This is a genomic window from Streptomyces sp. NPDC020742 (genome assembly GCF_040641675.1).
GTDB lineage: Bacteria > Actinomycetota > Actinomycetes > Streptomycetales > Streptomycetaceae > Streptomyces.
Genome location: NZ_JBFAEA010000026.1, coordinates 57,672 through 101,889, shown reverse-complemented (window position 1 = coordinate 101,889; position 44,218 = coordinate 57,672). Strand labels below are relative to the sequence as shown.

The window sequence follows — 44,218 nt, the reverse complement described above, 5'->3', positions numbered from 1 at the left end:
GACGTAAAGCGAAGCAGTCTGGACACCCACCCCCGCAGGACCGCCACCGCAGCCGACAGCCCCGCGCAGCGGCCCCGCCCGCCGCAGGCGCAACGACGAGAAAGCCGACGACGTCGGAAGGCACCCGGCCGCCAGACCACGGCGGCAAAGCCGACAACGTGGGAAGACCGCCAGCCGCTTAGCGCGAAATGCCCTCGTACCCCGCGACATCCCGCGGGCTGCGGGCCGCAGGCCCCACGTACCGGGCCGACGGCCGGACCAGCCGGCCCGTCCGCTTCTGCTCCAGGATGTGCGCGCTCCAGCCGGCGGTCCGGGCGCAGGTGAACATCGAGGTGAACATGTGCGCCGGGACCTCCGCGAAGTCCAGCACGATCGCCGCCCAGAACTCGACGTTGGTGGCCAGCACCCGGTCCGGGCGGCGGTTGTGCAGCTCCTCCAGCGCGGCCTTCTCCAGCGCCTCGGCGACCTCGAAGCGCGGCGCGGCCAGCTCCTTGGCGGTGCGCCGCAGCACCCGCGCCCGCGGGTCCTCGGCGCGGTAGACGCGGTGGCCGAAGCCCATCAGCCGCTCGCCCTGGTCCAGGGCCTTGCGGACGTACGCGCCGGCGTCGCCGGTCCGCTCGATCTCCTCGATCATGCCGAGGACGCGGGACGGCGCCCCGCCGTGCAGCGGACCCGACATCGCGCCGACCGCGCCAGACAGCGCCGCCGCCACGTCCGCGCCCGTGGAGGCGATGACCCGGGCGGTGAAGGTGGAGGCGTTCATGCCGTGCTCGGCGGCCGAGGTCCAGTAGGCGTCGACGGCCTTGACGTGCTTGGGGTCGGGCTCGCCGCGCCAGCGCTTCATGAAGCGCTCCACGACGGTCTCCGCGGTGTCGATCTCTCTCTGCGGCACCATCGGCAGGCCCTGGCCGCGCGCCGACTGGGCGACGTACGACAGCGCCATCACCGCCGCCCGGGCGAGGTTGTCGCGGGCGGTCGCCTCGTCGATGTCCAGCAGCGGCTTCAGGCCCCATACGGGCGCGAGCATCGCCAGCGCGGACTGCACGTCCACCCGGATGTCACCGGAGTGCACGGGGATCGGGAACGGCTCGGCGGGCGGCAGGCCGGGGTCGAACGCCCCGTCCACCAGCAGTCCCCAGACGTTCCCGAAGGACACCTGACCGACGAGGTCTTCGATGTCGACTCCGCGGTAGCGGAGCGCGCCGCCCTCCTTATCCGGTTCGGCGATCTCCGTCTCGAACGCGACGATTCCCTCGAGTCCGGGTACGAAGTCGGACATCAGGCGGCTCCCTCAAGATGGGTACGGCATACGGTCCCTGACCGGCTGCCGTACGGACGAGTCTGGTGTGCGGTGCCGGTGCGGTTACACGGCTGCGCGGGCAGCTCGCGGTCCACGCCGGTCACCCCGGTGCTGCCCGCCGGGGCAGGGGCCACGCGACGGTCCTGCCCGGGCGGGTCGGGCCGCGGGCGGACGGAAGCGGTTGCTGCGGCGGGGCCCTGCTGTGGTGCGGGTGTTCGGGCCGGACGGAACACGATAGCTCCCCCTGTCCGGGGGCCACAGTGGACCGGCCCCGATTTTGGCGGGTCCCCCACCTGCGGGGAAGCGTGACGTCCGGCACACTGATCGATTCGCCGACCGGAGGGTTACGGCCGGTCGAGCAGGGGCAGACTTCCGTCCCTCCCAGCTGACCGTGCGGGACCCGATGCTGCAAGATGAGGCCGTGCACCCAGCCGACGCGCCTCACGCCGAGACCCCCGATCCCTCCACCATGCGCGCGCACTACCGCGCCGAGGGACTCGCCGAGTCCGACCTCGCCGCCAGCCCCTACGACCAGTTCGCACGCTGGTTCAAGGACGCGACCGTGGCCGGTCTGCACGAACCGAACGCCATGGTCGTCTCGACGGCGGACCGCGCCGGCCGGCCCAGTTCACGGACGGTGCTGCTCAAGGCGTTCGACGACCGCGGCTTTGTGTTCTTCACGAACTACCACAGCCGCAAGGGCCGTGAACTCGCCGAGAACCCGCACCTCTCCCTGCTCTTCCCCTGGCACCCGCTCGCCCGCCAGGTCGTGGTCACCGGCACCACCGAGCGCATCGGCCGGGACGAGACCGCCGCCTACTTCCGCACCCGCCCGCACGGCTCCCAGCTCGGCGCCTGGGCCAGCGACCAGTCGTCGCCGGTCGCCTCGCGGGAGGAACTGGAGCGTGCCTACGAGGAATTGGCGGCCCGCTACCCGGAGGGCGAGCAGGTGCCCGCGCCGCCGCACTGGGGCGGCTACCGGGTCGCCGCCGAGACGGTCGAGTTCTGGCAGGGCCGGCTCAACCGCCTGCACGACCGGCTGCGCTACGTACGCGGGACGGAAGCGGAAGCCGGCGGCGGATCGGGTGACGAGGCCGGGGGCGTGACCTGGCGGGTGGAGCGGCTGGCGCCCTGACCCGGGCGGGTCGGGCGGCGCGGGTCGGGAGCCGGGCCGCCTGCCGCGGTGCCGCCCGGTCCGGGCGGCGGGCCCGTAGGGGCCCCTCAACGCAGACGACCCGCGGGCTGCCTCCTCCGCGCTCTGTGGCGCGAAGGGTCGGTCGGACGAACCGACAGCCCGCGGGTCGGGTGACTGCTTGGGATTGGCCGGCTGCGCATCTGCAGTATGCGCTGGTCCGGCGCTGCACTTCGGTGAAGCGACGGGCCGCTAGCCCGCAGCCACCTCACGCGTCCGGTGCGAAATCATTGGCCGAACCACCTCCCTTCTCGTGTGCTCCACACATTAGGAAGTGCCTCCGCGTCGCACAACAGAATTTTTCCGGAGGCAACGATTTCCGCGAATCGGGTGTGCGCTGTGTCACGTTCCAGTTGAATGTTCCCAGGTGGAGCACGTACGGCCGCGTCATAAGGGGTGCCAGTGACTGCTTCGTCAGCTTCTTCCGGGCTTTCCGGCCCGTCCTCCTCGGCGTCTCCGGCGTCCTCGGCGCGCTGTGCCGCGGACGAGACCGAGGACTCGGGCCTGCTCGCGGCGCTCCTGGACGGCATGGACGCCGCCCTGGTGGCCTTCGCCGCGGACGGCACGGTCACCCACTGGAACCACGAGGCCGCCCGCATCCTGGGCTGGACCACCGAGGAGGCCGTCGGCCGCACCGGCCTGACCGGCTGGGCGGTCCGGGTGGAGGACGCCGACGGCATCGAGGCCGCACTGGCCGCCGCCATGCGCTCCCCGGGACGCCAGGTCCATGAATTCGCCCTGCTCACCAAGGACGGCCACCGGGTCCTGGTACGTACCCAGTCCTCCGCGGTCCGCGGCCCCGGCGGCCGGGTCGCGGGCGTGTACTGCGCCTTCAGCGAGGTGCACACCCAGATCGACCTGGAGCGGTCCATCGCGCTCAGCGAGGCGCTCTTCGAGGACGCGTCCTGGGGCGTGGTGCTGGTCGACGCCGATCTGCGGCCCGCCGTGGTCAATGCGCACGCCGCCCGCACCCTGGGCGTGGGCCGCACCGCCCTGCTGGGGCGCCCGCTGGGCGAACTGCTGGTCCAGGGCGTCGAGGAGCTGGAGTGCGCGCTGCAGCACGTCCTGGCCGAGGGCGCGCCGCCGGCCGTCGCCGAGCTGTGGGTGACGCTGCGCTCCGAGGAGGCCGAACTGCCGCGCCGGTGCTGGCGCAGCGGCTTCGTCCGGCTGGCCTCGCCGCTCGCCGAGGAGCCGGTGCCGCTCGGCGTCGCCTGGCTCTTCCAGGACATCACCGAGGCCAAGCGCACCGAGCAGGAGAACTCCCTGCTCCGCTTCCGCGCCCGCCAGCTGCACCGCGCCGGCCGGGCGGCGGCGGAGTGCCCGGACCCCGCCGAGGCCGCCGCCGTCCACCTCGACTTCGCGCTGGCCGGCTTCGCCGACCACGGCCTGGTCGACCTCGCCACCAGGCCCGGTCCGGCGCCCTACGGAGCGGTCCCCGACGACCTGACGGACGACGGCGGGTGGGACGTTGACCCGGGGGACGGCATCGGGCGGTCCGATGTGGCGGCCGGCGGCGAGGACGGTCCCGCGGGCGCGGGAGGGGAAGCGGGGACGGGAGGGGGAGGCGCAGCCGCGGGCGCGGAGTGCGCCCTGGTGCGGACGCTGGCCTCCCCGGCCGGTTCGCCCGGCCCTTCCGAGGCGTTCTCGGCGACCGGCATCCCCGTGCCGTACGCGTCCGGCCATCCGGCGGTCCAGGCGTACCGGCGGCGTGGCCCGGTGCGTACCAGCGCCGGCGCCGCCCCGGCCGAGGGCTGGGCCGCGGCCCGTCGCTGGCCGGACGGCACCGTGCACGGGCTGTGCACGGTGCTGCGCAGTCGCGGCCGCACGCTCGGTGTGCTGACGTTCCTGCGCTCGCCCGCGCGCCGGCCCTTCGACCGTGCCGACGCGGACTACGCCGAGGAGGTCGCGGCCCGGATCGCGACCGCGCTGGACCTCTCGGGCGCCGCCTCCCGCTGAGACAGCGCCTCCCTCCGAGGCGTGCCTCCCACTAAGGCGGTGCCACCCACTGCGGCGGTGCCGGCCGCTCAGGCCCGGTAGAAGATCCGGTCCGCATAGGCGCTCATCACCCCGGCGTTCCAGTCGTGCCCGCCGTCGACGTTCCCGGAGCGCAGCAGCGGCGGGTCGATGCCCCGCTCGGCGAGGGTGCCCGCGGCCGTGGCCACCACGGCCTGCATGATCGCGCTGGTGACCACCGTGGAGGCGGGCGCGAACGGCGCGTCGATGCCCGGCAGCGTCAGCTCCGCGTCACCGACCGGGATCCGGCTGTCGAGGACGAGGTCGCAGTGGTCCTTGAGGTAGCTGCCCGAGGAGTGCCGGGAGGCGGTGGCGTCCGCGTACGCCACCGACGTCACGCCGATGACCTTGATGCCCAGGACCCGGGCGTGGATCGCCATCTCCACGGGCAGCGCGTTGCGCCCCGACAGCGAGATGATCACCAGTACATCGCCGCGCCCCAGCGGACTGGTGTCCAGGACCGCCGAGGCCAGCCCGTCGACCCGCTCCAGCGCACTGCCGAGCGTCGCGGGCCGTACGTCCACGCCGACGACGCCGGGGACGGACAGCAGGTTCATCACGGCCAGCCCGCCCGCCCGGTAGACCGTGTCCTGCGCCGGCAACGACGAGTGCCCGGCACCGAAGGAGAAGACCCGGCCGCCCGCCGCGACGGTGTCCGCGATCAGCTGCCCGGCCGCGGCGATCCGTTCGCCCTCCTCGTCGCGGACCTGCCGCAGCAGCTCGATCGCGGCGTCGAAGTACTTCCCGGCCAGCCGGTCGCTCCGGTCGCTGTCAGCCATTGCCGCGGGCCCCTCTCTTCGGGTCTCTTCGGGTCTCATCGGGTCTCGTCGGAACTGCCTGGGATCGCGCGGGACCCCGCCGGACCCCGTGGGGTCCAGCCGGATCCCGTCGCACCCGGTCGGATCGCGTGGGATCGCATGGGTCTGGTGCAGGCGCGCCGGACGGGCCCGAGCCACGCCGTAATTGATCAGTGGCGCGGATCACGTTGCGGTCTGGACCAGTGCCCTGTCAATACGGCCGCGGGTGCGGGGCACGGGCCGAAGGCCCTGCGGCCGGAGCACCGGCCGGTGCTCCACCGGGGGTTCCGGACCGCGGAGCGCCGAGCCCCGGCCCGGACATCGGCCCGCTGAGGTCAACGCGGCCCCTGCGCGGGGTCCACACGATCGTGCGGGTCCGGCCCGCGGACGAGGAGGCACCGTTGTCAGTGGGATGCGTCAGAATTGAGTCCAGGGCCACCGCACCACACATCGAGGGGCACGCATGTCCGGACTGATCGACACCACGGAGATGTATCTCCGCACCATCCTCGAACTGGAAGAGGAAGGTGTGGTCCCCATGCGCGCCCGCATCGCGGAGCGGCTCGAACAGAGCGGCCCGACGGTGAGCCAGACGGTCGCGCGCATGGAACGAGACGGGCTGCTGACGGTCGCCGGCGACCGGCATCTGGAGCTGACGGAGGAGGGCCGCCGGCTGGCGACCCGGGTGATGCGCAAGCACCGCCTCGCCGAGTGCCTGCTGGTCGACGTCATCGGGCTGGAGTGGGAGCAGGTGCACGCCGAGGCCTGCCGCTGGGAGCACGTGATGAGCGAGGCGGTCGAGCGCCGCGTCGTCGAACTCCTGCGGCACCCGACGGAGTCGCCGTACGGCAACCCCATCCCGGGCCTCGAGGAGCTGGGCGAGAAGGCCGAGGCCGACCCGTTCCTGGACGCCGGCATGGTGAGCCTGATGGACCTGGACGCCGGGGCGGACGGCAAGACGGCCGTGGTGCGCCGGATCGGCGAGCCGATCCAGGCGGACGCCCAGCTGATGTACACCCTCCGGCGGGCCGGTGTGCAGCCGGGCGCCGTGGTGAGCGTGACGGAGTCGCCGGCCGGAGTGCTGGTCGGCAGCAGCGGCGAGGCCGCCGAACTCGCCTCCGAGATCGCCTCGCACGTCTTCGTCGCCAAGCGCTGACCGGCCGGCCGGGCCACTCGCCCCACCGGACGGGCCGCCCCTCGTGCGGCCCGTCCCGGGTGACGGCTCCGCGGCCGACCACTGACATCCCCCGCCGACCACTGGCGTCCTCCGCAGATCACTGCGGTCCCGGGCGGACCACTGACGTCCCGTGTCGGCGCACGACGAACGCGGTGGCGACGCCGGTGATCGCACCGCGGTAAGTCGCTGGTGTCCCCGCCGCGGAAGTCCCGCCGTGAACCGTGACCTCGCCCACGCCGGCCGAACACGCCTTTTTCCCTTCCCGCGCGCTGCCCGCAGCGCCCCGCAGGCCCGCTGAGCTGCGTCGACGTCAGGCCGGCCTGGTACACCAAGTCCTTGTGTGTTCAACGGACTTGTGCGAATCCGTGCGATTCCGCTGGTCTCGTGGCACGCTGGCGCATGGCCATGCATCGGCCTGTCCTTGCCAGGGAGGGGGCTGGGGTGCATCCGCTGAGTTCGGACGGTCAGGGCCCCGGCGCTGCGAGCAGCCGGGGCCCCGCCTCCCCATGTCCCCCACCCAAGACCCGGAGCCCCGAGCTCCCAGGGTCTTCCCCCGCGGGCCCCCTTCCCGGTAGGGCCCGCCTCCCGGCAGATGTCTCCCCGTGCGGAGCGCGGCCAATCCCTGAGCGAGGTCACTCGAACGAGGGGTATTGCCCGTCGGAACGGCGCGTTCGAATAGGGGTTCGATAGTGTGGGGCTGCTCACCGGACGATTGGGGGTGCCAGGGCACATGGTGCGGCGTATCGATGTGACAGGGGCCGGCGGTGTACGGCTCGCCGCCTGGGAATTCACCGACCCACCGAAGACCGGTGGCGGGCTGGAGGGGAGCGAGCACCGGCACGGCGTGCTGCTGCTCCACGGGCTGATGGGGCGCGCCTCGCACTGGGCCGACACCGCTCGCCGGCTGAGTGCCCGTCACCGCCCCGTCGCCCTCGACCAGCGGGGCCACGGCCGCAGCGAGAAGCCCGCCGAGGGGCCGTACGACCGCGAGGCGTACGTCGACGACGCCATCGCGTCCATCGAGCAGCTCGGCCTCGCACCGGTCGCTCTGATCGGGCATGCCATGGGCGCCCTGACGGCCTGGCAGTTAGCGGCCCGGCGTCCGGATCTGGTGAGCGCGCTGGTCATCTGCGATATGCGGGCCTCCGCGCTGGGCGCGGCCTCACAGCGTGAATGGACCGAGTGGTTCCGTTCCTGGCCGGTGCCGTTCGCCACGCTCGCCGATGTCCGTAAGTGGTTCGGCGAGGACGACCCGACCTTGGAGCGGCCCCGCCCGGTCCGTGGTGCGTTCTTCGCCGAGGTGATGGCTGAGAGCGCCGACGGCTGGCGCCCGGTCTTCTCCCGCCGCCAGATGCTCACCGCCCGCGAGACCTGGGTGCACGACGCCCACTGGGAGGAGCTCGCCCAGGTGCCGTGCCCGGCTCTGGTCGTCCGCGGCCTCGACGCCGAACTGGGCCGCGCGGAGGCCCAGGAGATGGTCCGCGTCCTCCCGCGTGGCGCCTACGCCGAAATCCCCGACGCCGGACATCTGCTCCCCTGGGAACAGCCCGATGCCTGGTGTGCCGCCATCGAACCCTTCCTCCAGGAGGCAATCCCTCCGGGCTGAGCAATGCCGCCGGGCTGAGCGACGCCGCTGGGCTGAGCGATGCCGCCGGGCTGAGTCATGCCGCCACCCCGCACCCGCTGGCTACCACCGCACCCGCCGACTACCGCCACACCACCAGGGGCGCGGTACCCGATGGCACCTCCCCCGCCCCTCTCCCGAAGGGGGCGGGGCGGGGGAGGTGCCCCCTCAGCCCTTGCTGACCGCCGCCAGGATCTCCGGCAGTCGGTTCGCCACGCGCGGGGCTGCCAGGCGCAGGCCCAGTTCGGCGACGGCGGTGCCGTAGAGCGCGCCGACCGGCAGCAGGACCCACAACAGGTGGTGCAGGCCCGCGAGGTGCAGCCAGAGCGTCAGCCCCAGCAGCGGTGCACACAGCACCGAGCCGATCACCACGCCGCCGAGAAGGCTGAGCCAGGCGATCGAGGCCTGCCCCGGTGCGACGTTCTTGTTGCCGTCCGAGGGGATCGAGTACGGGGCGAGCGCCGATGACAGGGCGCCGGTCGCCAGCAGCGCGCCCAGGACGGCCAGCGACAGCCCGTACACCTCCGGGAAGTCCGACCACGGCCCGATGAAGGCCGCCGCGCCGACCACGACCAGCGTCACGTACGGGACCGCCACCAGCGCCAGCGTCAACGCCCGGGCCCGCAGCTCCTGGTAGGCGTCGCGCGGGGTGGCGATCGTCGAGGCGACCATCCAGAACGCCGAGGTGTCCTGGCCGAACTGGTTGTACATCTGCATGCCGAGCAGCGCGGGCGCCGAGAACGCGGTGAAGATGCTGCCGTTGCCCTGGACGGCCGGGACGACCGGCACCAGCAGGCCGATGCCGAGCGCGGTCGCCCAGGCCATCTTCGACTTGGGGTCGCGCCATGCGTAGCGCAGCGTACGCAGCATCACGGTGCCCGTACGGCCATCCGGCAGCAGCCGTGCGAGCCCCCGCGCATCGCCGCCGGCCCGGCGCGCGCTGTCCTTCTCCACGGCCTGGAGGGTGGAGGAGTCCGGCGCGGTCATCAAGGTGGTCAGCGTCCGCTGCCACCACCACAGCAGCGCGACCAGCGCCAGCGCCGTCAGCAGCAGCCCGGCCACCGCCCGTCCGTACGCGCCCCGGCCGGCGTCCTCGACGGCGCTGACCGCCGAGGCCGGCGGCACCCAGCGCAGCACCGCGCCCACCGGCTCCAGTACGGACAGGCCGTCCGGGCGCCCCAGCTTCTGGGCGGCGATGTTGACGACCTGGCCGCCGAGCGCGATGAACAGGCCGCCCAGTACGGCCAGATCGCGACCGCGACGGCTGGTGAGCAGCCGCACCGCGGCGGTGGCGACCGCGCGCGCCAGCGCGACGCACACCAGCACCGTCAGGACGACGGCCGGCACGCCGAAGGCTGCGGCGGCCGGTCCGTCGGCCACCGCGAGGGTCGCGCCGGTGATCACGGCGAGGGTGACGATCGGGCCGATGCCGACGAGGGAGGCCACCAGCAGCGAGACCACCAGCGGCCGGGGCCGCAGCGGCAGCATGACCAGCCGGGTCGGGTCCAGCGTCTCGTCGCTGGTGGGGAAGAACAGCGGCATCACCGCCCAGCCGAGCGTGAGGACGCCGGTGAGCAGGACGGCCAACGCCCCGACATGGGCGTTGCCGCGCAGCGCTATCAGCCCCACCACGACGCCCGTAGCGAAGAGCAGGCCGGCCAGGATGGACGTGACGTAGGCGATGGTGCGCCCGGTCGACTGGCGCAGGCCGTTGCGCAGCAGCGACAGCTTCAGGCGTACGAAGACGGCGGTCAGGGACGGCGCGGCGGTCTGCCGCGGGGCCGTCACCGCGGATTCGGCGCTCATCGGGCGCCGCCGCCCAGCCAGTCCAGGTTCTGCCCGGCGCCGCGGTCGTGCGCGCCGACCAGTTCCAGGAAGGCGTCCTGCAGCGAGGGCGCCGCACCGCGTACCTCGGCGAGCGGCCCCTGTGCCCGGATCTGCCCGGCGGCCATCACCGCGACCCAGTCGCACAGCGACTCCACCAGCTCCATCACATGGCTGGAGAAGATCACCGTCGCGCCGGAGGCGGTGTAGCGCTCCAGCACCCCGCGGATGGTCTGGGCCGACACCGGGTCGACGCCCTCGAAGGGCTCGTCGAGGAAGAGGATCTCGGGGTTGTGCAGCAGCGCCGCGGCCAGCCCGATCTTCTTGCGCATACCGGTGGAGTAGTCCACCACCAGCTTGTGCTGGGACCCGGACAGGCCCAGGACCTCCAGGAGTTGGCCGGCCCGCTTGTCGACCTCGTCGCCCGGAAGGCCGCGCAACCGGCCCATGTAGCTGAGGAGTTCGCGGCCCGAGAGGCGCTCGAAGAGCCGTAGCCCCTCGGGCAGCACCCCGATCCGGGACTTGACGGCGACCGGGTCGCGCCAGACGTCGTGCCCGCCGATCTCGACCAGCCCGGAGTCCGGCCGCAGCAGGCCCGTCACCATGGAGAGGGTGGTGGTCTTGCCCGCGCCGTTGGGGCCGACCAGGCCGATGAACCGGCCGGCGGGCAGCGTCAGATCGATGCCGTGGACCGCGATCTGCTCGCCGAACTTCTTCCACAGCCCCTGGATGCGGACCGCGGGCGGGCCACCCGCGGCGCCACCGGGGGCCGTGTCCGGCCCGTCCGGAGGCATGGTCGCCGCGTGCTGCGGCGGTGTCGGTTCGGTGTGCTCCTCGGTGTGCTCCGGCTCGTTCGCCACCGGTCCCCCTTCGACGTCCCCGCAGGGGCCGTGCTGGCCCCCGTCCGGCCCCACGATACGAGCGGACGCCGTCGGCCGGGCGGCGGACGGGGCGTGCAGCAACGGCCCGGCGGTCCACCGCGACGGACGGTGCCCGCCGAGCCGTCGCGCGGGAGCACCGAGCCTTCGCGCCGGGACCGCCGGGCCGTCACACGGGACCACCGGTCCGTCGCGCAGGATCAGCGGGCCCGGTGGGCCGCCGCGTCCTGTGCGCAGGCGTACGCGAGCGGGCTGATCAGCTCCTCCGCGTCCGGCAGCCAGCGGTTGCTGGCCGTGGGGCGGCGGGCCCACTGCACCGAGCCGTGTGCGCCGATCCGGGTCGGCGGGGCGGCGATGTACTCGCCCTCGCCGCGGCAGATCAGGTCCAGGCCGGCCGGCGACCAGCCGATGCTGCGGACCAGGGCGGGGACCTTCACCGAGGCGCCGGGCAGCACCAGGAAGAGCATCCGGCGGTGCGGGGTGCGGGTGACCGGGCCGAGCGTCAGCCCCATCCGCTCCATACGGGCCAGCGCCAGGCAGCCCGCGGTCTCGGGCACGTCGAGCGCCTCGAACGCCCGGCCCGTCGGCAGCAGGATCGAGGCCCGCGGCTGTTTGCTCCACATCCGGCGGACCGCGGTGGCGCTGCCGCTGGCCAGGCCGGCCCAGCCGGGTGCGGTGGGGTGCGCACCGGGGGCGGAACAGTCGCCGGCGCGGCACGAGCAGCGCGGGCCCTCGCCGTCGTGCTCCAGCCATGCGCCGGGGAACACGTCCCAATGCCGTTCCTCCGCGTAACGCACCGCAGTGTCGAGCAGTTCCTCGCCGCGCTGCGTTGGGATCTGTGAGGCGCCTGTGACTCCGATGGTCTTTTCCACGCAGAGGTCAACTCTCCGTGTCACCAAGGGTTACGGTCAGATGATGATCCGACCGGCGCATCGTTCTCGCACGTGGGGCGCATGGGTGCACCGGTGGGGGCGCGTGTGCGGGACGGGCCGGGGAAGCGGGTAGCCACCTGCGTGACGGGCGGAGAGGCCGCCCGGCGGCGGTCGTGGTGCGCGAGGGGGAGGCCATGCACGGCGGCGCCGCACCCTTTCCTCCGCCGCTCCCTCCGCTCCTTACTGCTTCTTCGGCTTCTTCTGCTTCTTCCGCTTCTTTCGTTCTTTGCCTTCTTTCCCTGCACGGTCACCGCACGTCCTTCCCCGTCCGTCTCCGCGAACGGTCCCGGGGGTCCCGCGTGACCGGCTCCTGGCGCCCCCGTCCCGGGGACCGCTCCGGTGGCCGGCTCTCGTGATCGCCCGAGTCGGACCGGTGCGTCGCACGGGATGCCCCGAAGAGTGCACACCTCGCTCATGAACCGGCATCCCCTGCACAGCACTTATCACTCCGATCCGGACTATCGCCCGTATCTGGATTTCTCGGATATCCGGGATATTCGCGGGGCATCGATCACGGGGTACGGCGTTCGACGGTGAACGCGCAGCCGTAACCAGGGGGTACAGCATGGCCGCCAGGCCACTCGTCGCACGGCAGCCCAATGAGCGGCTGCAGGCGCTCATCCAGGAAGCCGCGTGCTCCAACGCGGGGCTCGCCCGCCGCGTCAACATGTGCGGTGCGGAACACGGCCTCGACCTGCGCTACGACAAGACCTCCGTCGCCCGGTGGCTCCGCGGACAGCAGCCGCGCGGGCGCGCCCCGGCCGTGATCGCGGAGGCGCTGGGCCGCAAACTGGGGCGTACGGTCACCATCGACGAGATCGGGATGGCCGACGGGAAGAACCTCGCGTCCGGCGTGGGGCTCCAGTTCTCGCCGACCGTCCTGGGGGCGATCGAGCAGGTCTGCGAGCTGTGGCGCAGCGACGTCGGACGGCGTGACTTCCTCAGTGGCTCCACGGTCGCCGCCTCCGCCCTGGTGGAGCCCAGCCGGGACTGGCTGATCACCGGAGCGGACACCCAGGTCGCCCGGAGCGCCGGCGCCCGGGTCGGGATCTCGGACGTCGAGGCGGTACGCGCCATGACCACGGCGCTCGGCGAGCTCGACCACCGCTTCGGCGCCGGACACGTCCGGCCGGTCGTGGTGCACTACCTCAACAGCGTCGTCTCCGGGCTGCTTGCGGGGTCGTACCGGGAGTCCGTCGGGCGTGAACTCTTCGCGGCCGTCGCGCGGTTGACCGAGCTGGGCGGCTACATGGCCGTCGACACCGGCCAACCGGGGCTCGCCCAGCGCTACTACATCCAGGCGCTGCGGCTGGCCCAGGCGGCCGGCGACCGCGGCTACGGCGGCTATGTGCTGGCCGCCAGCATGAGCCACCTGGCCGCCTCGCTCGGCAACCCCCGGGAGATCTCCCAACTGGCGCGCGCCGCACAGGAGGGCGCCCGTGGGCAGGTCACCCCGCGCACCGAGGCGATGTTCTGTGCGGCGGAGGCGCGCGGGCACGCCCTGATGGGCGACGCCAGGGCCTTCCAGGTGGTCGCCGCCCGGGCGGTCGCCGCGCTGGAACGGGCCGAGGCGACCCCCGACTCCGGTGACGACCCCGTCTGGATCGCCCACTTCGACCACGCCTATCTGGCCGATGAACTCGCCCACTGCCACCGCGACCTGGGCCAGCCGGGGCCCGCGGCCCACCGCGCGCGGGAGGCGCTGGACGGACACCCCGAGGGCCGGGCCCGGCGCCGCGCCATCGGGCTGCTGCTGCTGGCCGGCGCCCAGGCGCAGCAGCGCGAGGTCGAGCAGGCCTGCCACACCGGCACTCAGGCGGTGGAGTTGCTGGGCGGACTGCGTTCGGACCGTGGCGCGGAGTATCTGGAGGACTTTCAGCTGCGTTTGGAGCCATACCGGGACGAACCGGTGGTAAGGGAATTCGGCGCGCGGCTGGAGCTGCGGGCCGCGGCGGCCTGACCGGCGCCGCGGCAAGGGCGGGTGTGAGACGGGTGTGAGAACTGCCTCAAGAAAGGGGGCGGGCACGGCGTGGCCGGGGAGGGCTCGGGGGTGGTGACCAGGGGACGTGGTCGAACGTTGCTGCGACCCGGTAGCGTGCAGCCGTTCCCTAGGTCTGCACGTTGGTAGGAGTCACGGTGACGCAGCACGGACAGGGCCCCGATCCGCAGAATCCTGCGGCCGGCCCCGCGCGGGAGGGCATAGTGCTGCCCGCTAACGGTGAGCCGTATGTGCCCGACCAGCAGGCCGCCCCCGCGGCCGGCCAGCCCTGGGGGCAGCCGTGGGGCCCCGAGCAGCAGGCCGCGCCCACCCCCGCACCGCAGGCCGCGCCCGCCCCCGCACCGCCGGCCTACGGGCAGCAGCCCGACCCGGCGCAGGGCTACGGCGGGCCGCAGGGGTACGCCCCGACCACGGCGCAGGCCGCCGTGCCGCAGCAGCCGTCGCAGCCCCCGGGCGGCCTGGGGTACCCCCAGCAGCCCCAGGGGCAGCCGCCGGTGCCGCCCCTCCCGCCGTCCGTGCCGCAGCAGGCACCGCAGCAGCCGGGGCCGGCCGGGGCGCTGCCGCCCGAGTCCCCGTCGTACGGGGGCCAGCAGCTCGCGGCGCAGCCGTACGGCCAGGCGCCGCACACCCAGCCCGGTCAGGCCGGGGAGCTGGTGCGGGCGACCCCGCAGACCGGCGCGCCGCTGCCGCCGCCCGCGGGCGATGCGGAGGCCACCACGGTCATACCCCCTTACCAGGGGGCGCCCGGCGGGCCGGGTGCCGCGGGCGATGCGGAGGCCACCACCGTCATACCCCCCTACCAGGAGCCGGCCGGCGGCACCGGCGGCGCGCTGCCCCCCGAGGCGGCCACCCGCCCCGAGACGCCCGACGAGTCGACCACGATGCTGCGCGCGATCAAGCCCGGCCAGGCCGGACCGCGCGGCGGGGCCCAGCCGATGCCGGCGTCCCAGCCGATGCCCGGTGCCGGCGGCGGGAGCGACGCCGAGGCGACCCAGATGATCCCCCCGGTGGGCGCGGGTGCGCCGGGCCAGCCCCCGGGCGCGCCGTACGGCGTCCGCCCCGGCGCCCCCGGTGACCGGCCCACGCCCTCCGAGTTCGACGGCCTGTTCCGCGACGGGCCGGGCCTCGCGCAGCCGGCCGCGCCGGACTCCACGGCGCAGCTGCCCCGCTTCGAGGACCCGGGCCGGCCGCCGTACGGCAACCAGCCCCCGGCCCACGGCCAGCAGTTCCCGCCCGGTGGCGGCTACGACGCGCAGCCCTCCTACGAGGACGGTGGCGGCGGGCGGCGCCGGCTCCCCGCCGCGGCGGTCGTCGGCATCGTCATCGTGGCGCTCGCGGGCGTCGGGCTCGGCGTCGGCTGGGCGGTGAGCGGCGGCGGCAGTGACGAACCCACGCAGAAGCAGGACACGGGCAAGGGCTCGACCAGGGCCGCCGGGCAGAAGGACGAGCCCAAGGAGACCACCGACCCGGCCGAGGCCCAGACCAAGGGCCTGGACGCGCTGCTGGGCGACAGCAACAACAGCCGCTCGTCGGTGATCGGCGCCGTCAACAGCATCAAGTCCTGCCAGAACCTCGGCGGCGCGGCCAAGGACCTGCGGGCCGCCGCCGGCCAGCGCAACGACCTGGTCAAGCGGTTGCAGCAGCTGCCCGTCGACAAGATCCCCAACCATGCGCAGCTGACCGCGGCGCTGACCAAGGCCTGGCAGTCCTCGGCCGCCGCGGACAACCACTACGCGGCCTGGGCCGGCCAGGTCGGCGGCAAGAAGGGCTGCCACAAGGGCAAGGCCCGGATGTCCCGGCAGACCGCCCAGGGCAACACCGCCAGCGGCCAGGCCACCCAGGCCAAGCGGCAGGCCGCCCAGATCTGGAACCCGCTCGCCCAGAAGTACGGCCTGACCGAGCGCCGCCCCGAACAGCTCTGAGGCCCCGCCGGGGGGCGGACCTCAGCTGTCCGTCCGCCGGCGTTCCAGGGTCTTGGTGACGTTGACGAAACCGCGCTGGGCGGCGACCAGTTCGCCGTCCCGGACGACCTGGTAGGTCACCATGCCGTTGACGATGCGCGGGAAGTCCTGGACGGCCAGCGTGTCGCCGTCCCGCCAGCGGAGCTTGGGGGTCAGCCCGCCGGTGTCGATCGCGTGGTCACCGCGGTCCAGCGTCTGTTGCAGAGCGTGCGGGGTGATGTCCTGCACGCCCCGGTCGTCGAGCTGCTCGATCAGGGCACGCAGCACGGTGTAGGCGATCCAGGTCGTCTGGACCCCCTGGTCGGCCGGGTCGATCCGGTTGTCGTCGAAGGCATAGTCGGTGATGACCTTGCGCATCGGGCGCCAGCGGGGATCGCCCGCGGCCGGGTACCAGCCGGTGATGTCCGCACCCTCCAGCGGCCCGGAGCGGCCGCCCGTCCGGTTCACCAACGACTGGCCGACGCTGCCCAGTACGGAGGCCACCTGCACCCTGGGGCTGTCCTCCTGGAGGCGCCGGAAGGAGTCGAAGAAGGCGTCCGTGTGGTCGCCGAGCGAGGCGGTGACACAGGCGCCGGGCGCCTTCCCGCCGCCCTGCGCCGAGCCGTAGACGGCCGGGTCCGCGCCGATGCCGTCCAGGGCGCGGGTCACCTGCGGCGAGTAGTCGGTGCCGTCCTCGGGCGCCTTGATGTCCTTGGCCGGGTGCCGACTGCCGCTCTGTAGGCCGGAGTTGAGCAGCGAGGGCATCTGGTCGCCCTGGAGGGTGTCCGGCCGGACCAGGGCCACGCGCCGGCAGTCGCGTGCCAGCTGGCGCCCGTTCCCGGCGAGCAGGGACGCCTGGCCACCGTTGACGGGGTACGACAGCGGGCTCTCGAACTCCTCGTCGGAGGCGCCGTAACCGCCGATGAACGGGACGCCGCTGACCTCCAGTGGCGACATGAACTGCCGGCCGAACTGGCTGTAGGAGCCGACGACCGCGGCGGCGCCCTGGTCCACCGCGCGCTGGGCGCACTGCGCCGCACTCACCGAGTCGTTGTGCTCGTTGCAGGTCAGCACCCGCAGACGGTGCCCCCGGATGCCGCCGTGGGCGTTGACCCAGCGGGCGTACGCCTGCGCCATGGCCGGCATGCCCGGCATATTGGTCGCCTTGGTGTTCTCCGGTGCCCAGGTCATCACCGTGACCGGATCCTTCTCCCCGGAGTCCCCGGTGCCAGGGAGGGAGCCGCTGGCCGCGAGGAGTGACGTGATGGCCGCTCCGCAAGCCACCGTCGACGCGAGGGCGACCGCGGGGGCGCGGCGGAAGGGGCGGGGGGAGGAGCGTCGCCGTCCGGTCATGACCGCAGCCTTCCGTCTTGTCCGGAACGCCCGAGTGACGAATGGGCAACGGCCAGTGACGCCGAGGTGAACTCCGGGGGGCTGCTTGAGATCGTCCGTGCGGACCGTACGATCGAATGCCATGCAAGGTTCGGAGAAGTCTTCCCGTCGCGGCCGCCGCTCGACCACCATGGGCGGCATGCCGCTCAACGACATGCCGTGGTGGCGCTGGCGCAGCAATGTGCGCTCCGCGCTGCACATGCTCTCCGACCCCGTTTTCCACCAGGAGACCTGGCTGGCCGGCCGGCCCGGCTACGGGGACGTCACCGACGCCGTCTACCGGCTCGTCGAGGACACCTGGCTGGACAACTGGTCCGCTGACAAGTACGTCGGCACGATCTTCCGCGACGCCACCGAAGCGCAGCTGGTCGACGCCGCCGTGCTGCGGGTGCTGCGGATCATGCACCAGGTCGGCGCGGACGCTCCGGTCACCGCGTACCTGGCGCACCAGGGCTGGCCGGAGGCCGTACGAGCGGCCCGGGAGGCCCATGTGCGGATGGCGGCGGCGGACGGCGAGGACCCCGATGCCGCGCCCCGTTCCCTGGAGGTACTGGCCATCCTGACCGGTCAGGCGGACTCCCCGGCCTGACCCGCTCCCCAGATGTGCGACCCTATGAAGTCATGAGCGAGTCGCAGCCCACCACGTCCGGCCAGCACGGCCGGAACGACCAGAAGAACGACGCCGGCGGACCGGACGGTCGCAACGACCAGTACGTCCTCACGCTGTCCTGCCCGGACAAGCAGGGGATCGTGCACGCCGTCTCCAGCTACCTCTTCATCACCGGCTGCAACATCGAGGACAGCCAGCAGTTCGGCGACCACGACACCGGGCTGTTCTTCATGCGGGTCCACTTCAGCGCGGACTCCCCGGTGAACGTCGAGAAGCTGCGGGCGAGCTTCGCCGCGGTGGGCGACTCCTTCGGCATGGACTGGCAGATCCACCGGGCCGACGAGAAGATGCGCATCATCCTGATGGTGTCCAAGTTCGGGCACTGCCTCAACGACCTGCTCTTCCGCTCCCGGATCGGCGCGCTGCCGGTCGAGATCGCGGCCGTGGTCTCCAACCACACGGACTTCGCCGAGCTGGTCGCCTCGTACGACATCCCGTTCCACCACATCCCGGTCACCCGCGACACCAAGGCCGAGGCCGAGGCGCAGCTGCTGGAGCTGGTGCGGGCGGAGAGCGTCGAGCTGGTGGTCCTGGCCCGCTACATGCAGGTGCTCTCCGACGACCTGTGCAAGGCGCTGTCCGGCCGGATCATCAACATCCACCACTCCTTCCTGCCGAGCTTCAAGGGCGCCAAGCCCTACCACCAGGCGCACGCCCGCGGGGTGAAGCTGATCGGCGCCACCGCGCACTACGTCACCGCGGACCTCGACGAGGGCCCGATCATCGAGCAGGAGGTCGAGCGGGTCGGCCACGAGGTCACGCCGGACCAGCTCGTGGCGATCGGCCGGGACGTCGAGTGCCAGGCCCTTGCGCGGGCCGTGAAGTGGCACAGCGAGCGCCGGGTGCTGCTCAACGGCAGCCGGACGGTCGTCTTCGCCTGACCCTGCCGCAGGGCCCCGGCCGCGGTGTTCCGGGGCCCGCGTCAGATGCGGGAGAGCGACGCCGTCGCGAAGAGCACCTCACGGATCGCCTCCCGCTCGCCGCGCTGCCCCGCGGCGGCCTCCTCGGGCGAGATGTGGCCCGCGGCCAGCTGGCAGAACTCGGTGCTGTCCAGGGCGATGTGCGCGACGGTGTGCTCCGGCGTGCCGAGGGCGGCCGGTGAGTCCAGCGCTATGTACCAGTTCCCGCCGCCGTTGCCCTCGACCTCCAGGTGGAGCGTGCGGCCCGGGGCGCCGGCCTCCACCAGCCGCTGCGGTGGTGCGGCCAGTCCGGCCCGGCGACGGTCGGCCAGGGCGCTGGGCAGCAGCCGGGCGGCGAGGTCGACCATGTGGTGGAGGTGCCCGGCGACCGGGGGCTGGTACGGATAGTCCACCGCGTCCGCGATGTCGCCGGCGTGCACCCAGCACTCGAAGGCGCGGTCCAGGAAGGCGTCGCGCAGCGCGAGCCGGAAGTCGCCGTACGGCACGGAGAGTTCGGCGACCTTGGAGCCGGCGAACGACACCTGCTTGATCAGGGCGTAGCTCTGGTCGCGCCACGGCCCGTGCGCGGCCGTCGGGCCGAGCGTCCCGTCGCCCGTCCGCCAGAACGTCTCGGTGCGGACCAGGGGGTTGGGGGTGTCCGGCGGGGCGGCGGTGCCGAGCGGATCGGGCAGCCCCAGGGCGGTGGCGACCAGGCCGTCCACCGCCAGCAGATGGCCCATGACACCGGCGACGGTGGTCTCCCGCACGACCGGGCGCTCGCCCTCGAACCAGCGCAGCCGTACCGGGGCGCGCCACTCCGCCTCGCCCATATCGCGCAGCAGCGCATCGAGCTTGGCGGTCTCGGCGTCGTAGGGCACGGCCCACTCGGGCACCGGGATGCGAGCCGGCCGGCGACCCAGGCAGCCCTCCAGCACCCGGGACCGCAACAGGGGATCGAGGTCGAGGCTGTCGGCGGGGTGCAGCAGTCCGACGGCGTCGCGCAGCCGCAGCGCCTCGTCGGCGCAGGACGCGCAGTCGGTCAGATGGGCCTCGACGGCGGCGGTCTCCTCGGCGGAGCAGGCCGACAGCGCCCAGGCGCCCAGCAGCGACTTCAGGACGCGGTGCGGTGGGGCCGGCGGGGGAGCGGGCAGCGGGGCTGCCGCGGCGTCGGTCACGGGCTCGGCCTCCGCCTCGCGCGGCAGGACCGCGCGCGGGGCGTCGTGCGGCGGGCCGTCGCCCGCGCCAGGGCCGCCCTCCGGGGCGTCGGCCGGCGGGGGCGGGACGTCGGGCAGCGGGCCGCGGTCCTCGGCGGCGGAGCGCGGTGCCGGTATCCGTGGCCGCTCACCCGGGCCCTCGGGCAGCTCGTGGCCGTCCCACTGGTCGGGGCCGTTCACAGCGCCCGTCCGGGGCCTGGTTCGGGTGGCGCGGAGGAGCCCGGGCCGGTGTGGCGGCCGTGCGAGGGGTGCGCCCCACGGGGAGTGCGCGACGGCTGTGACGCATGGGGTGTCACGGCGGCGGTGCGTACCGCGCTGGACGTGCGCGCGGTGCGGTGGGTGGGCGGCAGGGCCTGGTGGTGGTGCGCGGTGGAGAGCAACTGCAGGCCCAGCCGGAGCCGGCGGCGGGCCTCGTCCTCGGTGACGCCGAGGTCGGCGGCGGTCTGGCGGTAGTCCCGGCGCTGGAAGTAGGCGAGTTCCAGCGCCTGCCGCAGAGGCGCGGGCATGGACGTGACGATGTAGTCGGCACGGGCGGCCGTGGAGGCCTCGCGGATCCGCTGCTCCATCTCGGCGGGCGCGGGCGCGTCGTCCCCGCCGTCGCGGGCCGAGGCGGCCTCGATCTGGCGCAGCCGGCTCACGGCCTGATGGCGGGTGAGGCCGGCGACCCAGGAGCGCAGCGAGCCCTGGGCGGGGTCGTAGGCGTCCGGGTGCTCCCAGATGTAGCCGAAGACTTCGCGGGTGATGCGGTCGGCGGCGTGCTCGTCGTCCAGGACGCGGTGGGCCAGGCTGTGCACGAGCGAGGCGAAGCGGTCGTAGAGCTCACCGAGCGCGGCCGCCTCGCCGCGGGCGAGCCGCTGCTGCATCCGCCGGTCCCAGCGCGGTGGCGCGTCGTGTCCCATCGGACCCCCTTCCCTGCCCGTCGCCTGCGGGCCCACACCTCAGCCGTCACTCCTGCACACGCTCATGCCCAGTTCTGTGCGTACGTTCACAGAATCCGCCATGCCATCGAATGTAATGCGCGGGTCCGACACCGCACGCTCCTTTGCGGCAAACCGAGCCCCGCGGGGGACCCGGGTGGTATGTGCTGACGCCGGCCGGGACCGGTTCCGGAGGGGGCCGTGGTGTGGAGACCCCCGTTCGGTCGGCCGAAGTTTTTGTGAAAGGCGCTCGATATGGAGCGCGTGTGCTCGTATGAGGTGATCTGTTATCCGCGTGTGACCTGGTGTTGGCGAAAAGCCGCCGTCCCCTGGGCATAGCCTGGGACAGAACTGCCTGCCGCGCCATGGATGTGCCAAGGATTCACTGGTGTTTCAGGGAATCGAGGCCGGGCAGTCGAGCCGGGGAAGGGTGAGTTCCGGATATCGCCGAAACGCATCCGGTCCGAAAGCGAGCGAAAGGCTTCGAGCGCGTGTCGTTGAAGGTGGCAGAGGACGAACAGGGCCGTTGGGCGGTTCTCCAGGTCTCCGGTGAGATGGACCTGGTCACGTCGCCTGCGGTGCGCCAGCATGTGCACGACGCCGTGGCGGACGGCCGGCGGTCGCTCGTGCTCGACCTCTCCGAGGTGCGGTTCTGCGATTCCAGCGGTGTCGGCGTGCTGATCGCCGCCCGCCGGTTGATGCGCTCCTGCCAGGGGCGGCTGCGGCTGATCCTGCCCGCACAGGGCGCCGTCGACGGCTCGCACGTCAACCGTGTGCTGGCCGCGCTCGGTGTGCGCCGGCTCTTCGAGGTCTACCCCGACCTGCGCACCGCCGTCGACGAGGCCGCCGCACCGCTCTCCGCCTGACGCGGCCGGGCGCCGGCTCCGTCCGTCCCGTGGTGCCACGCACCGCCTCGCGCCCGTTATTTCGCATTACCTCCAGTTCCTCACCCCGTTCCGTACGGGAACTCCGCCCGCACCACGAAGCCGCCGTCCGTCGTGGCACCCGCCTCCAGCGTCCCGCCGAGGCTCTGCGCCCGCTCCCGCAGCCCCACCAGACCGTGGCCGCCCCCGGGAAGCGCGGGAACCGTCGCCGCCGCATCCGGCGGACCGTTGCGTATCTCCACCCGGAGCCCCCCGTCGGCCGGATCGACCCGCACCTTCACCCGCGCCCCCGGTGCGTGCTTGCGGACGTTGGTGAGCGCCTCCTGGACCGTACGGAAGGCGGCCCGCTCCACCGTCTTCGCCCCGCTCGCCCCGGCCACCACACCGCGCTCGTACGTCACGTCCAGCGCGCTCATCTCGATCAGCCGCGGCAGCTCCTCCAGATCGGGCTGCGGCGCCAGGCCGCCCGTCTCCTCGGTGTGGCCGCCGTCCGCCCGCAGCACCCCCACCATGTGCCGCAGCTCCTCCAGCGTCCGCACGGACAGCTCCCGGATCGTCCGGGCGCCCGCCCGCGCCGTCTCGTCCGCCGTGCTGACCTGCACCGCCCCCGCCTGAAGGCTGATCAGGCTGACCTGATGGGCGACCACATCGTGCATCTCCCGGGCCAGTCGGGCGCGTTCGGTGGTCTTGACCCGGTCCGCCAGCAGCCGGTCCTCGCGGCGCAGGCTGCGGGTCAGGTCCTCGACGCGGGAGGCCAACTCCCGGCGGGTGCGCACCAGCAGGCCCAGCGCGATCGGCGCGGCCGAGGTGACGCAGGCGTCGATCAGCACCAGGGTGTTCTCGCGGTAATCGGTGAGCTCGAAGTCGGAGATCGGGTACGGGAAGAAGTGCGCCGCGATCAGCAGCACCGCACAGATCCCCAGCCGCTTCCGGCCGGGCCGCAGCGCGGCCAGCGTGTAGAGCCCGATCATCGGCGCGAACCAGATGTAGCCGATGTAGAGGCCGGGGAGGGTGAACAGGAAGACCAGCAGCGGGAAGCGGCGGCGCAGCAGCAGGGCCGCCGCGGCGACCACCGAAACCCCCAGCTCCAGCGCGAGCTTCAGCCCGTTGACCAGTACCGCGTCGGCGATCCCGAGCAGCACCGGGACGGCCACCGGGGCGATCCGGCGCAGCCGCCGCCCCCACACTCCCCGTGCGAACGCCCGCCACGCCGCCCGTATCCGGGTCCGCGGCCCGCCGCCCGCGGCGCTCACCACGCCCCCCGGGGCACGCCGTTCACCAGGCCCGCGCGGTCCGCGACGATGGCCGCCTGGATGCGGTTGATGCCGCCCAGTTTGCCCAGCAGGGCGCGCACATGGTCCTTGACCGTACTGGGCGCCAGGCCCATCCGGTCCGCTATCTGGGCGTTCCCCAGCCCCTCGCCGAGCAGCGCCAGCACCTGCGACTCCCGCGGCGTCAGCCCGCTGACCGCCCGCGCCGCACCGGCCTGGTCCTCCGCGGTCAGATAGCCGCCGATCACCGCCCGGGTCACCCCCGGGTCCAGCACGCTCCCGCCCTCCGCCAGCGTCCGTACGGCGCGGACCAGTTGCTCGGGATCGGAGTCCTTCAGCAGGAAGCCGGCCGCACCCTCGCGCAGCGCCGCGGTCAGGTACTCCTGGGCGTCGAAGGTGGTCAGCATCGCCACGGCCGGCGGCTCCGGCGCGGCGCGCAGCCCCCGCAGCACGGTCAGCCCGTCGACGTCCGGCATCCGGATGTCGAGCAGGACGACCTCGGCGCCACAGCCCAGCACCGTCTCCACGGCCTCCGCGCCACCGCAGTCCGCGACCATCTCGATGTCCGGGGCGGTCCCCAGGATCATCCGCAGCCCCGATCTGACCAGCCGCTCGTCGTCCACCACAGCGACACGGATCACCGGCCGCCCCTTTCTTCTTGCTGCTGGTTCACACCCGTCCGAGCCCGCGGAACCGCCCGGCGCTGCGCGATTCCGTGCCCCTGTCCCCCGGGCCCGCCCTGGGACGGACCTCCACCCCCGCCAAGTGGCGGGGGTGATCCCGGGACCTCGGGAGGATGCCATGGGGAGCCCTCCACAGGCAGAGTTGTTCACATGCTGCACCACTGAAGAGGTCACAAGCCCAGGACGCGTTGCAGCTCACATCGGCGGCCGCCGCGACCCCCACACGCGGCGGCCGTTGTTGGTGTGCGGGGGCGGTTCGGAGGGGGATCTCCCCCGCACCCCGGCGCCCGGCGCTGCCGGGGCCGCACCACGAAACAGCCGCCCGCCGGTGAACTCCCCTACGGGCGCCCCGCCTGCGCCGCCCGGAACCCCTCCGCCCGCACCCCGTCGTACCGGCCGGATCCGCGACCGGTCGCCAGCACCACCACCGAGGTCATCGCCGCCAGGCCGTATGCCGTGGTCACCATCGACAGCGCGCCCTCGGGGGTCTCGAAGGATCGGTTGAAGAAGTCGGTCACGGTCAGCCACACCACCGTGCGCACCGTCAGATACAGCTCGACGGCGGCGAACATCAGCAGCGCTCCCCGGATGTCGTGCCGCCCCCGGAAGGCCAGCACCCCCAGGATCATCAGGGTGATCACCGAGGCGACGGTGGTGAACTCGGTGGACGCCGCCAGGTCCAGCGTCCCCAGGAGCGAGCCGTCGACCACCCCGCGCAGATAGTGCACCACGTCCGTCCCGCCGGCCGTCAGGTCCCGTACGGTCCAGCCCAGTCGGCCCAGGCCCATGAGGAGGAACAGGACGCCGCAGATGCGGGACGCGCGGCGCCACCAGGGGTCCGGGGCCACGACCCGCCGGCCGGCGCCGGACGCTGCGCGCCGCCCTTCCGCGGCCGGCAGCAGTACGGCCAGCACCACCAGCGCCACCACCAGCCCCAGTCCGCGGGTGGCCAGCGCCCAGCCGCCCAGCGGGCCGTTGCCGTACTGGTCGCGGTAGGCACCGGAGAACAGGCCCACCCCCTCGCGCAGGGAGACCGCGAGCAGTAGGAGGGCGGACAGCAGGGCAGCCGAGCGGGCCACCCGCCGCTGCGCCAGCGCCAGCCCCGCCACCACCAGGAACACGATGGTGAAGGACCACTCGTACGGGCCGAGCACCTGGGAGACGGGGGAGGCCCCCGGGTTGAACAGCCCCTCCAGGAAGTCGCCGACGCCGCCGTCCCCTTGGGCGATGCCGAACACCGTCCAGGCGATCAGCGTGCCGGCGTAGAGCGCCAGGCTCAGGCCGGTCACCAGATAGGCGCCGCTGTGCTCGGCGGCGGCCCGGCCGGGGTCGGCGCCGGGCCGGACGTCCACCGTTCCACCGTCCTGCATCACCATGACCGACCCCCGATCCGCCTCTCGAAGCCGCCGCGCCGGCCCGTCCCGTACGGCTGCCTCACTGTGTCAAGGACGGCGCGGGAGCCGGTGGAGGTTCCACCCCGTGTGTCGTGCGCGGCGATTGGTGTGTTCAGCGCACATGTCGTGCGGTGGTGGCGACGAAGTCGCGGATGTCCCGGCGGGTGGCCTCCCGTATCCGGTCGAGGTCCTCCCGGTCGCGTACCCAGTGCAGCTCGGTCACCGCCTCCAGCACCCGCTCGGCGCCGTCGAGCACCGCGGGGTCCTCGGACACCATCTGTGTCCGGAACATGGCCTCTTGGGCCGTGTAGCGGGTCTTGTACATCTCCTCGCGCAGTTGGGGGCTGTCCTCGTCGCAGCGCTCCCCCTCGTGCAGGACGAACCACCGGTGGACCAGGACCCGGCGGTAGTCCAGCAGGGCCCCCGCGTAGGCGCAGTACGCGTCGATGCGCTCCTGCCGGAGCCGCTCCGCGCGGGTGAACCGCTCGCTGCGGTCGGCCGCCCGGCTCTGGAAGACATGGGTGACGCCGGAGCCCAACAGGGTGCCGAGCACGGCCACGACGCTTGCGACGACTGCCTCCATGACGCCAGTGGATCACACGGTGCCGGGCCGGTGGCGGGGAACCGGAGAACGGGCCGGCGGCGGGGAGTTCGCCCCTGCCGGGCGGGCGCCGGTGCGGCAGGATGGGGTCAGGGGGATCCCCCGGGGCGAGGGCCGGCCGATCGGCGGCAGACGCCGGCCGGGGACACGGCAGGGTCGCCGCGGCACGGCACCGCAGGGCCGGGTCCGTCCAGGCCAGCGCCCGTCCGGCCAGTGGACACCGGCGCCGTCGCCGGAGACTCCGGAAAACTCATTACTGCCGGGTACACAAAGCGTCCGGGGAGGAATACGCTCGCCGGCATGACGGACTCGCAGGACACCGGAACCTCCCCCAGCTCCGCCGCCGGGGCCCCCGCCGACGCCGCCCAGGAGGCCCCCGGGACCCCCGGGACCACCGCCCCCGCCGGAGGCAACCCGGTCGCGCCCGCCCCGGCCGGTGCCCGTACCGCCGCCGAGGTGGTCACCCCCGAGGTCGCCGCCCGGCTCACCCGCGGCGTGGTGGGCTCCGGCCGTACGGCCAACCACACCCCGTTCACCGGGGAGAAGCTGGCCGACCTGCCCGAGTCCACCCCCGAGGACGTCGCCACCGCCTTCGAGCGCGCCCGCGCCGCCCAGGAGCGCTGGGCCAGGGTCCCGGTCCGGCAGCGCGCCGCGGTCCTGCTCCGCTTCCACGACCTGGTGCTGCGCCGCCAGGCCGAGGTCCTCGACCTGATCCAGCTGGAGACCGGCAAGGCGCGGCTGCACGCCCACGAGGAGATCCAGGCCGTCGCCGTCGCCGCCCGCCACTACGGCCGCAAGGCACCCGCCTACCTCCGGCCCAAGGGCCACACCGGCGTCGTACCGACCCTCACCAAGGTCACCGAACTCCGCCACCCCCGCGGCGTCGTCGGGCAGATCGCCCCCTGGAACTACCCCCTCGAACTCTCCGTCGGCGACGCCCTGCCGGCCTTCGTGGCGGGCAACGCCGTGGTGATGAAGCCCGACACCGAGACCGCGCTGACCGCGTTGTGGGCCCGTGAGCAGCTCATCGAGGCCGGACTGCCGGAGGACGTCTGGCAGGTGGTGATCGGGGAGGGCCCGGTCGTCGGCCCCGCCGTCGTCGAGCACGCCGACTATGTGTCCTTCACCGGCTCGACCCGCACCGGCCGCGAGGTCGCCCGGGGCGCCGCCGCCCGCCTGGTCGGGGTCTCCCTCGAACTCGGCGGCAAGAACGCCATGTTGGTGCTGCGCGACGCCGATGTGGAGAAGGCCGCCGCCGGCGCCGTCCGCGGCTGCTTCTCCTCCGCCGGCCAGCTGTGCATCTCCATCGAGCGGCTCTACGTCCACGAGTCCATCGCCGATGACTTCCTGACGCGCTTCGCCGCCCGTACGAAGGCGATGCGGCTGGGCACCTCCCTCGCCTACGGCGCCGACATGGGATCCCTGGTCGGCGAGCGCCAGCTGGAGGCCGTCACCCGCCATGTCGAGGAGGCCGTCGCCAAGGGCGCCGAACTGGTCGCCGGTGGCCGGCCCCGCCCCGACATCGGCCCGCTCTTCTACGAGCCGACCATCCTCGACGGGGTGCAGGCCCCGATGGCGGTCTGCACCGAGGAGACCTTCGGCCCGGTCGTCTCGATCTACCGCTTCAGCGACGAGGACGAGGCGGTGGCGCTCGCCAACGCCACGCCGTACGGCCTGAATTCCAGCGTCTGGACCACGGACGGCCGGCGCGGCCGGGCGGTCGCCGCCCGCCTGCGCACCGGCACGGTCAACGTCAATGAGTCCTACGCCGCTGGCTACGGCAGCGTCCAGTCGCCGATGGGCGGCATGGGCGACTCCGGTCTGGGCCGCCGGCACGGCTCGGAGGGCATCCTCAAGTACACCGAGGCACAGACCGTCGCCCACCAGCGGGTGATGCCGCTCGCGCCGTCCTTCGGGATGACCGACGAGGCGTACGCCCGGTTCATGACCGGCAGCCTGCGCGTGATGAAGGCGCTGCGGCTGCGGTGACGGGCCCGCGGTAGCCCGGCCCTCCTCCCCGCTCTCGGCTCCTCTGGAGCGGGGGGACCCCATGAGCGGGAGGGACCCCATGAGCGGGAGGGACCCCATGAGCGGGAGGGACCCCATGAGCGGGAGGTACCCCCATCGATCAGCAGGGAGAGCCAGTGCCCCAGGAGAACTCTGCCCGGAACCAGGACCAGGAAGCGGCGCCGGATAGCCGGCACGACGGCCGACACGACGGCCCCCGCGACGGCGACGGATACGACGACGGATACGACTACGACGTGCTGGTCGTCGGCTCCGGCTTCGGCGGATCCGTAGCGGCCCTGCGGCTGACCGAGAAGGGCTACCGGGTCGGCGTGCTGGAGGCCGGCCGCCGCTTCAGCCGGGCCACCCTCCCGAAGAACTCCTGGGACCTGAAGAACTACCTGTGGGCCCCGGCGCTCGGCCTCTACGGCATCCAGCGCATCCACCTGCTCGGCAAGGTGATGGTGCTGGCGGGCGCCGGCGTCGGCGGCGGCTCGCTGAACTACGCCAACACCCTCTACATACCGCCGAAGGCGTTCTTCGACGATCCGCAGTGGCAGCACATCACCGACTGGCAGGAGGAGCTGAAGCCCTACTACGACCAGGCCCGGCGGATGCTGGGGGTGCGGCTGAACCCGACGATGACGCCCTCGGACGTCCATCTGAAGGCGGCCGCACAGGAGATGGGCGTCGGGGACTCCTTCCACATGGCGCCGGTCGGGGTGTTCTTCGGCGACGGTGACGACGCCGACGGCAGCGCCCGGGCCGCCCCCGGCGGCGAGGTCCCGGACCCGTACTTCGGCGGCGCCGGGCCGTCCCGTACGGCGTGCACCGAGTGCGGGGAGTGCATGACCGGCTGCCGGCACGGCGCCAAGAACACCCTGACCGAGAACTACCTCTACCTCGCCGAGCGGGCCGGGGCCGTCATCCACCCGATGACCTCGGTCGTCGCCGTCACCGAGAACTCCCGCGGCGGTTTCGCCGTCACCACGCTGCCGACCGACAACCGCAAGAAGGGCGCGGGCCGGACCTTCACCGCCCGCCGGGTCGTCCTGGCGGCCGGGACCTACGGCACCCAGACGCTGCTGCACCGGATGAAGGACAGCGGGTTGCTGCCGTTCCTCTCCGGCCGGCTCGGGGCGCTGACCCGCACCAACTCCGAGGCGCTGGTGGGCGCGCAGACCGACAACCGCCGCTACCGACGCCGGCACGGCGCGCCGCGGGTCGACTTCAGCAGGGGCGTGGCGATCACCTCGTCGATCCACCCCGACGAGAACACCCATATCGAGCCGGTCCGTTACGGCAAGGGCTCCAACGCCATGGGCGGCATGACGATCCTCCAGGTGCCCTACCGGCCCGCCGGCCGGATAGCGGGCTGGCTGGGCAACGTCGCCCGCCACCCGGTGCTCGCCGTCCGCTCGCTCTCCAACCGCCGCTGGTCGGAGCGGACCATCATCGGTCTGGTCATGCAGTCCCTGGACAACTCCCTGACCACGTACCGGAAGCCGAACGGGCCGGGCAAGGGCCTGCTCACCGCCCGCCAGGGCCACGGCGCCCCCAACCCGGGCCAGATCCCCGAGGCCACCCGGGCGGCGTCGCTGCTCGCCGAGGAGATCAACGGCTTCGCCGGCTCTAACATCGGCGAGTTGATGGGCACCCCGCTCACCGCGCACTTCCTCGGCGGCTGCCCGATCGGCGACGGCGCCGACAGCGGCGTCATCGACCCCTACCACCGGCTCTACGGCCACCCGGGCATCTCGGTCGTCGACGGTGCCGCGGTCTCCGCGAACCTGGGCGTCAACCCGTCCCTGACCATCACCGCCCAGGCCGAGCGCGCCATGTCGCTGTGGCCCAACAAGGGCGAGCCGGACCCGCGCCCCGCCCAGGGCGGCACCTACCGGCGGCTGCCCCCGGTCGCACCGGCGCACCCCGCGGTCCCCGAGGGCGCCTTCGGCGCGCTGCGGCTGCCGCTGCTGCCCGTCCCCGCGGTACCGCCGAAGACGTCCTCCGCCGACTAAAGGATTACGGGACCCCTGAGGGCGCGTCTTTCGAAGTATGCCGAGCATGCCGGGGGCCGCACCCGGACTTCCGGGTGCGGCCTGCACGCGCGGTGCGGTGGTGCGGCTCAGAGAGCCGCGGAGCCCGACGTCCGACGACGGCGGACGGTGAAGACCGCGCCCGCGCCGGCGACCACGGCGACCCCGCCCACCAGGGCGAGGGTCGGCAGCGCCGAGGAGGAACCGGTCTCGGCGAGCTTGCCGGTGACCGGGAGGTCCTTCAAGTCGCCCTGCGGGGCGGGCTTGTTGCCCTTGTGCTTGCCGGGCTTGCTCTTGGCCGGCGGCACGCTGCCCGGCTTGCTGCCCGCGGCCAGGATGTCGAAGTCGTACTCCGCGACGTCCGAGAAGCCGCAGACGTCGTCCTCGTTGTGGTACGCGCCGATGCTGAACGCGAAGCCGTAGCTGCCCGGCGTCTTGGCGTCGACCTTCAGCCGCAGCTTGGCGTCGGCGTACTCACCGGGCTTGAGGCCGTCGACGGAGGCGAAGTAGCCGTCCTCGTCGGTGATGGCCTCCCAGGCGCGGGTGTCCTCGTCGTACCACTGCACGGTCAGCAGCTTGGAGATGTCGTCGAAGGAGCCGGTGCTGAGGCCGTTCAGTGCGACGTATGCGTCGACCGACTTCATCGCCTTGTGGGAGGTGTTGGTGGCGCGGAAGGTGAAGTTCTTCCAGCCGGAACCGGCCACGACCTTGCTGGGCAGACCGCGCAGTTCGGTCGAGATCGCCGTCTCCTCGGACTGCTTGGCGCAGGTCGGGTCCTCGTCGTCCGCGGTCGGCTCGACGGTGGGCTTGGCCGAGGCGGAGGGCTTGGGGGAGCCGGTCGGCTTGGTGTCGCCGGACGGGGTGGCCGGGGTGGTCGGCCCGGTCTCCGTAGCGTTCCCGGCCTCCCCACCGGTTTCGGTGTCGCCGCCCGGGGTGGCGTTCCCGCCCGGGGTGGCCTGGTCGTCGGCGGCCGGGGTCTCCGGCTGCGTGGTGGTCCCGTCGGACGGGTCCGCGCCGGAGGTGCCCGTCGTCGGCTCGGCACTGACGCTGGTGTCGGTGTCGGTGCCCGTGGCGAACGCGGCAGGGGCCGCCAGCAGGGCGGCGGGGGCTATGACGGCCGTCGCGGCGGCAGCCGTCAGGGCACGGCGAAGCTTCATCGAGAAGACCTCTCGGGGTCCAAAGTGCCGTGGGGGCACCAGTGGGTAGCGGGCCGTCGCGGTGGGGCGCGGTATGGCCGTGCGATTGCACGTACATGACTGGTCATGGCCAAAAATGGTTGTCCACTCACACGGAACGAGGGGCGTGATACCGATCACATCCCTCACAGCTGCCGCACAGGGAACACACAGCTGGTGCACAGCCCGGCCACAGGAACGGCCGCCTCCACGTCCTCCGCGCCGGACACAGCGAAGGGCCCCGGACGCCGTCCGCGAGGGGGGTGCGGACGGCCACGGGGCCCTTGGCTTTCGGTGCCGGCGTCAGGGCAGCGCCGGCACCGAGGAGCGGCGCTGGGGGGGTAGCGCCGCTGGCTCGGGGTGGTGCTCGGGGGTGGTGCGGAGGTCGTGCCGACCCGGGCCCAGCGCAGTGCTCGGGGCCGTGCCGGATGCGGCAGGTCGTTCGTCAAGCATCGTCCTGGATGCGCCTCACCTGGCGCAACCGTTTCGACCGGATGCGGTCGGTCCCGGGCGTCCCCAGGACCGACCACCCCATCGGATGTGACCGGGCTGCTGTCCCCTGCTGACCGGTCACGGCGCCGGAGCGAGGTCCCACGACGCGGACCGCGGTCAGCGGCCGGCGTCTCATCGCTCCGAGTTTCCGCCCGTGAGGCGGCGTCTACGCGTAGTCCTGCAGGCCACCCCTGGCTGGCGTGGCACCGGGAACAACGAAGCCTCGCGGCGGGCGGTCACGCGCCGTACGGGTGAGACGGCAACCGAACGCAGATCCAGCAGCTGCGCCGGGCGCGCACGCCGGTGCAATGCGCCCAGCGGCTCCCCAGAAACCGACCGAAGAGCAAAGGAAACCAGCCACAGTCACCTCCCCGGACGGTGCGGGCCGCCGGGCGGGGAGGGTCGGTGTACCGGTCCTCAGATCTGGCCCCGGGACAGCTCCAGCAGCGTCATCGCCAGCGCGGTGCCCGGCTTGCCGAGCTGGTCGCGGTAGTGGGCGAGGATCTCCATCTCGCGGGAGAGGCTCACCCGCCGGCCGCCTGAGGTGATCCGCTCACGTTGGATGACGGCCGAGACGGCCATCCGTTCCTGCACCAGGCCGATGATCCGGCCGTCGAGATCGTCGATCCGGCGCCGGGCGTCGGTGATCAGCCCGGCCGCCTCGGGGGTGTGGGCGCCGGTGTCGGGGGCGGTGGAGGTCGTGGTGCTCATGCGGTGTCTCCTGGGGTACGGGGGCCCCGGAGCCGGTCATCAGGTCCGGACGTGCACAGGCGCCCCGGACCTTGTTCGGCCCGGGGCGCCTGGGAAAGTGCTCGTCAGTGGATCAAGCAGCACGACCATGGCAGCCGGACGGGCCGGTGCCATAGGTAAAGACGAAGGTCAGCTGCTGGAACATGTGGCTCAGTATGAGCCCGTTAGAATCGAAAGTCCAACCCCTGCTCCACACCGCCGGAAGGCCGCCGAAGTGCCATCAGCGCCCCCTGCCGCTGCCCCGGACGTCGTCCTCGTAGTCGACTTCGGCGCACAGTACGCCCAGCTCATCGCCCGTCGCGTCCGCGAGGCGCGGGTCTACAGCGAGATCGTGCCGTCCACCATGCCGGTGGCGGAGATGCTCGCCAAGAACCCCAAGGCGATCATCCTCTCCGGCGGTCCCTCGTCGGTCTACGCGGAGGGCGCCCCGCGCCTGGACCGCTCCCTCTTCGAAGCCGGCGTCCCGGTCTTCGGCATGTGCTACGGCTTCCAGCTCATGGCCACCACGCTCGGCGGCACCGTCGACAACACCGGTGCCCGTGAGTACGGCCGTACCCCGCTGACCGTCAGCCGTCCCGGGTCCACCCTCTTCGAGGGCACCCCCGCCGAGCAGTCGGTGTGGATGTCGCACGGCGACGCCTGCTCCGCCGCCCCCGAGGGCTTCACGGTCACCGCGTCCACCGACGTGGTCCCGGTCGCCGCCTTCGAGAACGACGAGAAGCGGCTCTACGGCGTCCAGTACCACCCCGAGGTGATGCACTCCACGCACGGCCAGCAGGTCCTGGAGCACTTCCTCTACCGCGGTGCTGGCATCGAGCCGAACTGGACCACCCATAGCGTCGTCGAGGAGCAGGTCGCCGCGATCCGCGCCCAGGTCGGCACCAAGCGCGCGATCTGCGGGCTGTCCGGCGGCGTGGACTCCGCGGTCGCCGCCGCTCTCGTCCAGAAGGCCATCGGCGACCAGCTGACCTGCGTCTACGTCGACCACGGCCTGATGCGCAAGGGCGAGTCCGAGCAGGTCGAGAAGGACTTCGTGGCCGCCACCGGCGTCCAGCTGAAGGTCGTCGACGCCGAGGAGCGCTTCCTGACCGCGCTCGCCGGGGTCAGCGACCCCGAGCAGAAGCGGAAGATCATCGGCCGGGAGTTCATCCGGGTCTTCGAGCAGGCCCAGGCCGAGCTGGTCGCCGAGGCCGGCGCCGAGGGCGAAGAGGTCGCCTTCCTGGTCCAGGGCACGCTCTACCCGGACATCGTCGAGTCCGGCGGCGGCACCGGCACCGCCAACATCAAGTCGCACCACAACGTCGGCGGGCTCCCCGACGACATCGAGTTCGAGCTCGTCGAGCCGCTGCGCCAGCTGTTCAAGGACGAGGTCCGGATGGTCGGCACCGAGCTCGGCCTGCCGGACGAGATCGTGCACCGCCAGCCGTTCCCCGGCCCCGGCCTGGGCATCCGCATCGTCGGCGAGGTCACCAAGGAGCGCCTGGACCTGCTGCGCGAGGCCGACGCCATCGCCCGCGAGGAGCTGACCGCGGCCGGCCTGGACCGGGAGATCTGGCAGTGCCCGGTGGTCCTGCTCGCCGATGTCCGCTCGGTCGGCGTCCAGGGCGACGGCCGCACCTACGGCCACCCGATCGTGCTGCGCCCGGTGTCCTCCGAGGACGCGATGACCGCCGACTGGACCCGGATGCCGTACGACGTGCTGGCCCGGATCTCGACCCGGATCACCAACGAGGTCGCCGACGTCAACCGCGTGGTGCTGGACGTGACCAGCAAGCCGCCGGGCACCATCGAGTGGGAGTGACCGACCCGGCCGCCCCCTGAGCCACGACCGCGCCGCCGTCCCGCTACCGGGGCGGCGGCGCGGTGCTTTACCGGGGCGGCGGGGCGGTGCTTTACCAGGGCGGCGGGGCGGTCCTCTACCGGGAGGCCGGGGTGCGCACCGCCGCCGGCCCGCGGTTCACAGCCCCTCCACGGCATCCGACGGCTCCCTGTATGGCCTCTTCACCTGCCGCGGCGTAGCTTCCCGGGCGAGCCACCCGCAACCGAGGAGAGCCGCGATGCCCGAGTCGAGCGCGCCGACGCCCCTGCCCACCGAGCAGCTGCACTTCGCGATGCCGCCGCAGCACGCCACCGTCGAGGGCGAGCGCCGCCACCGCAAGGAGCGCCTGGTGGCGGCGTTGCGGCTGTTCGGCCGGCGCGGACTGGAGGAGGGCGTCGCGGGCCATGTCACCGCGCGGGACCCGGAGTTCCCCGACTGCTTCTGGGTCAACCCGTTCGGGATGTCCTTCCGGCTCATCACGGTCGGCGACCTGATCCTGGTGAACGCGGACGGCGCAGTCGTCGAGGGCCGCTACCACGTCAACCAGGCGGCGTTCGCGATCCACGCCCAGATCCACCTGGCCCGCCCCGACGTCGTCGCCGTGGCGCACAGCCACTCCACCTACGGACGGGCGCTCGCCGCGCTCGGCGAACTCCTGGAGCCGATCACCCAGGACGTCTGTGCCTTCTACGAGGACCATGCGCTCTTCGACGCCTACACGGGCGTGGTGGTCGACGCGGCGGAAGCCGCCCGGATCGCGGCCGCGTTGGGGCCGCACAAGGCCGTGATCCTGCGCAACCACGGGCTGTTGACGGTCGGCGACTCGGTGGACGCGGCGGCCTGGTGGTTCCTGGCGATGGAGCGCGCCTGCCAGGTGCAGCTGACCGCGAAGGCCGCCGGGAAGCCGGTCCTGATAGACCACCAGGACGCCGTCCGCACCCGCGAGCAGCTGGGCAACGACCTGGTGGCCTGGATCAACTACCAGCCGCTGTACGAGCAGATCGCGCGAAGTGAGCCGGACCTGTTCGACTGAGCAGCGCGGCGGTCGCCGTCCGCCCACGGGGCAGCAGTCCTCGTGCCGTCCGGACGGCGCGGTGGGGGCGCGGGGCGGGGCGTTCCGCGGGCCCACCGCGCGGTGGGGTGGATCAGAGGTGGGGGAAGAGGTTCAGGAACGGCTCCGCGCCGGCCGAGATGCCCCGGCTGAACGGTGCGTCGAAGTCCCAGACCAGGAACAGCAGGAAGGCGATCAGCGCGCTGAAGAGCCCGGCCATCAGCAGCTCCCGCCCCGAACGCCGGATCTGCAGGGTGAAGATGACCCCGATGGAGATGGCGCCCCCGGTGATCAGCCCGAACCACACCACCCCGGGCAGCGTGGAGTCGGCCGCGTCCGCCCGCGCCGAGCGGGCCGCGTCGACGGCCCCCACCTGGTCCACCAGCGGCTGGTAGGACTGCGCCTCGAAGTCGTTGGCCGGGCGGTAGTCGGTGACATCGGCCCGGACCGTCGCCAGCAGCTCGGTGCCGCGCCGGGTCAACTGCCCCTGCTCGGCCATCATGGGCCACTCCTTGTGCACCACATGGGACGCGTAGGCCCGCACGTCGGAGCGGATCCGGTCGCGCACCGGCACGGGGTAGGCCCGGGCCCGCGCGCTGACCTCGTGCAGGGCCTGCGCCTCGGTCCGTACGGTGTCCTCGGCGGCGCTCCTGGCCTCCCAGACACCGGCGATGGCCAGACCCAGCACGATCGCGTACACCACCCCCACCATCATCGTCAGATACTCGATCACATCGGGCGATTCGGTCGGGTCGTCGTCCGCGCTGACCCGGCGCTCCTTGAGGACGGTGATGAGCAGGACGACACCGCAGACCGCGGCCATGGCGATGCCCAGCACCAGCCATTGGGACATGGGGACCTCCTACGAGGAACGGCGCCCGGCGGAGCCGGACGAGGAGCGCGAACGGGGACGGAGGGCGGCGGCCGCCAGCACGGCCGGGGCGGTGATCAGCAGGGTCGTGGTCACCACGGAGCGCCCGCCGCGCGGTGCGGGGGCCGCCCGGACGTAGCGGTGGGGCCGCACCGGTGGGGGCGGCGTCGCACGGCGCCGCAGGGTGGGCGCGGGTGGTGGGGGAGTGGGGCGGGCGCGTGGCGGCGGTGGGGGCGCGGGTGGTTTCGGCGGTGGCGGCGGTGGCGGTGGTTTCGGTGGCGGGGTCGCTCGGGGAGCGGGCGCGGGCGGTCGTGGGGCGGGTCGCCGGATGCGCGGGCGGGACGGCGGTGGCGGTGCGGAGGCGGTCGGGCGCGTGGTCCTGGTGCAGGGGAAGTGCCAGCCGTGCGGCATGGGGAAGTCGGTCGGTACGTCCACGGGCGGCGCGGTCCCGGCGTAGGCGCAATTGTCGTCGGTGTGCGGCGCGTTCGGCCGGTCCCGGGCGGTCGCCGGTGCCGCGGGGGCGAACAGGGTGAGGGCCCCGGCCAGCAGGAGCAGGGCGGCGGCCAGGAGGCCGGCCCCGAGACGGGCGGTGCCGCCGGGACCCGGACGCGCTTGACGGCCCGGCTGCCCTGGAGGGGCGGTGCCGCCGGGGCCCGGACGCGCTGGATGGCCCGGCTGCTCCGGAGGGGCGGGCTGCTCGGAAGGGCCCGGCCGTTCTGGAGGGTCCGGCTGCCCTGGGGGGTCCGGCTGCGCTGGACGGTGCGGCCGCTGCCCTGGACGGTCCGGCCGCAGGTCACCCGGTCGGTACGGGCCGTGATCTCCGGTTATTTGACGCACGGCGAGAGCTTGCGCAGCGTGCGCTCCGCTCAGCCGTCGCCGTCCCCCGGTTCGCCCGAAGGGGGGAAGCGCCCTGTTTGCCTGGTCGGCCGCCGGCCAGGTGTGCGGGTGCGGGCGCCGGGCGTCAACGCGCCGTTGCCGCCACCACCCGCCGGCAGCTGGACGGGTACGCCGGCACCCCTCGGGGTGCGGCACAATTCGCCCTTGACGAGCATGAGTTGACGGCGAGCGGTGTCGGGGCGGTAACGGACGTGTCGGTGGGTGCGGCGGACAGGATGGCCGGAGCGGGTGGGCCGGCGGGCGGCGCGGCGGGTGCCGACGGCGGCGAGTGCCGGTGCGGGCAGTGCCCGCACGGCGCCCGGGCGGGACACCGGCAGGCCGTCGCCGCCTTTGTCGCGCTCCGCGAGGAGTTCGCCGCCGGGCGCGGGGTCCCCGCCGGGCTCGCCCACTCCGCGGGCGCGGCCCGCCAGTGGGTCTCCGACGAACTCACCCTCTCGGCACGCGAGATGGCCCGGCGCGGCACCGACGAAGGCGTCGCCTGGCTGGCGGCCGTACGGGGGCGCACCCTGCTGGCGGTCTGGGGCGCGGTGCTGGCGCTGCTGGTCGGCCAGTCGCTGACCGCCCTCGACGGGGGCTGGACGGCCGCCCGTACGGCGGGGCTGGCCGCCGCCGTCGTCCTGGCGTCGGGGCTGACCGCGGCGGCGCTGCGGCACGGGGTGCACGGCGGGGCGCTGGCCCCGCTGATCGGCGAGGACGGCCGGCTGTCCACCTCGCGGACGGTCGCCGCGGGCTGGGCCGGTGCGGTGCTCTACGCGGTGCTGCTGTCCGCCCTCCGCCTGGCTGGCGCCACCCCGCCGGAGCGGCACCGGCTGCTCCAGGGGCTGACGCTGGGCGGCTCGGGCGCCCTGCTGGCGGTGCTGGCCGTGGGCTGTGGGGTGGCGGTGCTGGCGTACGGGCTGGTCGCCGCGCGGGTGCGGACCGGGCGGCTGCAGAAGGTCCCCGCGCAGCGGCCGCGCGCCGCCGATCTGCTGACCGACGACGCGGGGCGCGGCAGCTTCCCGGACGTGCAGTACGTCCTGATCCAGGCGGCCGTGCTGGTCCTCGCCCTGGTACAGCTGGCCGGGCGGCCGGAACAACTCCCGCGGCTGCCCTGGGGAGTGGTCGCGCTGGTGGTCCTCTCCGGGGCGACCTACCTGGCGGGGAAGCTGACGACCGGCGGGCGTCCGGTGATCCTCTCCGTCGTCCGCTCCCGTGAGCTGGGGGACCTGGCCGCGCCGGTCCGGACCGGCGATGACATCGAGATCCGTGGCGCCGGCTTCGTCCCCCCGGGTGCCACCACGCCGGACCGGCTCGCCCGGACCGTGGTGCGGATCGGCACGGTCCATGTGTCCGTCCCGCTCGTCCCGGTGCCCGGTGGATTCGCCAATCCGACGGACGGGGTGCTCACCGTTCCGGTGCCGGTCGATGTCGAACCGGGGCGGGTGGACGTCCGGGTGATCACCGCGGCGGGCGTGGAGACCGACGCCTACCCGCTCGACATCGTGGAGTGAGGCCGGCGGCGTGCCGCGGCAGACCGGCTGGCCGGCCGGTGGTGGTGGGTCGGGCGGCGTGACCGGGGGCGAGGGGGAACGGGGCGCGGTGGCCGGCCGAGGGGCGAGGGGGGCGGCATGACCGCCGGCCCGGGGCGTACGGGGCGGTGTCTTCGACGGGCGGCGACCTCGGCCGGGGAGCGGGGCGGCGGTTGCCCGGGCGCCGTGGGTGTCGGTTCCGTGTGCGTCCGCTGCCCGAAGTGCGACGGTCGGTTGAACCTCTGGCGCAGGTGCGTACGTACCTCTCCCTGAGGCTCGGGCGCGGGCACAATCGTCTGCTCCCGGTGGCAACGGAGAGGCGGACGTCATGGTTCACGCGAATCGCACGATCGGTGCCGACTTGGCAGGGGCGGGTGCCGATGGCTCCGCTGCCGGCCTGCGGGCGCAGCTGGCGCGCCATGCGCTGCTTCCGCTGCGGCTCTTCCTCGGCGCCACCTTCCTCTACGCGGGCCTCGACAAGCTGATGGACCCGGCGTTCCTGGCCGCCGGCGGGACCGGGTCGCTCGGCGAGATGCTGCGCCAGGTGCACGACACGGCGGCGCTGCCGCAGATGGTGGACCTCGCCCAGAAGAGCCCGGTCGGCTTCGGCTACGCCATCGCGGCCGGCGAACTGGCGGTGGGGCTCGGCACCCTCGTCGGCCTGCTGGGGCGGCTGGCCGCGTTCGGCGGCGCGCTGATCTCGCTGTCGCTGTGGCTCACCGTGAGCTGGTCGACGACGCCGTACTACTACGGCAACGACCTCGCCTACCTGGTGGCCTGGGTCCCGCTCGTCCTGGCCGGCACCCCGCGGTTCTCCCTGGACGCGGTGCTGGCGATGCGGCGGAAGCGGCACGGGATGCAGCTGTTCGGCTAGGGCGTTTCTTTTGGATCTTCGTGGATCAGGGGGCGGGGCCGCCGGCCCGGTGGGGGCCGACGGGCCGGCGGCGGTGGCCTCAGGGCTCCTGTGTCTTACGGAGGCGTCGGCGGCGGGCCGTTGCCCACAGGGTGGCGGTGATCCCGGAGAGCAGCAGGCCGGCGGGGACGACGAGGAGGAGCCAGGGGCCGGGCGCACGCCACAGGCCCAGGGCGTCCAGGCCGTAGGCGGTGCCGACGGCCAGTGCGGTCAGGCCGCTGACCAGACGGGCCGGCTCGAAGGGGTGGCGCTTCACGGGGACACTCCGTCAGGGGTCGGGGCGGTCGGCAGGCCCGGGAGGGCCGGGAGGGTGGGTATGCCCGCGTCGGCCGGCGGGGTCGGGCCCGTCGGTGGGGTGGGGAAGGGCGGTGTGGTCGGTGGGGCCGGGGTCGGGATGGGGGGTGTGGGGAGGCTCGGGTCGCCCGGCAGGGCGGGGGCCGCGCCCGGGCGCTGGATGTCCACCTGGCCGGCACCGATGTGGAGGTCGAGATCCAGGGTGCCGTGCGGCCGTTCGCCCTTCTTCAGGCCCTCGGCGGGCAGGGTGACCGTCCGCTGCCGGCCACCGGCCAGCAGCTGCACATCGTCCGGTGCCTCGCCGGGCAATTGGATGTCGCCGACGCCGAGCGAGATGTGCAACCGGGCGGTGACCTGCTGGGGCAGGACCACCCGCAGCCGGCCGGCGCCCACCTCCGCGGCCGTACGGACCGTCTGCCCGCGCTTGAACGACAGCTCGCTGAGGTCCAACTCGCCCTGCCCCGAACCCAGTGCGTAGTGCGGTCGGACCTCGGCGACGGTGCGGGGCGTCCAGGCGATCTGCTGCCAGTGGGTGGTGACGGTGCGGGGGAGCACGGTCGCGCCGGCCAGCAGCACGGCCGTACACACCACCAGGAAGACCGTGCCGCCGCCGGTCCGGCCGAACCAGGCGCTGACGACCAGCCCCAGGCCAAGCACCACCAGCGCGGCGGCCAGCCCCGCCTGCAGGGTCGGGGCGAAGGCCGCGTGTCCGTGGACGGCGGCCGCGGTGCCGAAGCCGGCGAACAGCGCCAGCAGGAACGTCCAACCGCCGATCGGGGGGCCGTCGCGACGCCTGCGCGGGGCCGGCCGGGTGTCGTACGGCGGCACCGGCGGGGCCGGCCAACCGCCCTGCGGCCGGGGGGCGGTGACGGAGGTGGCGCCGTGCTCGAAGCGGTAGGTGAGGCCCACGGGGAGCGGGGTGTTGTCCGGTCCCCACAGATAGCCCGGACCGGCGGCATCCGGGGAGCGCGGATGCCGCCACCAGGACGGGCCGGCAGGTGACGGGGGCGCCATGGTCTCCGGCGGGGCGTCGGCGACGGCCTGGGCGGTGGCCGGGTCCATCGACTCCGGGCCCTGGGCCTGCACCTGACGGCGCCGGCGCGACCAGTACGCGGAGCCGGCCAGCGCCAGCAGCAGCATGATGGCGAAGGACAACAGGCTGCCCTTGGCGAGGGTCGTCAGGAACAGGCCGCAGCCGACCAGCGCGCACAGCAGCGCCGTCAGGGCCGAGCCCTCGACACGGCCGGAGAGCAGCCGGCGGCCGTCGTTCTCGTCCTCGCCGTCGAGGGGGATGAGCAGCCACGCGAAGCCGTAGACGATCAGGCCGAGGCCGCCGACTGCGAGCACGGCGAGCACGATCCGGAAGATCACCGGGTCGAGGTCCCACTGCCGGCCGAGCCCGCCGCACACTCCGCCGACGACCTTGTGCCGCCGGCTGCGGCGCAGCGGGGCGGGCGGCGGGGTGGGGCCGGCGGGTCCGGAGGGCGCCGGCTCCTCGGCGGGGGCTGCTTCGTTCATGGACCCATGGTGACAAGACCGCCGCGGCCCCGGCATCCGTGGAAACCCTGGCTGATCCCTGAGATCCGGCGCCGGCGGCCCCGGCATGCCCCAGGGGGGTCCCGAAACCCCTCGTGGGTTCGCATATGCCCCCAGCCCGCCACGTTGGCTGGAACACGGCCATGGACACGGGGTAGCCGGGGGGCTGTTCGCCGGCGCCGGAGACTATCGTTGCGCCCTGGATACGTACGGGTTTCCGGAGGGGCGTGCGGTGGCGGAGGCGGCGTCGGTGGACGAGGGGCGACTGGTCGCCAGGCGGTATCGCCTGGTTGAGCGGATAGGCCAGGGCGGGATGGGCACCGTCTGGCGGGCCCGGGACGAACTCCTCGGGCGGCAGGTCGCGGTCAAGTGCCTGCATGTGTCGCCGCAACTTGAGGCGGACGAACTGGCCACCCGCTTTGAGCGCACCACCCGCGAGGCGCAGGCCGCGGCCCGCATCAACCACCCCAATGTGGTGAGCGTGCACGATGTCGTCGACGACGCCGGGATGCCGTGCATCGTCATGGAGTACGTCCCCTCCACGACGCTCGGCGACGCCATCAAGGAGGCGGCCCGGTCCGACAGTTCGGTCGACCCGCGCGAGGCCGCCCGGATCGGCCGCGGCATGATCGCCGCACTGCGCGCCGCCCACTCCGCCGGTGTGCTGCACCGCGACGTCAAACCGGGCAATGTGCTGCTCGGTGAGGACGGTCGGGTCGTGCTCACCGACTTCGGCATCGCGGTCGCCAGCGGCACCTCCACCCTCACCAAGACCGGCGAGCTGGTGGGCTCCATCGACTACTTGGCGCCCGAGCGCGTCAAGGGCGGCACCCCGGGCCCCGCCTCGGACCTGTGGGCCCTGGGCGCGACGCTCTATCAGGCGGTCGAGGGGCGGCCCCCGTTCCGGAAGAACACCGCGGTCGAGACGGCGTACGCGATCGCCATGGACCCGCTGGAGCCGCCGCGCGAGGGCGGGCCGCTGACCGCCCTGATCGAGGCGCTGCTCGCCAAGGAGCCGGCCGACCGGCCCAGCGCCGAGGTCGTCGAACAGGCGCTGCGGGCCGCCGAGACCGACGCGGAGACGGCCCTGATGGGCTGGCCGACACTATCGCTGCGGAAGGGCGGCACCGATCCGGCCGGGCCCGACGACCGGACCGAGGCGCCCACCACCGCGGTGTCGCACACCGGCGCCGGCACCGCACCGAGCGGCACCGGGACGCCTGCCACCGGGACGTCCGCCACCGGAGAGGTGACCGGCCCGATCGCCGTCCCCGAGGGCGCCGTGCCGGGGCAGCGCACCGGCAGCCGGACCGACGTGCTGTCCCACGGCCAGGTCTCCCCCGGGCGGCGTGGCGCGCGGTACGTGGGCTGGGCCGTCGCCGGGGTGTTGGCCGTCGGAGGCGGTGCGGGCTCGGCCTGGTACCTGCTGCACCCCGACGACAACACCGGTACCGTCCAGACGCCCCAGGGGCACGACAAGAAGCCCCCGGTACAGCCCAGCCCGCCCAAGAGCAGCATCGGACCGCCGCCGCCCCTCCCCGATGGCTACCGCCGGGCGGACGAGACCGCGCTGGGCGTCTCCCTCCCGGTGCCCAAGGGCTGGAAGCGGGAGGCCAGGGACGGCGGACGGCAGATCGTCTACTCCTCCAGGTGGGCCCAGCTCACGCTCAGCGTCCTGGACTTCTCCTCGGGGGACCAGGTGCAGCACTTCAAGGAAGTCGAGTCCGACGTCAAGAAGAGCTACCCCGTCTACCACCGGCTGCGGATGCAGAGCACCGTCTTCCAGGGCGACCCCGCGGCGATCTGGGAGTTCACCTTCGGTGGCCGGGCCCGCCCCTTCCGGGGCGTCGACCTCGGGTTCGGTCGCGAGGGCGAGAAGGAGTACGCGCTCTACGTGTCCGCGCCCCAGGATTCCTGGTCGATGTACGAGAAGGTCTTCACCAACGTCAAGGACGGCTTCCGCAAGACCGGGTCGACGGCGGACTGAGGCGAGGCCCCCGGGCCCCGGACCGGCCCGGGGGAAACGTCAGGGGCGGGTTCAGGGTCCACCCTGATGCCCCGGGCCTGCCCCGCGTGTGACGATCTGGGGCATGACCACAGCTCCCCCGCGCGCCGAACCAGGCCACGGCCCGGCGCCGGAACCCGACGACCCGCCCGTGCGAAAGCTCTACCGCAGCGCCGAGGGGCGGCTGCTCGGTGGCGTCGCGCGCGGGCTCGCCGGGCATCTGGGGCTGCCGGTCTCCTGGGTGCGGATCGTGTTCGTCGCGCTGTTCATGGCCGATGGCATGGGTGCGCTGCTGTACGCCGCGTTCTGGTTCTTCGTGCCGCTGGGCCTCGGCGGCGTGGAACACCGCCCGTTCGTCCCGGGCGAGGCGAGGCGGCGCCTGCGGATGGCCCGCAGGCCCGACCGGGGCCAGCTCTTCGCGCTGATCGCGCTGCTGATCGGTGCGGCCGTCGTCGCCTCCCGGTTCCAGCTGGGCCAGGCCGACGGCTATCTCTGGCCGGTGCTGCTGATCGGCGCCGGTGTCGCCCTGGTGTGGCGGCAGGCGGACAACTCCCGCCGTGCGCAATGGCTGGAGCTCGGCCGCCGCAAGGCCCTGCTGCCGGTGCTGCGCGGCGCGGCCGGGGTGCTGCTGGTCTGCATCGGGGTCACCGGCATCGTCGTGCTCCAGGGCTCGGTGCGGCACCTGGGCTCGGTGCTGCAGGCCTCGCTCGCCGTCGTCGTCGGCATAGCCCTGTTGGCGGGCCCCTATCTCGTACGGATGATGCAGGACCTCTCCGAGGAGCGGCTGATGCGCATCCGCGCCCAGGAGCGCGCCGAGGTGGCCGCCCACGTCCACGACTCCGTGCTGCACACCCTCACCCTGATCCAGCGCAACGCCGACCACCCCAAGGAGGTGGCGCGGCTGGCCCGCGCCCAGGAGCGCGAGCTGCGGGCCTGGCTCTACAAGCCCGAGGGCCGCGGCAAGGACGAGGAGGAGGAGCCGGCCACCGTGGCGGAGGCGGTCCGCGCCGCCGCCGCCGGGGTCGAGGACCACCACGGCGTCCCGATCGAGGTCGTGGTCGTCGGCGACTGCCTGCTGGACGAGGCGCTGGGCGCCCAGATGCAGGCCGCGCGCGAGGCGATGGTCAACGCCGCCAAGTACGGTGGCGAGGACGGCACGGTGCAGGTGTTCGCCGAGGTCGAGGGGCGCACGGTGTTCGTCTCGGTGCGCGACCACGGCCCCGGCTTCGACCTGGACGCGGTCCCCGCGGACCGCATGGGCGT

Annotated in this window: 34 protein-coding genes and 1 pseudogene (1 of these 35 running past the window's edge); 18 read left to right on the top strand and 17 right to left on the bottom strand. The window is 73.5% G+C overall.

What is annotated here, in order from left to right:
* Positions 1 to 178 precede the first annotated feature (178 nt).
* Complete coding sequence (locus tag AB0G84_RS30605; protein ID WP_361327916.1) at positions 179 to 1,279, bottom strand: citrate synthase 2; 1,101 nt, start codon at positions 1,277 to 1,279, stop codon at positions 179 to 181.
* A 490-nt stretch (positions 1,280 to 1,769) separates the two neighbouring features.
* On the opposite strand from AB0G84_RS30605, the gene pdxH reads away from it, so the two are divergent.
* Together pdxH and AB0G84_RS30595 are read left to right on the top strand one after the other, a co-directional pair.
* Positions 1,770 to 2,435 carry a pyridoxamine 5'-phosphate oxidase gene (gene pdxH / locus AB0G84_RS30600; RefSeq protein WP_361327935.1) on the top strand — a complete coding sequence of 222 codons (666 nt, stop codon included), beginning with the start codon at positions 1,770 to 1,772 and terminating at the stop codon, positions 2,433 to 2,435.
* A gap of 561 nt (positions 2,436 to 2,996) precedes the next feature.
* The gene (locus AB0G84_RS30595) at positions 2,997 to 4,448 is read left to right on the top strand and encodes a PAS domain-containing protein (protein WP_361327932.1); all 1,452 of its coding nucleotides are present in this window, start codon (positions 2,997 to 2,999) and stop codon (positions 4,446 to 4,448) included.
* A 68-nt stretch (positions 4,449 to 4,516) separates the two neighbouring features.
* Here the strand turns inward: AB0G84_RS30595 and AB0G84_RS30590 are convergent, their stop codons facing one another.
* The gene (locus AB0G84_RS30590; RefSeq protein WP_361327914.1) at positions 4,517 to 5,284 is read right to left on the bottom strand and encodes an SIS domain-containing protein; all 768 of its coding nucleotides are present in this window, start codon (positions 5,282 to 5,284) and stop codon (positions 4,517 to 4,519) included.
* A gap of 481 nt (positions 5,285 to 5,765) precedes the next feature.
* Between AB0G84_RS30590 and AB0G84_RS30585 the strand changes: the two genes are divergently transcribed.
* Together AB0G84_RS30585 and AB0G84_RS30580 are read left to right on the top strand one after the other, a co-directional pair.
* Positions 5,766 to 6,458 (top strand): metal-dependent transcriptional regulator, encoded by a 693-nt coding sequence (locus tag AB0G84_RS30585; protein WP_361327911.1) that lies wholly within the window; start codon positions 5,766 to 5,768, stop codon positions 6,456 to 6,458.
* Positions 6,459 to 7,209: 751 nt separating this feature from the next.
* Entirely contained in the window at positions 7,210 to 8,085 is an 876-nt protein-coding gene (locus AB0G84_RS30580) for an alpha/beta hydrolase (RefSeq protein WP_361327908.1), read from the top strand.
* Positions 8,086 to 8,271: 186 nt separating this feature from the next.
* Here the strand turns inward: AB0G84_RS30580 and AB0G84_RS30575 are convergent, their stop codons facing one another.
* The 3 genes from AB0G84_RS30575 to AB0G84_RS30565 all read right to left on the bottom strand — a co-directional run bounded on the left by AB0G84_RS30575 (position 8,272) and on the right by AB0G84_RS30565 (position 11,677).
* Entirely contained in the window at positions 8,272 to 9,909 is a 1,638-nt protein-coding gene (locus tag AB0G84_RS30575) for a transporter (RefSeq protein ID WP_361327906.1), read from the bottom strand.
* Positions 9,906 to 10,721, bottom strand: coding sequence for an ABC transporter ATP-binding protein (locus AB0G84_RS30570; protein WP_361327930.1), 816 nt, complete (start codon positions 10,719 to 10,721; stop codon positions 9,906 to 9,908). The genes AB0G84_RS30575 and AB0G84_RS30570 overlap by 4 nt, the downstream gene beginning before the upstream one ends.
* 284 nt (positions 10,722 to 11,005) lie before the next feature.
* On the bottom strand, positions 11,006 to 11,677 hold the full coding sequence (locus AB0G84_RS30565) for a bifunctional DNA primase/polymerase (RefSeq protein ID WP_361327903.1): 672 nt from the start codon (positions 11,675 to 11,677) through the stop codon (positions 11,006 to 11,008).
* 625 nt (positions 11,678 to 12,302) lie between these two features.
* Between AB0G84_RS30565 and AB0G84_RS30560 the strand changes: the two genes are divergently transcribed.
* Together AB0G84_RS30560 and AB0G84_RS30555 are read left to right on the top strand one after the other, a co-directional pair.
* Positions 12,303 to 13,697 (top strand): transcriptional regulator, encoded by a 1,395-nt coding sequence (locus AB0G84_RS30560; RefSeq protein WP_361327901.1) that lies wholly within the window; start codon positions 12,303 to 12,305, stop codon positions 13,695 to 13,697.
* A gap of 176 nt (positions 13,698 to 13,873) precedes the next feature.
* The gene (locus AB0G84_RS30555) at positions 13,874 to 15,658 is read left to right on the top strand and encodes a hypothetical protein (protein WP_361327898.1); all 1,785 of its coding nucleotides are present in this window, start codon (positions 13,874 to 13,876) and stop codon (positions 15,656 to 15,658) included.
* Positions 15,659 to 15,679: 21 nt separating this feature from the next.
* Here the strand turns inward: AB0G84_RS30555 and AB0G84_RS30550 are convergent, their stop codons facing one another.
* Complete coding sequence (locus AB0G84_RS30550; protein ID WP_361327895.1) at positions 15,680 to 17,029, bottom strand: ABC transporter substrate-binding protein; 1,350 nt, start codon at positions 17,027 to 17,029, stop codon at positions 15,680 to 15,682.
* A gap of 121 nt (positions 17,030 to 17,150) precedes the next feature.
* Between AB0G84_RS30550 and AB0G84_RS30545 the strand changes: the two genes are divergently transcribed.
* Together AB0G84_RS30545 and purU are read left to right on the top strand one after the other, a co-directional pair.
* On the top strand, positions 17,151 to 17,657 hold the full coding sequence (locus tag AB0G84_RS30545) for a hypothetical protein (protein ID WP_361327892.1): 507 nt from the start codon (positions 17,151 to 17,153) through the stop codon (positions 17,655 to 17,657).
* A 32-nt stretch (positions 17,658 to 17,689) separates the two neighbouring features.
* Complete coding sequence (gene purU / locus AB0G84_RS30540; RefSeq protein ID WP_361327889.1) at positions 17,690 to 18,619, top strand: formyltetrahydrofolate deformylase; 930 nt, start codon at positions 17,690 to 17,692, stop codon at positions 18,617 to 18,619.
* Positions 18,620 to 18,660: 41 nt separating this feature from the next.
* On the opposite strand, the gene AB0G84_RS30535 is transcribed toward purU, so the two are convergent.
* Both AB0G84_RS30535 and AB0G84_RS30530 read right to left on the bottom strand, forming a co-directional pair.
* Positions 18,661 to 20,031, bottom strand: coding sequence for a zf-HC2 domain-containing protein (locus tag AB0G84_RS30535; protein ID WP_361327886.1), 1,371 nt, complete (start codon positions 20,029 to 20,031; stop codon positions 18,661 to 18,663).
* 182 nt (positions 20,032 to 20,213) lie between these two features.
* Positions 20,214 to 20,750 (bottom strand): annotated as a pseudogene (locus tag AB0G84_RS30530) (sigma-70 family RNA polymerase sigma factor); the annotation flags it as partial.
* Positions 20,751 to 21,259: 509 nt separating this feature from the next.
* Between AB0G84_RS30530 and AB0G84_RS30525 the strand changes: the two are divergent.
* Positions 21,260 to 21,634 (top strand): STAS domain-containing protein, encoded by a 375-nt coding sequence (locus AB0G84_RS30525; RefSeq protein ID WP_361327883.1) that lies wholly within the window; start codon positions 21,260 to 21,262, stop codon positions 21,632 to 21,634.
* 80 nt (positions 21,635 to 21,714) lie between these two features.
* On the opposite strand, the gene AB0G84_RS30520 is transcribed toward AB0G84_RS30525, so the two are convergent.
* From AB0G84_RS30520 to AB0G84_RS30505, 4 genes are all read right to left on the bottom strand, one after another.
* Positions 21,715 to 22,839, bottom strand: a complete 1,125-nt coding sequence (locus tag AB0G84_RS30520) for a histidine kinase (protein ID WP_361327927.1) — start codon at positions 22,837 to 22,839, stop codon at positions 21,715 to 21,717.
* A gap of 62 nt (positions 22,840 to 22,901) precedes the next feature.
* Positions 22,902 to 23,564 carry a response regulator transcription factor gene (locus AB0G84_RS30515; protein ID WP_361327881.1) on the bottom strand — a complete coding sequence of 221 codons (663 nt, stop codon included), beginning with the start codon at positions 23,562 to 23,564 and terminating at the stop codon, positions 22,902 to 22,904.
* A gap of 380 nt (positions 23,565 to 23,944) precedes the next feature.
* On the bottom strand, positions 23,945 to 24,982 hold the full coding sequence (locus AB0G84_RS30510; protein ID WP_361327878.1) for a hypothetical protein: 1,038 nt from the start codon (positions 24,980 to 24,982) through the stop codon (positions 23,945 to 23,947).
* 130 nt (positions 24,983 to 25,112) lie between these two features.
* Entirely contained in the window at positions 25,113 to 25,583 is a 471-nt protein-coding gene (locus AB0G84_RS30505; protein ID WP_361327875.1) for a hypothetical protein, read from the bottom strand.
* Positions 25,584 to 25,901: 318 nt separating this feature from the next.
* Here AB0G84_RS30505 and AB0G84_RS30500 point away from each other — a divergent pair, with 318 nt between their 5' ends.
* Together AB0G84_RS30500 and AB0G84_RS30495 are read left to right on the top strand one after the other, a co-directional pair.
* Positions 25,902 to 27,590, top strand: coding sequence for a succinic semialdehyde dehydrogenase (locus AB0G84_RS30500; RefSeq protein WP_361327872.1), 1,689 nt, complete (start codon positions 25,902 to 25,904; stop codon positions 27,588 to 27,590).
* 155 nt (positions 27,591 to 27,745) lie between these two features.
* The gene (locus AB0G84_RS30495; RefSeq protein WP_361327869.1) at positions 27,746 to 29,626 is read left to right on the top strand and encodes a GMC family oxidoreductase; all 1,881 of its coding nucleotides are present in this window, start codon (positions 27,746 to 27,748) and stop codon (positions 29,624 to 29,626) included.
* Between the two features lie 107 nt (positions 29,627 to 29,733).
* Here AB0G84_RS30495 and AB0G84_RS30490 read toward each other — a convergent pair whose 3' ends face one another.
* A complete protein-coding gene (locus AB0G84_RS30490; RefSeq protein WP_361327867.1) occupies positions 29,734 to 30,801 on the bottom strand; it encodes an LAETG motif-containing sortase-dependent surface protein in 1,068 nt (355 codons plus the stop codon).
* Between the two features lie 927 nt (positions 30,802 to 31,728).
* The gene (locus AB0G84_RS30485) at positions 31,729 to 32,022 is read right to left on the bottom strand and encodes a chorismate mutase (RefSeq protein WP_361327864.1); all 294 of its coding nucleotides are present in this window, start codon (positions 32,020 to 32,022) and stop codon (positions 31,729 to 31,731) included.
* 253 nt (positions 32,023 to 32,275) lie between these two features.
* On the opposite strand from AB0G84_RS30485, the gene guaA reads away from it, so the two are divergent.
* Positions 32,276 to 33,862 carry a glutamine-hydrolyzing GMP synthase gene (gene guaA / locus AB0G84_RS30480; RefSeq protein WP_361327861.1) on the top strand — a complete coding sequence of 529 codons (1,587 nt, stop codon included), beginning with the start codon at positions 32,276 to 32,278 and terminating at the stop codon, positions 33,860 to 33,862.
* Positions 33,863 to 34,118: 256 nt separating this feature from the next.
* Positions 34,119 to 34,913 carry a class II aldolase/adducin family protein gene (locus AB0G84_RS30475; RefSeq protein ID WP_361327858.1) on the top strand — a complete coding sequence of 265 codons (795 nt, stop codon included), beginning with the start codon at positions 34,119 to 34,121 and terminating at the stop codon, positions 34,911 to 34,913.
* Between the two features lie 112 nt (positions 34,914 to 35,025).
* Here AB0G84_RS30475 and AB0G84_RS30470 read toward each other — a convergent pair whose 3' ends face one another.
* Entirely contained in the window at positions 35,026 to 35,784 is a 759-nt protein-coding gene (locus AB0G84_RS30470; protein ID WP_361327855.1) for a hypothetical protein, read from the bottom strand.
* Here AB0G84_RS30470 and AB0G84_RS30465 point away from each other — a divergent pair.
* The 3 genes from AB0G84_RS30465 (at position 35,783) to AB0G84_RS30455 (ending at position 39,081) form a co-directional block, all read left to right on the top strand.
* The gene (locus AB0G84_RS30465) at positions 35,783 to 35,941 is read left to right on the top strand and encodes a hypothetical protein (protein WP_361327852.1); all 159 of its coding nucleotides are present in this window, start codon (positions 35,783 to 35,785) and stop codon (positions 35,939 to 35,941) included. The two genes, AB0G84_RS30470 and AB0G84_RS30465, sit on opposite strands and share 2 nt — an antisense overlap.
* Positions 35,942 to 36,914: 973 nt before the next feature.
* Positions 36,915 to 38,189, top strand: coding sequence for a hypothetical protein (locus AB0G84_RS30460; RefSeq protein ID WP_361327849.1), 1,275 nt, complete (start codon positions 36,915 to 36,917; stop codon positions 38,187 to 38,189).
* A gap of 346 nt (positions 38,190 to 38,535) precedes the next feature.
* On the top strand, positions 38,536 to 39,081 hold the full coding sequence (locus AB0G84_RS30455; RefSeq protein ID WP_361327846.1) for a TQO small subunit DoxD: 546 nt from the start codon (positions 38,536 to 38,538) through the stop codon (positions 39,079 to 39,081).
* 79 nt (positions 39,082 to 39,160) lie between these two features.
* Here the strand turns inward: AB0G84_RS30455 and AB0G84_RS30450 are convergent, their stop codons facing one another.
* A complete protein-coding gene (locus AB0G84_RS30450) occupies positions 39,161 to 39,376 on the bottom strand; it encodes a hypothetical protein (RefSeq protein WP_361327843.1) in 216 nt (71 codons plus the stop codon).
* Complete coding sequence (locus tag AB0G84_RS30445; protein ID WP_361327840.1) at positions 39,373 to 40,932, bottom strand: PspC domain-containing protein; 1,560 nt, start codon at positions 40,930 to 40,932, stop codon at positions 39,373 to 39,375. Before AB0G84_RS30445 ends, AB0G84_RS30450 begins: the two co-directional genes overlap by 4 nt.
* Before the next feature lie 331 nt (positions 40,933 to 41,263).
* Here AB0G84_RS30445 and AB0G84_RS30440 point away from each other — a divergent pair, with 331 nt between their 5' ends.
* Together AB0G84_RS30440 and AB0G84_RS30435 are read left to right on the top strand one after the other, a co-directional pair.
* Positions 41,264 to 42,937: a serine/threonine-protein kinase gene (locus tag AB0G84_RS30440; protein WP_361327924.1), complete on the top strand. Its 1,674-nt coding sequence runs from the start codon at positions 41,264 to 41,266 to the stop codon at positions 42,935 to 42,937.
* A 103-nt stretch (positions 42,938 to 43,040) separates the two neighbouring features.
* Positions 43,041 to 44,218: the 5' portion of a PspC domain-containing protein gene (locus AB0G84_RS30435; protein WP_361327837.1), read on the top strand. It continues 121 nt past the right edge of the window; 1,178 of the gene's 1,299 nt are visible here — the first part of the coding sequence; the start codon lies at positions 43,041 to 43,043; its stop codon lies off the right edge, out of view.

Coding starts and splice junctions, on each gene's coding strand:
- AB0G84_RS30580 (WP_361327908.1), top strand. CDS start 7,210: ATGGTGCGGCGTATCGATGTGACAGGGGCCGGCGGTGTACGGCTCGCC.
- AB0G84_RS30455 (WP_361327846.1), top strand. CDS start 38,536: ATGGTTCACGCGAATCGCACGATCGGTGCCGACTTGGCAGGGGCGGGT.
- AB0G84_RS30440 (WP_361327924.1), top strand. CDS start 41,264: ATGGGCACCGTCTGGCGGGCCCGGGACGAACTCCTCGGGCGGCAGGTC.
- AB0G84_RS30605 (WP_361327916.1), bottom strand. CDS start 1,279: ATGTCCGACTTCGTACCCGGACTCGAGGGAATCGTCGCGTTCGAGACG.
- AB0G84_RS30470 (WP_361327855.1), bottom strand. CDS start 35,784: ATGTCCCAATGGCTGGTGCTGGGCATCGCCATGGCCGCGGTCTGCGGT.
- AB0G84_RS30500 (WP_361327872.1), top strand. CDS start 25,902: ATGACGGACTCGCAGGACACCGGAACCTCCCCCAGCTCCGCCGCCGGG.
- AB0G84_RS30560 (WP_361327901.1), top strand. CDS start 12,303: ATGGCCGCCAGGCCACTCGTCGCACGGCAGCCCAATGAGCGGCTGCAG.
- AB0G84_RS30570 (WP_361327930.1), bottom strand. CDS start 10,721: ATGCCTCCGGACGGGCCGGACACGGCCCCCGGTGGCGCCGCGGGTGGC.
- AB0G84_RS30550 (WP_361327895.1), bottom strand. CDS start 17,029: ATGACCGGACGGCGACGCTCCTCCCCCCGCCCCTTCCGCCGCGCCCCC.
- AB0G84_RS30485 (WP_361327864.1), bottom strand. CDS start 32,022: ATGAGCACCACGACCTCCACCGCCCCCGACACCGGCGCCCACACCCCC.
- AB0G84_RS30575 (WP_361327906.1), bottom strand. CDS start 9,909: ATGAGCGCCGAATCCGCGGTGACGGCCCCGCGGCAGACCGCCGCGCCG.
- AB0G84_RS30490 (WP_361327867.1), bottom strand. CDS start 30,801: ATGAAGCTTCGCCGTGCCCTGACGGCTGCCGCCGCGACGGCCGTCATA.
- AB0G84_RS30460 (WP_361327849.1), top strand. CDS start 36,915: ATGGCCGGAGCGGGTGGGCCGGCGGGCGGCGCGGCGGGTGCCGACGGC.
- AB0G84_RS30590 (WP_361327914.1), bottom strand. CDS start 5,284: ATGGCTGACAGCGACCGGAGCGACCGGCTGGCCGGGAAGTACTTCGAC.
- AB0G84_RS30465 (WP_361327852.1), top strand. CDS start 35,783: ATGGGGACCTCCTACGAGGAACGGCGCCCGGCGGAGCCGGACGAGGAG.
- pdxH (WP_361327935.1), top strand. CDS start 1,770: ATGCGCGCGCACTACCGCGCCGAGGGACTCGCCGAGTCCGACCTCGCC.
- AB0G84_RS30510 (WP_361327878.1), bottom strand. CDS start 24,982: ATGGTGATGCAGGACGGTGGAACGGTGGACGTCCGGCCCGGCGCCGAC.
- AB0G84_RS30545 (WP_361327892.1), top strand. CDS start 17,151: ATGCAAGGTTCGGAGAAGTCTTCCCGTCGCGGCCGCCGCTCGACCACC.
- AB0G84_RS30475 (WP_361327858.1), top strand. CDS start 34,119: ATGCCCGAGTCGAGCGCGCCGACGCCCCTGCCCACCGAGCAGCTGCAC.
- AB0G84_RS30505 (WP_361327875.1), bottom strand. CDS start 25,583: ATGGAGGCAGTCGTCGCAAGCGTCGTGGCCGTGCTCGGCACCCTGTTG.
- AB0G84_RS30585 (WP_361327911.1), top strand. CDS start 5,766: ATGTCCGGACTGATCGACACCACGGAGATGTATCTCCGCACCATCCTC.
- AB0G84_RS30445 (WP_361327840.1), bottom strand. CDS start 40,932: ATGAACGAAGCAGCCCCCGCCGAGGAGCCGGCGCCCTCCGGACCCGCC.
- purU (WP_361327889.1), top strand. CDS start 17,690: ATGAGCGAGTCGCAGCCCACCACGTCCGGCCAGCACGGCCGGAACGAC.